Below are 56,599 nucleotides of genomic sequence, written 5' to 3'. Positions count from 1 at the left end.
CCCCTGGGACTCCTCGCCGTTCGGCCGGCGCGTGTAGCCGCCCAGGAGCTTGCCAGCAGCAATCGGTGGGAGGCGCTCCCGACGCGGCTCGCCGACAGCACATTCTGGCGGCTGGTCACGACCACGTCGGAGCCCGGGGGCTACTTTCGCTCGGACAACTTCGTCTCGAACGAGACGAGCTATCAATGGGTGATCCCCGAGCTTCTCCGCACAACGAAGCCGGGCGGTGTGTACCTCGGCGTCGGGCCCGATCAGAACTTCACGTACCTGGTCGCGCTGCATCCGAAGATCGCATTCATCTTCGACATCAGGCGTCAGAACATGCTGACGCACCTGATGTACAAGGCGCTGATCGAGCAGTCGGCCGACCGCGCCGATTTTCTGTCGCGATTGTTCTCGCGTCCGCGTCCGGCGCATCTCGACACGCTGACGGCACCCGAGTCGCTCTTCGTCGCGTACCAGCTCGTGCCGCCGGACAGCGCCGCGTACCGCCGCAACATGGCGTCGATCATCGACCAACTGTCGAAGAAGCATCATTTCGCGCTTACCTCCGATGACACGGCGTCGATCGGCTACGTGTATCGGTCATTCGTCGCATACGGGCCGGACATCACGTACAACTCGAGCCAATCGCGCAATTCGGGTTACGGCCGCATGCCGAGCTTCGCGCAGCTGCAGATCGAGACGGACAGCGCCGGGCTTCATCGCAGCTACATGGCGAACGAGGCGAACTTCCGCGCGCTCAAGCAGCTCGAGACGGACAACCTGGTCGTTCCGCTCGTCGGGGACTTCGCCGGTCCGACCGCCATCCGCGCCGTGGGCACGTACCTCAAGGACCACCACGCCGGCGTCACCGCTTTTTATCTGTCGAACGTCGAGCAGTACCTGTTTCAGCAGGGTGACGACTGGCGGCATTTCTTCGACAACGTCGGCGAGCTGCCGCTCGATTCGACGAGCACGTTCATCCGGTCCGTGTTCGACGGCGCGGTCTACTACCGAGGGGCGCCGCCGTTTGGGGGGTACATGCGCGCGCGACAGATGCTGGGGTCGATGCTCGCGCAAGTGACGGCATTCCGCGCCGGCAAGCTCGCGACGTACAGCGACGTAATCGAGACCTCGCGCTAAACGCTGGGGGGCACTCGAGCGTCACACGCCGAGCGTGTGCTACAACAGGGTTGCCATCGCCGAGCCCGGGCTCAGATTCGAGCCATGCCCGAGACCGCCGTCCTGCCCGCGTACGATCTGGCTGCCGCGCGTGCGGGGATTCCGATCCTCGCCACGACGATTCCGATGAACAATTGCTCGCAGGCGCCGCAGACGATCGCGACGCGAGCGGCGGCGGAGCGGTATCTGGAGTCGTGGAGTACGCGCGCCATGGATTGGGATGCGTGGATGGCGGAGGTGGATGCGGCGAAGGCTGAGTTCGCGCGGCTGATCAATGCATCGCCAGGCGAAATCGCCGTCTTCAGTTCGGTCTCCGAGGCGACGAGCGCGGTCGCGAGCGCGATCGATTTCGCGCGCGGTCGTACGAAGGTCGTGGTAACCGAGGCCGAGTTTCCGACGATCGGCCACGTGTGGCTCGCGCAGCGGGGGCGCGGCGCGCACGTCGAGTGGATCCCCGTATACGACGGGCGGATCGACGAGCGCGAGTACGAGCGCGTCGTGGACGACCGAACGGCGATCGTTTCGGCGACGCACGGCTACTTCCTCAACGGATTCAAGCAGGATCTCGCTCACTTGGCGGGCGCGGCGCACGACCGCGGCGCGCTGCTCTACGTCGACGGCTACCAAACGCTGGGAACGGTGCCGATCGACGTTCGAACGCTCGGCTTGGACTTCTTGGCTGCGGGGAATCTCAAGTTTCTCATGGGGATTCCTGGAATCGCGTTTCTCTACGTGCGGCGGGATCTCGCCGCGACGCTCGAGCCCGCGGTGACCGGGTGGTTCGGCCGCGCCAATCCGTTCGACTTCGCGGTGAAGCGGCTGGACTGGTCCGCGTCGGCGAGCCGGTTCGACACCGGAACGCCACCGATCGTGAACGCCTACGTCGCGCGTGCCGGAATGCGGATCATCAACGATATCGGAGTTCCGGCGATTCGCTCGTGGCTCGAGGTCCTCGGGCAGCGGCTGATCGACGGTGGGCGCGCCCGCGGGCTCGAGCTGCTTGGCACGGATGACATGACGCACAAGACCGCGACCACGGCATTCGTCGTCGGCGACTCGCACCTCGTCGAATCGAAGATGCGCGAGCGAGGCGTCATCGCGTCGGCGCGCGGACCCGTGATCCGGCTATCGCCGCACTTCTATAGCTCGGTCGAGGACGTGGACACGGCCCTCGACACGCTGGCATCGCTTTTGGCCGCGCAGTGAACGCACGGACGCTTCGCGGTATATTCTCGCCGCGATGACGAGCCTCGGCGACCTTCAGCAGCGACTCGGCGGACGATACGAGATCGAGCGGGAGCTCGGTCGCGGCGGCATGGGGGCCGTGTATCTGGCGCGCGACGTGAAGCTGGGACGTCCGGTCGCCCTCAAGGTATTGCCCGCCGAGTTCGCGACCGCGTCCGCCCTTCGCGATCGGTTTCTTCGCGAGACGCGAATGGCGGCGAGCTTCTCCCACCCGAACATCGTGCCCGTCTACGCGGTCGAGGAGAGCGACGACTTCCTCGCGTATGTGATGGGTTACATCGAAGGCGAGAGCGTGGCCGAGCGCGTGCGGCGCGCGGGGCCGCTGAGCGTGCGGGAAGTCGTCCGTCTGCTGCAAGACACCGGCTACGCGTTGGCGTACGCGCACGGGCGCGGCATCGTCCATCGCGACATCAAGCCGGACAACATCATGATCGAGCGCGCGACGAGTCGCGCGCTGGTCATGGACTTCGGCGTGTCGAGAACGATCGCCGCGCCGGACGACGGCGCCGGTGCGGGGCTCACCCGCGTCGGGGAAGTCGTGGGCACCGCGGAATACATGAGTCCCGAGCAGGCGACTGGCGATCGAGTCGACGGACGAAGCGATCTCTATTCACTCGGCCTCACGGCGTACTATGCGCTGACCGGCCGCGTCGCGATGGCGGCGGATTCCACGGGCAAAGCGCTCGTCAAACAGATCACGGAAACCCTCGCGCCGATGGCGACCGTGCGTTCGGATTTGCCGGCGCCGTTAGCCGACGCGATCGATCGCTGCCTGCTCAAGGATCCGGACGCGCGTTTCGCGCGCGCCGAGGAGCTGGTCGAGGCGCTCGACGCCGCGCAGCTCACCGCGCCCGAAGTGCCGGTCCCCATTCGGCTGTTCGTGCAGGAGGCGGGCACGCTGTCGTTGGTGTTGGTGATGGGGACCATCCTCGCCTATTTCATGGCGCAATCCGTCTCCGCCGGGGACGGCGGATCGGTCGACATGCTGCTGCCGGTCTTGTTGCTCGCGGGCGTCCTGGTCACGCGCGTCGCACAGACCTTCGGCGAAGCACGGCGGTTGGCGGTCAACGGGTTCAGCGCCGACGCGGTGCATCGAGGGCTGGTCGCCGTGCTCGCGGAGCGGCAGTCGCAGCGCGACGCCTTGCGGGCCGACCCCGCCGCGCGACACGCGCGCCGGCGAAGCGTCGCGATTCTGGCCGCCGCTCCCATTGTGGGGTTCGGAATGGCGTGGTGGGCGTTCACGATGAGAAAGCAGGTCGGTCCGCACTCGTATCAAACGCCGGTCGCCGGACTGCTCCTCATCTTCGGCGGCGTCGTCTTGTTCGGCGTCTCGCTCGCGTTGCTGCTGCGCAGCCCGTTCCGAATGCCGCTCGGCGAGCGACTGTTCCGACTGGTTTGGCTTGGACCGCTCGGCCGAACATTCACTCGAGCGGCGGGGCGCGGCGTCGCGCGTCCCCATTCCGCGAGCGGTATTGCCAGCGCCGCTCACGTTGCCGCGGCGAAGCGCGCCCCCACGTCGTCCGTGAAGCCAGCCGGCGGGGGGGTGCGCGCGCCCGACCGCATCGACGCGCTCGAAACGCGCGTCGCCGAATTGGAACGCTGGAGGCGAGGTAGTTGATGCCTGTCGACGGAATGGCGGCGAAGCCGCGCCAGAAGGCCGGGCGCGGATCGACGACGAGAGCGCGCGAGACGTTCGCGACGAGATTCGGGACGCTCGTCACGGTCATCGGCGTCGCGATCGGGCTCGGCAACGTGTGGCGGTATCCGTACCTCGTCGGAAAGTTCGGCGGGGCGGCGTTCGTTCTCTTTTATGTTTTCGTCGCCGTCGCCATCGGCATGCCGGCGTTAATGGCGGAGTTCGCGCTGGGCCGGTTCGCGCGACGTGGTCCGGTGGGCGCGTTCAAGGCGGCAGGCCTCCCCGGCGGAACAGCCGTGGGTTGGTTCTTCTTCGTCATCGTGATCGCGGCGACGGGCTACTACACGGCCGTCGTCGGCTGGGTGTTGTATCACGCGGTGGCGCAGGTCGGCGCCGGTTTCGGGATGCACATCCAAGCCTCGGCCATTCTTCCGCCCGAGCACGGGTTCGACCTCACGTCGTTCGTGCTGCAACTCTGCTTCACGGCGATCGTAGCTCTCGCTTGCGCGGTCGTCGTCGCGAAAGGGTTGAGAGCGGGGATCGAGCGTGCGAGTGCGTGGGTCATGCCGGTGCTGCTCGTCGCGCTCGTGCTGCTGATGGTCCGATCGCTCACGCTGCCCGGCGCCATGGCGGGCGTGCGATGGTACATCTTGAAATTCCGATGGGCGGATCTGACGCCGACGGTGATGGTCGCGGCGATCGGCCACGCGATCTTTTCGTTGTCCCTCGGCGGGACATTCATGGTGGTGTATGGCTCGTACATGAAGCACGACGAGAGCGTGGCGCGCCCGGCGCTGTGGACCGTGATCGGCGATACGGGGTCGTCTCTGCTCGCGGGCTTTGCCGTGATCCCGGCGGTGTTCGCGTTCAACCTCGAACCGACGTCCGGCCCGGGGCTCATCTTCGCGACGCTGCCGAAGGTGTTCGCCGAAATGCCGGCGGGAGCGCTGTTCGGCGCGGTGTTTTTCATCGGGCTCTCGTGCGCCGGCTATCTATCCGACGTCGGCGCGTTCGAGGTGCTGGTGGCCGGGCTGACCGACAACACGAAGATGTCGCGCGAGCGCGCGGTCGCACTCGTGACAATCGCGATTTTTCTTGCTGCCATTCCGCCGGCGATCAACACCGGCATCTTCGTGCCGTGGGACCTGACGTTCGGATCCGGCATGCAGACGCTCGGCGCATTGGTCGCGGTGCTCGCCGTCGGTTGGTTCATGAAGCGAGGCGACGCACTCAAGCAACTCGGCGAGCGCGGCGAGGTGCCGGTCCCCGCCCTGCTCTACTACTGGGTGCGTTTCGGAATACCCGCGGCGATCGGGGGCGTGGGCGTCTGGTGGCTGCTGTCGAGCGTTTTCAGTACCGTAAAGCCGGTCTAGCTCGTCGTTTTGTTTTTCGCGGTCCACCTGTCCACCGGTCCACCTGCTTCATGCCCGTCTCCGTCTCGAGCTCCAAGCTGATCTACCAGTGCCTCCGCGACGTCGGCGTGCGGATCGTGTCCGCGCTGCCCGAAACGTGGCTGGTGCATCTGATCCGGATGGCAGAGGACGATCCGGAGATGATGCTCGTGCGCCTCGCGAAGGAAGAGGAGGGCGTCGGCATTTCCGCGGGCGCGCATCTCGCCGGCGTGAAGTCGGCGATGTTGATGCAGAACCACGGATTTCTCGCGTCGGTCAACGGCATCGTGTCGTGCGCGCAGCTCTACCGCATCCCGCTCTTGATGTTCATCAGCCACCGCGGCGAATTCGGCGAGCGAGATCCGTGGCAAACCGAGGGCGGCGGCGTGACGACGCACGTGCTCGACGCGCTCCGAATACCGCACATGCTGCTCGATTCGCCCGATCACGTAGCTCGCCGCATCAATAAGGCGCAGACGCTCGCCTACTCGGCGAGCCGGCCGGTCGCGCTCCTGCTCGCGCGCGATCTGATGTGGGAGGAAGCATGAAGCGCCGAGACGCGATGGAAGCCATTTACGGCGAGCTGGATCGCTGCATCGTCGTGACGATCATGGGCGCGGTGGCCGCGGAGCTTCAGTCGATCGGCCACAAGCCGAACTTCTTCTACTTGCAACACGCGATGGGGTTGGCGTCGTCGATGGGATTGGGCATCGCGCTGAGCCGCCCCGAGCTGACCGTGGTCGTGTTCGACGGCGACGGGTCGGTGCTCATGAACCTCGGCGGGCTCACGACGCTCGCGCGATATCGTCCGAAAAATCTGATTCACGTCGTATTCGACAACGAAAGCCTGCTCTCGGTCGGCGGTTTTCCGACGGCGACGTCCACCGGCAGCGACCTCGCCGGGATCGCGTCCGCGGCGGGAATACCGCGGACGCACACCGTGACGACGATCGACGAATTCAAGACCCAGTTCGCCGAGGCGCTCGCCGCGCACGAAGTCACGACGATCGTCGCCAAGGTCGAAGCGGTGGGACCGGCGGGCTACGTGACGGACCTCTCGCTGCTCGAGAATCGGTACCAGTTTCAGCGCCACCTCCGCAGCCTTCAGACTTCTCAACGGTCGAGCTGATCATGGCCACAATGACAATGACGACGACGATTCTCACGCAATTGGTGGACGAGCTCAACGCGGGAAAGCTCAAGGTCGTCGACCTCACGCAACCGCTCGGGCCGGAAACGCCGGTCATCGGACTTCCACCGATCTTCGGCCAATCGCCGGGGCTGACGATGGAGGTCATCTCGCACTTCGACGACAAAGGGCCGGCGTGGTACTGGAACGTGCTCCACCTCGGTGAGCACACCGGCACGCACTTCGACGCGCCGGTGCATTGGATCTCGGGCAAGGACCTGCCCGACAACCGCTGCGACACGATTCCGGCGCGTCGGTTCGTCGGCCCCGCATGCGTGATGGACGTGTCGCGCGAGGTCGCGAAGAACGAGGACTTCATCCTGATGCCGGACCACGTCACGGCCTGGGAGAAGGAGCACGGCCGGATCCCGACAGGCTCGTGGTTCCTCCTGCGGACGGACTGGAGCAAGCGCTCCGATCCGAAGTCGTTCCTCAACGTGAAGGACGACGGCCCGCACAGTCCGGGATTTCACAAGACGACGTCCGAGCTGCTGGCAAAGGACCGCGGGGTGCTCGGCGTCGGCGTGGAGACGGTGGGAACGGACGCCGGCCAGGCGGGTACGTTCGATCCGCCGTTTCCGAATCACGCGACGATGCACGGAGCCGGGAAGTTCGGACTGGCGAGCCTTCGCAACCTCGATCAGCTTCCAGCCACGGGCGCCATCGTGATCGCGGCGCCGCTCAAGATCGTGAATGGCAGCGGGAGTCCGCTGCGCGTGCTCGCGATCGCGCCCGCTTGATCAGTCCTTCGTCTCATCGCAACCGATGCCGGAGAGAACGTTCATGACGCCGTTGACGCGGGCCGCCGCGGCCGCGAGTACGCTCGCAGCGATCGCCCTGCTCGTAGGCGCGACGCCGCTCGTCGCGCAGCGAATCTCGACCGTACCGACGGGGCAGCCGGTGGGCGGGATTTCGTGCGACGAGATGGAGGGGCAGCGGATCCACATCCATCAGCATCTGCTGATCCTCGACCGCGGCAAATCGGTCGACATCCCGAACAACGTCGGCCGGCCGTTGGGCGGTCAGTGCCTTTACTGGGTACACACGCACACGCCGGACGGCGTGATTCACATCGAGTCGCCCGCGAACCGCACGTTCACGCTCGGCGACTTCTTCGCGATCTGGGGGCAACCGCTGAGCGAGACGCGGGCAGCGACGGCGTTCGCGAAGACGGGATCAAAGCTCAAGGTGTGGGTCGACGGGAAGCCGTATTCCGGCGACCCGGCGAAGATTCCGCTTCTCCGTCACACCGACGTGGTCATCGAGGCCGGTCCGCCCTTCTCCACTCCGCCGAGGTTCACTGACTGGCAACAACGGTAGGGAGTGGAGGCGGCGGGTGGCTGCGGCCGCCGCGGCGCGCGCTGAAATCGAGCGCTACGCGAGCGCCTTGTCCGCCGCGAGCACGGAGCGCAGCAAGACGTTCGCGCCGTTGGCGATGTCCGCCGGCTTCGAGAACTCCTTCGGCGAGTGGCTGATGCCGCCGACGCTCGGAATGAAGATCATCCCGATCGGACCGATCACCGCCATCGCCTGAGCGTCGTGCCCGGCGCCGCTCGGCATCTGTCGAGTCGAGAGGTGGAGTGACGCCGCCGAATCGGCGATGATCTTGCGCATGCGCGGATCGGTCGGCGCGGCGACGTTGGCATGCAGCTCGGCGAACGCGAACGACGTTCCGTTCTGCTTTCCGATCGCGTCGGCGTTCTTGCGAATCGTCGCGTACATCGAGTCGATTTTGGCGTCGTCGAGGTCGCGCAGCTCGAGCGTGCAGACAACCTTGCCCGGAATGACGTTCGGCGCGCCGGGGAACGCCTGTATCCGACCGACCGTTCCGACCTGTCGCCCCGCGATGCCGACTACGACACGATTCACCATGTCCACGAAGCGCGCGGCGGCGAGCAGCGCGTCGTGCCGCTGATTCATCGCGGTCGTACCGGCGTGGTTCTGGAATCCGGCGACCGTGACCTCCCACTGCTTGATGCCGACGATTCCCTCCACTACGCCGATGTCGACCTTGGCCGCGTCGAGCGTGCCGCCCTGCTCGATGTGCAGCTCGAAGTATCCGGCGATCGATCCCTTCGGACGCTTGACGTCGGCGAGGCGCGCGGGATCGCCGCCGATGAAGCGAATCCCGTCTTCGACCGTCTTGCCGCTGCTCGAGACGGTCTTGAGCTCGGCCGCCGTGAGTTGGCCGCTCACCGCGCGGCTGCCGAACAGCCCACCCTCTTCATTCTGCCAGATCACGACCTCGAGCGGATGCCGCGTGACGATCGAATGCTCAGCCAGCGTCTGGGCGACTTCGATCGCGGACGTGGATCCGACTTGTCCGTCGTAGTCACCGCCGCCGGGAACCGAGTCGATATGTGAGCCGAAGAGGAGCGGATGGAGCGACGCGTCGCTTCCGGCGCGACGGCCGATGATGTTTCCGGCGAAGTCGATGCTCGGCTCGAGCTTCGCCGCGCGCATCCACTCCATGACCTTCGCCCGTGCCGCCTTGTCGGCGTCGCTGTACGCCACGCGCGACACACCGCCCTCGGGGTTCTTGCCGAACTCGCCGAGCGCGGCGAGGTGCGAGTTGATGCGGTCGGCGTTGACGTGGAGATCGGGCTGCGGGGAGGCCGGGAGGCCGGCGGTCTGCGGGGCCGCGGAGCCGCCGGCAATACGACGAAAAAACGCCGTGGCCGCGCCGGTTGCCGCTATGGCGTTGAAATCGCGTCGGTTCATGGGCGGGAAGTTGTTGAGCCCGGGCTCGCGTGGGAAGACGGCCTGAGGATTTTCGGGGGGGTCATCTCTCGCCGGCGCGGGTATCAACGTGGACGCGCGCGGACGAACTCGATTGTCCGAAATTCGTCATGGAACTGGCCTAGCGAGTACGAGACCGCACATCATGCTGCGAATTCTCACCTGAACTCACGATGCTGAAACAGAGTCGCCAAACGTTGTCGCCGGACCTCGTGCACTCGGCCGAACACGGCGCGCGGTGGGTGGCGCGGGAGCCGTACTATCTCGCGTCGGGAGACGAGGTCGAGGTGTTCGCCAAGTGTCACGCGCGCGGGCTGCCGGTCATGCTCAAGGGGCCGACGGGGTGCGGGAAGACGCGGTTCATCGAGCACATGGCGTGGAAGCTCGGACGGCCGCTCGTCACCATCGCGTGCCACGACGATCTCTCGGCGAGCGATCTCACGGGCCGCTTCCTGATCAAGGGCGACGAGACGGTTTGGGTCGACGGCCCGCTCACGACCGCGGCTCGGCTTGGCGCGATCTGTTATCTCGACGAAGTGGTCGAGGCGCGGCAGGACACGGTCGTCGTGATTCATCCGCTCACCGACGATCGGCGTCTGCTGCCGATCGAAAAAACGGGCGACGTCGTCGAGGCGGCGCCGGGCTTCCAGCTCGTGATCTCGTACAACCCGGGCTATCAGCACGCGATCAAGGATTTGAAGCCGAGCACGCGACAGCGATTCGTCACGCTCGAGTTCGATTTTCCTGCGGCGGGCGCCGAGGCGGAGATCGTGGCGCACGAGAGCGGCGTGAAGCGCGGCACCGCGCAAGCGCTCGTCGAGCTCGCGCACAAGGTCCGGCGGCTCAAAGATCAAGGCTTGGCGGAGGGACCGGGGACACGCTTGCTCGTCTCTGCCGCCAAGCTGATCGCCGATGGCGTGTCGGCGCAGGATGCATGTCAGGCGGCGTTCGTCGGGCCGCTGACGGACGACCCCGATCTCGTGAGCGCCATCGCCGATCTCGTCGCGGCGTTGTTGTAGTGCCGCACACGGTTTCACGCGCGAGACGGCTCGTGCGCAAGGCCGAGCATACCGCGCGGCGACTGCGCGAACGTGTGCGCGCGCGATTCTCATCGCGGCGCCCCGACGTCCGCCTCGAGACCGTGCAGCGGAGGCTCGAATTGGTCGTCGCCGCGCTGTACGGACGGCCGATGGCGTTGGCGATGACGGAGCGCGCGCCAAATGGTTGGGTCGACCGACTCGCGAGGTTTCTCGGCGCCCAAGCCGACGCGCGCCGAACGACACCTTCCGTCGACGGCGAGACGATCCGGTTGCCGGAATTTCTCGACGCGCCGGACGGCCAGGCGTCGGCCGTGGCCCGCTATCGCATTCTCGCGATCGAGCAAGCCGAGCGAATCGCGCGCGGAACGCCGCGCCACTTGCCGACCGCCGATCCCCTCGAGCGCGATCTCTATCTGCTGCGCGAGGGGACGTCCATCGACGCTGATCTCATGCGGCGCCACCCGGGGTTGGCCGAGTCGCTCGGCGCCGAACGCGCGTCGGCGCTGGAAACGCGGCCGATGCTCTCGTCGCTCTCGCCACAGGAGCGCGATGTCGAGATGCTTCTGCGCGATGCGCTGCGCGGGTCCGACCAACCCGCCGCGATGCACGCCACCCCCGGTGACTCGTTGGCTTGGGCGCGAGAAGCCGCGTCGCGCATTCGCCGGCTCGGCGGCCGCTACCGTGGATTGCCTCCCACGATGCACTGGGGCACGGTGGCGGGGGCGGAGGTCATTCGCGAATCCGACAATCCGTTCGACCGCGCCCCGGAGCGCCTGCCCATCGCCGGATCTGACGCCGCCCCGACGCGTCGCTCCGCCTCGATCGACCAAGCGGAGGAGCGCAAGTCTGATGACGAAGCCGAGTCGCAGGGAAAAGCCTTCGACCCGACCGCGCCGCCGGACGAGCGGCTCGAAGACGAGTCATCGGCGTTCGACCCGTACGCGAGGCCCGATCCCGATCGCCGAGCGCTTCGAGGGACGAACGCATTCGAGCACACGCAGGACCGATTGCCGACGATCGATCTCGACGAATTGCGCTTACTTCCGCCGGTCGTTGCGGCGCAAGACGAATGGGATTCGGCCGCCGGCCGTTACGACAAGCGCGTCGCGCTCGTGCGGCTGCAGGACCCAATCGACGGCGACGTGGCGTGGGCGGCCGACGTGATGCAGCGACACAGCGCGCTCGTGCGCACGATTCGCCATCACTTCGAGCGCCTTCGCGCGCGCCGCATGCTGTTGAACCGTCGGGTTTCCGGCGACGAGCTCGACGTCGCGGCTTGGGTGGACGCGGTGATCGACCGCCGTGTCGGCGACGCGCCCGACGATCGTTTCTATCGCGAAGCCAGGCCCGCACGACGAGGGTTGGCCCTCTCGCTCCTCGTGGACGTCAGCGGATCGACGGAGACGCGGGTGAGCGACGGGCTCAGAATCGTCGATCTCGAGAAGATCGCGCTGCTCTTGGCGAGCGACGCGCTCGACGCGCTTGGCGATTCGTTCGCGGTGCACACCTTCGCCGGAAAAACCGCCGACGACGTCCGCGTGCAACGCATCAAGGACTTCACCGAGCACAACGGCGATCGCATTCGGCGGCGCGTCGCCGGAATCGAGCCCGGCGGGTTCACGCGGCTCGGCGCGGCGGTTCGCTTCGCGTCGCGCCATCTCGCGCGGCGATCGGCTGGACATCGTCTGTTGCTGATTCTTTCCGACGGCCGGCCGAACGACGTCGATCGCTACCAAGGGCCGCACGGCGTCGAAGACGCGCGTCAGGCGATTCTCGAAGCGCGAGCGTCGGGCATCTTTCCGTTCTGCCTCACCGTCGACGCCAACGCCTCAGAGTATCTGCCGAGGATCTTCGGCCGCGCCGGTCACCGCATGGTGCAGCGGCCGGAGCAACTCCCGTCGGCGTTGCTCGCCGTGGTCAGTGCGTTGATCCGGCGCCGGTAGCCGGCGCCGACGCGAACGTCTTGAAGAGGAAGCCCAGCGAGGGAATCAGGATCAACGCTCCGCCGACGAGGCCGGCGATCAGCAGCTCGAGCGTCGCCGCCGGCGCGGCGGCGTTACGAATCGTGAGCGTGGGCGGAATGATGAACGGGTATTGTGCCAGCGCCCAGCCCCAGATGACGAAGGTCACCTGCGCGGCGGCGGCGACGCGAGCGACGTGATAGCGACGAAGCCAGAGCGCGGCGACGACGGCGATCGTCGCGACGCCCGTGCAGGCGTGGAGCACGAATGCCCACGACGACGCGGTGACGCCGTGCGCGACGCGGGGCGCCGACGATTCGGAGGTCGCGAGCACCACGGCGCCGACGATTGCGACGACGACAACCGCGACGAGCGCTCGCCGGCGGAAGTCCTCGCGCAACGCCGGTTCAGTCGCGGCGTGCGCTAGATAGACCGCCGCAAGCATCGCGAAGAGGGCGAGCGCGAAAACGCCGACCGTCATCGCGTACAGCGCCGCCCACGGCGCGATGTAGACGGAAGAGTACGACATCGTCGCGACGTTGCTTGCCGCTCTGCCGACCGCGTCGCTCGAGATGGCGCCGATCGCGATCCCGAAGCAGAGCGGCGTGACGACGCTCGCGATCGAGAACACGAGCCCCCATCGCTCGACGATCCGCCGCTCCGCGCGGCCATAGCTTCGGAAGACGAACGCCGACCCGCGCAGTACGATGCCGACCAGAAGAATCGTGAGCGGAACGTGCAACACCGTACCGAGCACGCCGAACGCGGCGGGGAATCCGGTGAACAACACGACCACCGCGACGATCAACCAAACATGGTTGGCTTCCCAGATCGGACCGATCGAGTCCGCGATCAGACGCCGCTGTTCGTCGCGGCGCGGTCCGATCGCCAGCAAATCCCACACGCCGCCGCCGTAGTCGGCGCCGCCCGTGAGCGCGTAACCGGTCAGCGCGACGATGATCGCCGCCGCCACGATTTCCGGCAGGCCGATCGTGAACACAGGAATCATCGCGTCTCGCCGACCAGCGATTTGATGAGCACGACGACGATCGCGGCGAGACCGATGTAGAGAATCGTGAACCCCGCCATCGGCACGGCGACGCCGGGCATCGGCGTCACCGCGTCGGCCGTGCGAAGTATTCCCTGCACCACCCACGGCTGGCGTCCGACTTCGGTCACCGTCCATCCGGCCTCGGTGGCGATGAAGCCGAACGGTGTCACGATCGCGAGCGCGAAAAGCAGCCGGCGCCGCGACAGAAGGTCGTCGCCTCGCAGAAGTACGGCGAGCGACCACGCGGCGACGAGCGCCATCAGCGTGCCAAGTGCGACCATGATTTGAAAACCGAGGTGGACGGGAAGCACGGGCGGCCAGAGGGCTCGATCGAATTCCGCCAGCCCTTGCACCGTCGCCCCGGGGTCGTGGAACGCGAGCAATGACAGTCCCCGCGGGATCTCGATCGCGAAACGCGTACGCCGTGCGTCGACGTCGGGCCAACCGCCGATGCGCAAAGGCGCACCGGGTTCCGTTTCGAACTGCCCCTCGAGCGCCGCGAGCTTGGCCGGCTGAGTCTGCGCGACCGTGCGCGCGCTCAGGTCGCCGGAGATCGGTTGCAGCACCGCGGCCGGTGCACCGATCGCGAGCGACGCCACCAGCGCGGCCCGGTGAAAGCGCCGCGTGCTTCCGCGAAGCAGCATGATCGCGTGCACTCCGGCCACTGCGAGGCCGGTCGCGGCGTACGCGGCGAGCACCATGTGCAGCGCCTGCTGGAACGTCGACGGATTGAGCATTCCCGCGATCGGGTCGACGGCGGCGATCCGGCCGTCGGCGAGCGTCATGCCGCGCGGCGTGTTCATCCATGCGTTGACCGTGACGACGAAAATGGCCGACGCCGCTCCGCTGAGCGCCACGACGACGCCGGCGAACAAATGCGCTCTCGGCGAAACTTTCTCCCACCCGTAGAGATAGATGCCGAGGAAGATCGCCTCGGTGAAGAACGCGAATCCCTCGAGCGAGAACGGGATGCCGATGATCGGGCCGGCGAATTCCATGAACCGCGGCCAGAGCAACCCGAGCTCGAACGACAGAACCGTCCCCGACACCGCGCCGATGGCGAAGAGAATCGCCGTGCCTTTGGCCCACCGCTTGGCGAGCTCGAGCCACACGTCGTCGCTAGTCTTCCGCCAACGCCACTCGGCGAGCACCATCATTGCCGGCATGGCGATGCCGATCTCGGCGAAGATGATGTGAAAGCCGAGAGAGATGGCCATCTGCGCGCGAGCGGCAAGCAGGTTCGACACGGCAATAAGTTTAAGCCAACCCGACGAGGCCGACGCGAATGTCCGAGATCACCGGAATCCATCACATCACTGCCATCGCGGGTGACGCCCAGGAGAACCTCGATTTTTATACGAGTGTATTCGGCATGCGGCTCGTAAAACGCAGCGTCAACCAGGACGATCCGGGCACGTATCACTTGTTCTACGCCGACGCCGACGGACATCCCGGCACGGATTTGACCTTCTTTCCATTCCGGTTTTCCGCGCCCGGGCATCTCGGCGTCGGGCTTGGCGTCGAGATCGCGCTCGCGATTCCCAAAGGCAGCCAAGAGTACTGGAACGAGCGCCTGGCGGACCTCGGCGCGAACGTGACCGGCACCGAGCAGCGCCGCGGGGATCGCGCGATCAAGCTGACGGACCCGCACGGCCAACACCTCGCGCTCGTCGAGGCACCCGAGCGTCGCGACTTCGCCGCGTGGGACAAGAGCTCCGTGCCGGCCGACAAACAGATCCTCGGTCTCCACGCCGTACGCGTCTGGGAGCGCGACATGGACGCCACGACTTCGTTCCTCTCGCAGATCCTCGGCTTTCAGAATTTCGGCGAGGAAGACGGCTGGCATCGCTTCGGCGTCGGCTCCGGCGGCTCCGGGGAGCACATCGAGATTCGCGAGATGCCCAATGAGCGACGCGGGGCGTGGGGTATCGGCACGATGCATCACGTGGCGTGGCGCGTCGCCGACGAGTCGGTCGAGCTCAAGCTCCGCGAGCGAATCGCGAAAGCAAACCGCCGCCCGACCGAGGTGATCGACCGATTCTGGTTCAAGTCGGTCTACTTCCTCGAGCCCGGCGGCGTGTTGTTCGAGCTGGCGACGGAAGGTCCAGGCTTCACCGCGGACGAACCGCTCGAGCACTTGGGCGAGACACTCGTGCTCCCGCCGTGGCTCGAGCCGCACCGCGCGCAGATCGAAGCGGCACTGCCCGTGTTGAGCGGCCCGGCGAAAGTGGGCTGAGACCCACGTCCGCCCCAGCCGCGTCGGCCAATCTCTACGGCTTCTTCAATTCCACTGGCTTCGCGGCGTCGGTGCGGGCTGCCATCATCGAGTCGCGCCGCGCCTTGAACTCGGTGCCGGGCTTCCATTGAGGAATGTCCGGCGCCGCGGCGACTCCGACACCAACCCGGAAGAGCGTCGCCATGTCTTGCACGGCGCCGCTCAAGTCCCAATCGGTCTTCACTTCGTCCGACACGGCGTGGTAGTCGTTGTTCGTGTACTCGTCGCGTTTCTGCATACCGTAGCCGGGCGGCTTGCCGATGTAGTCGATCCCCGCGTCCGTATCGAGCGCCGGCACACCGACCTTCGCGAACTCGAAGTGGTCTGAGCGATAGTAGAAGCCTTTCTCCGGCTCGGCGTCCGGACGAACGACCCGATCCTCATTTTTGAGGACGCCGTCCAATACGTCATCGAGGGTCGAGTTTCCAAGCCCGATCACGGTGAAGTCCTTGGTTTTCCCCCATTGATTGAAGCCGTCGATGTTGATGTTCGCGACCGTGTTCGTGAGCGGATACAGGGGATGCGTCGCGTAGTACTTCGATCCCACCAACCCTTTTTCTTCGGCCGTTACCGACAAGAACAGGATCGATCGCCGCGGAGGCGTAGGCAGCTTCTTGAACGCGCGAGCGATCTCGAGCAGCGCCGAGCTTCCGCTTGCGTTGTCCATCGCGCCGTTGAAGATCTGGTCGCCCTTGAGCGTGGTGTCCCGGCCGAGGTGGTCCCAGTGCGCCGAGTAGACGACGTACTCGTCTTTCTTGTCGGAGCCGGAAAGCTTGGCGACGACGTTGTGCGACTGAATCTTCCGCACGTCGATCTTCACGTCGAACGTGGCGGTGGCGTTGAGCGGCACCGGCTTGAATTGCTTCGTCGCCGCCGACGCCTTGAGTGAATCGAAATTCTGGCCCGCGTCGCGCAGCAGCTCCTTCGCCTTGTCGAGCGTGATCCACCCTTCGACCTGCACACGCTTTTCGGCGTCCGGCGAGATCACATCGAACTGCTCCTGCGAGTTGCTGCTGCTGACGACGGCGTAGGGATAGCCGGCCGGACCCGTCTCGTGGATGATGATCGCGGCGGCGGCGCCTTTCTCGGACGCGATCTCGTACTTGTACGTCCAGCGTCCGTAGTACGTCATCGCGCGCCCCTTGAACATCGCCGTGTCGAGCGACGTATCTCCGGCGACGCGCACCGGCGGATCGTTCACAAGCATGAGGATCGTCTTTCCCTTCACGTCGACGCCCTTGTAGTCGTCCCAACCGTATTCCGGCGCGACGACGCCGTAGCCGACGAACACGATGTCCGATTTGTCGATCTTCGTCTCCCGCTTGTCGTGGCGCGAGTTGGCGATGAAGTCCGCCGGATACTTGAGGGCGATCGTCTTGGCGCCGGCCGAGAACGACGCCGTCGGATGCGCCTTGTACCCGATCAAGTCGACGTTCTGGAGATAGGTGCCGTCCGGGTTCCCCGGCTCGAGCCCGATTGCCTTGAACTGTCCCTGCATGTAGGCGATCGCCTTCGCCTCACCCGGCGTCCCCGGCGCTCGTCCTTCCATGGAATCGGCCGAGAGATCGGCGATGTGCTGGAGAAGGGCGTTCGGCGTGATCACTTGCGCGGCCGAATCGACGCCGGCGTCGGACGCGGTTGCCGCCGTTTTTTCGGAGGTGCACGCACCCGCGACGCCGCACAACAGGGCGGCAGCGGCGAGTTGGCGTAGATGTGTCATCGGATGCTCGGCCACTGGAAAGGATGTGTAAGGGTTGCGGGCGATGCGGCTCATCGCGGGAGCGGCGGCCCGAGGCTATCATGCAGAATGTAGTCCACGGTACACCGCATCCGACCCACCGTGCCAGCCAAACCGACTACCCATTCATACCGGACGCACGTCGTCTGGACCGGCAATCGCGGATCCGGAACGAGCACCTATCGCGCCTACGATCGCGCGCACGAGATTCGCGCGGCGGGCAAACCCACGCTGCTTTGTTCGGCCGATCCGACCTTCCTCGGCGACCGAGGGCGATACAATCCCGAAGAGCTGCTCGTGGCGTCGCTCTCGTCGTGCCACATGCTGTGGTATCTGCACCTCGCGGCCGACAACGGAATCGTCGTCGTCGACTACCGCGACGACGCGACCGGCACGATGGTCGAGACACGCGATGGCGGCGGCAGGTTCACCGAAGTCACGCTGCATCCCGTCGTCACAGCGCGCGGGCCCGTCGACGAGCAGCTCGTCGAGCGTCTGCACGATCGCGCGCACGAGCTGTGCTACGTCGCGAGCAGCGTCGCGTTTCCGGTCGGCTGCAAGCCGAAACTCGTGCTCGCCGACGACGCCATCGTCTCCTCGCCGCAAGCGGACGGTGCGTGAGCCGTAGCTCGATGTGGCGCTCGCCGGCCACGAGCGCGATGGTTGGACTCGCGCTCGGGTTGATCACGGGCGGCGTGATATCGTGGAGCGGGTCTCGCCCGGGACAAGCGTTCGCCGCGGCGGTAACGCCGATCGGCACGATCTGGGTGAACGCGCTTCGCATGACCGTCGTGCCGCTCGTCGCGTCGCTGCTGATCGCCACCCTGGCCTCGGGCGACGGCGCCCGTTCGTTCGGCCGCCTCGGCCGTCGCGCGTTCGTGGTCTTCTTCGTTTTTCTGTTCGTCATCGCCGTCATCGGCATCGCCGCGGTGCCGCCCGTCTTCTCGCTGTTGACGGTAGATCCCGCGGCGGCCGCATCGTTGCGCGCCAGCGCCGCCGAGCCGTCGTTGACACAGACGCCGGGCTTTTCGCAGTGGATCATCGGTTTGGCGCCGGCGAACGTCGTAAAGGCGGCGGCGGACGGCGCGATGCTCCCCATCATCGTGTTCGCGACGCTGCTCGGCCTCGGCCTCGCGCGCGCAAACGAGATGTCGTCGCGGCTCGTCACCGTGCTGCGAGCCGTGTCCGACGCCATGATCCAGATCGTCCGATGGGTGCTGCTGTTCGCGCCCATCGGCGCCTTTGCCCTCGCCGTTCCGCTCGCGACACACCTCGGCAATCAAGCCGCCGGCGCGATTGCGTTCTACATCGCCGCGATGGTCGGGTTTCACGCCGCCGTGGGCGTGATCTTTTATCTCGTCATACCGCTCGTGACCGGAACGCCGATCGCGCGTTTCGCGCGGGCGATGATGCCGGCGCAGGTCGTCGTGGTGAGCACGCGATCGTCGCTTGCCGCGCTCCCGGCGATGCTCGAGGGCGCGCAGCGCGAGCTCGAGATCTCACCGGAGATCGCGGGGTTCGCGATCCCGCTCGGCGTCGCGCTGTTGCGAGCGAACATCGCGATGTCGTGGATCATTCAGGTCGTCTTTCTGGCCAAGCTGTACGGCGTGTCGGTGAGCGCGACCGCGATTCTGTGGGTCGCCCTTGGGTCGATCGCGCTCAGCTTCAGCGTTCCGGGGATCCCGAGCGGCGGGTTCCTCGTCGCCGCTCCTTACCTGCCCAGCCTCGGCCTACCAATTCAGGCGATCGGCATTCTCATCGCGCTCGACGCGATCCCCGACATCTTCAAGACGCTCCTCAACGTGACGGCGCACGTCTCCACCGCGCTCGTTCTCGCGCGGCTCGATCCGGCGCGTCAGCGCGCCGAGGTGGGCGTGGCGGTCAGCGGCTGACCAAGGCGGCCGTCAAGTCGTTGACGCGCTGCTCGAGGGTTCCTTTGGTGGAGCACCGGAACGGTTCCTGAGCAAACGCCATCGGTTTCGCGGACGCCTCGAAGTCGATCGTCATCGCCGTCGCGCCCTCGCCCGTTTTCGTGAGCGTCGTGTTCAGCGTCAGTGTGACGTCGTACGACTCGGCGTTGGGTCCGATCTGCGTCGTGCCGCAATCGATGTAGCGGGCCAGTCCGACCTTGCCGAGCTTGCCGCGGACCTTGTAGCCGCGATTGCCCACCGAATGCGTGCTGGGATCGAGAAATGAAACGGGCATCGAGAGCGAGTCGAAGACCGCCGGGAGCACCCTCCACACTTTGTCGAGCGGCGCGGCGAACTCTCGTCTCGAGACGCCCGAGGTGGCGACGACGTTGAGCGTCGTCCCGGAACCGGGAACGGCCACGTGCTGTTCAGCCGGCGCCGAACCGACGCTTGGGCTCGCGCCCGCACACGCCAGAGCCGTAGCCAAGCCGGCAACCAAAAGTCGTCGCATGGATTCTCCGATTGCGGAAGAGAGTGGTCGGGATAACGTGCGCAATGCATACAAATCTGTCCAGGCAGGCAGTTCCGGTCCACCCGTCCACCCGTCCACCCGTCCACCCGTCCACCCGTCCACCCGTCCGCCGTCTAAGGCACTGCCTTCGTCGCCCGATCCAGAACCTCGATCGTCGCCTCCGACGGCTTCGTCGTCGCGCGGAGCTTCGCCGATACGCGTTCCGCCTCGGCAAGCACGCGGAGGACGTTTCCGTTGGACAGTTTCGCCAGGTCCGCGTCGGTCCAACCGCGACGGGCCAGTTCGGCGAATAGCGCGGGGAATTTGGAGACGTCCTCGAGGCCGACGACGGTCTCGGTGATGCCGTCCAGGTCGCTGCCGATCCCGACGTGATCGACCCCGGCGATTTGGCGAACGTGGTCGATGGTGTTCGCGACGTCGGTGATGGTCGCCGTGGGGCGAACGTGAGCCGCGCGCCACGCGTCGACGTCCTTTTTCACCGCGACGCTGTCGTGAGGATGACGCTTCGTCGCGGCGGCGGTCTCCGCCTCGAGCGCATTGTCATCGGCGAGGACCGCGGCCGACACGAACGACGTCACGAACGGCACCATCACGACCCCGCCGTTCTTCGGCACGCGCGCGAGAATCGAGTCGGGAACGTTGCGCCGGTGGTCGACGAGCGCGCGAGCGCCCGAATGCGAGAAGATCACCGGCGCTTGCGTCACGTCGAGCGCCGCGCTCATCGTGCCCGGCGACACGTGGGACAGATCCACGAGCATGCCGAGTCGGTTCATCTCGCGGACCACTTCGCGCCCAAAGGGAGTGAGCCCGTGGTGTTTCGCGCTGTCGAGCGCGGCGTCGGCCCAGTCGAGGGTGACGTTGTGCGTGAGCGTCATGTAGCGCGCGCCCATTTCATAGTATTGGCGGAGCACCGGGAGCGAATTCTCGATCGCGTGGCCGCCCTCGAGGCCGAGGAGCGACGCGATCTTTCCCTTGGCCATCGCTGTCTTCGCCTGCGCGGCGCTCGGCGTCCACGCGAGCTCCGGATACTTCGCGATGACCCGCTTCGCGATGTCGAACTGCTCGAGCTGTACGCGGGCGTAGCCGGGCTTGCTCGCCACCGCTCCCTTCGATTTGTACGCCGGGTCCGTGGGCTCTCCGGGCGTGTAGATCGACCAGAATTGCGCGCCGACGTGCCCCGCGGAGAGTCGCGCGAGATCGGTCATGCCCGGAGTCCGCTTGCGCAGATCGTACGCCTCGACGTCCATCGGATGGAGCGAGTCTTCGCGAATGCGCCATGGCAAATCGTTGTGCCCGTCCATGACGGGTGAGGCACGAAGAACGCGCAGGGCGCGCGCCATGTTCGAGTCGCGCGGCGCTTGGGCGCCGACGAGGCCCGCGATGCCAACGGTCGCGCAAATAGCGCCAAGCAATGGAAATCGGGCGCGCATAGAAGGATTTGTGTCTAAGAGGAGGGACCGGTGACCGGTGACCTGTGACCGGGTTCCGCCAACCTACCCGTCCGCACACCGGCGGCGCAACGCTCGCGCAGTCCGGCGTGTCAGATACGCATGACCTTCGAGAGCCTCCGCCAAGACCTGAAGTACGCCGCGCGCGGTCTGCGGCTCAAACCGGCCTTCGCCATCGCGGTCGTCAGTACGATCGGCCTCGGGATCGGCGCCAACGCGGCGATGTTCGGCATCGTCGACCGCCTGCTCTTCCGCCCGCCAAATCTCCTCCGCGATCCGGCCACGGCTCATCGCGTATACGGATACTCCACCTTCCGCGGCAAGGAACGGGTGGGTTTCGGAGGACAGTACGCGCGCTACAAGGATTTCGAGCGGTGGACGACCTCGTTCTCGAGCGTCGCCGGCTACGCGTTCCGGCGCCTCGCTGTCGGCGTCGGGGAATCGGCGCGCGAAATGAGTGTCGGCGTCGTCAGCTCCAACTTTTTCGGCTTCTTCGACGCGCCCCCTGCGCTGGGCCGGTACTTCACGGCCGCCGAAGACTCGATTCCCGACGGCTCGCCGGTCGCCGTCGTCAGCGACGCGATGTGGCAGACCCAATATGGCGGGCGTCGCGATGTGCTCGGCTCGAAAGTTCAGATCGCATCGGTCGTCTACACGATCATCGGCGTGGCGCCGCCCGGCTTCGTCGGTCTGTGGGCGGATCAACCGCCGGCCTATTTCATCCCGATCACGACCTTCGGTGCGGCCCAGGGGAAGAACAACCCGAACCTCAGGACGAGCTGGTGGAAGACCTACAGCTGGGGTTGGCTTTCCGTGATGGCGCGACGGAAGCCCGGTGTGTCCTTGGCGCGCGCCAACGCCGATCTCACGCAAGCGGCGGTCAAGAGCTATCAGTCGCAACTCGTCGAGCAGACGCGGTCGACGCCACTGGCGCTCGCCCGTCCGCGCGCCATCGCGGGCTCGATCATCGCGGAGCGCGGGCCGAACGAGTCGCCGGTCGCCAAGGTTGCGACGTGGGTCGGCGGCGTGTCGTTGATCGTGCTTCTCATCGCCTGCGCCAACGTCGCAAACCTGTTGCTCGCCCGGGCGCTCCGCAGGCGGCGTGAGATCGCGTTGCGTCTCGCGCTCGGTGTCGGCCGAGCACGGCTTGTCTCTCAACTGCTGACGGAGACGCTTCTCCTCGCGCTGCTTGGCGGTGTGATGGGACTGTTCGTCGCGCATTGGGGCGGCGCGGTGTTGCGCGCCGTCGTGCTCGATCAGAGCGAAGCGCCCGCCGGGCTTCGCGATCCCCGGACGGTGCTCTTCGCGCTCGGCGTGGCCGTCGGTGTGGGGCTGCTCACCGGGCTCGCGCCGATCCTCCAGGCCGGCCGTACCGATCTGACGTCGGATCTCAAATCCGGCTCGCGCGAGGGAACGCTGCATCGCTCGCGCGCGAGAACCGCGCTGCTCGTGCTGCAAGGCGCGCTGTCGGTTGTACTGCTCGTCGGCGCGGGACTTTTCGTGCGCAGCCTCAAGAACGTCAACGGCGTCAAGCTCGGCTACGACGTCGACCCGGTGCTACTCGTCGACCTGAACATGCGCGGCGAAAAATTGGACAGCGTGGCGGCGATTGGGCTTCGGCAGCGGCTGCTCCAAGCCGCGACGACGATTCCCGGCGTGACGCACGTGAGCGCGCAGGTCTCCGTGCCGTTCTGGAGCACGTGGAGCATCGGACTTTACGTCCAAGGGATCGACACCGTCGGGAAGCTCGGCCAGTTCAACCTCAACGCCGTGTCACCGGATTTCTTCGCCACGTTCGGTACGCGCATTCTCCGCGGGCGAGGCATCGGACCGCAGGACGTCGACCATGCGCCGCGCACGATGGTGGTGAGCGAAGGCATGGGCCAGACGCTCTGGCCGGGCAAGGATCCGATCGGCCAATGCATCCGCGTCACGGCGGATACGATGCCCTGCACCTATGTGGTCGGCGTCGCCGAGAACATCAAGCAACGCAGTCTCGGCGTCGACTCGGCGCTGTACAACTACTATTTGCCCGCGGCACAGTTCCACCCGGACCAGACCGGCCTGTTCGTGCGTGTGAACGGCAGCGCCGCGCAGGCTGCCGACGGCATCCGCCGGCGATTGCAGCGCGAGATGCCGGGCGCGTCGTACGTCACGACGACGCCGATGGAAAAGGTCATCGGCGGCGAAACGCGGTCGTGGCACCTCGGCGCGACGATGTTCGTCGCGTTCGGCGTCCTCGCGCTCGCGCTCGCGGCGATCGGCTTGTACAGCGTCATCGCGTACAACGTCGCGCAGCGCACGCACGAGCTCGGAGTGCGCGTCGCGATCGGAGCGCAGGCCGCGGATCTGATTCGCCTCGTCGTGACCGACGGACTTCGCCTGGCGGTCGCCGGCGTCGTGATCGGCGCGGCCGCGGCGCTCTACGCGGCGCGGTGGGTCAAGCCTCTGCTCTTCGACGTTTCGCCGACGGATCCGATCGTGTTCGGCGCCGTAGTGCTCGTCCTGCTCGCGACCGCAATCGCCGCCAGTTGGCTGCCCGCGCTGCGAGCGTCAAAGGTCGACCCGAACGTCGCCCTGAGGTCGGAATAGCGGGAGCGACACGACTGGTCGGAGTAGCGGTGGCGACTCACGAGTACCGCCACGACTACTTGACGCAGATGATGCAGATCTGAAAAGCGAGTGCCGCAGATAACAACAAAAGCCTCTGTTGTTACTGCGGCAGTGCTGTTTTGAAATCTGCGGCATCGGCGTTGAAATGCTCATCACCTCGAACAACAACGCGCGGCTCGTGACCGCCCTTACGCCGACGTCACCCCGAATTGTGCCGCGCCCTCTTTGCTCAGCAACACCCACAGCGTGTAGATGCCGAGCGCGGTTCCGAATGGGAATCGGATCAGCGAGATCACGCCCAGGACGATCATGAGGATCCGCGCCCACGGCATACGACGCAGTAGTCCCCAGCCGGCGATCAACTGAAACGCCGCCATCGCGCCGAGGAAGACGGCCGCGAATCCGCCCGCCAAACCGACGATTGCCGAGTCCTTTAAACTGCCGGCGAACGCGGCGCCGAACATGGTTCCACCAAGCACGACGACGGCGGTGAATGCGCCGAACAATCCGAACACGATGTGCAGCCAAGCAAGGACCTTGATGTGCGTCGCCATACGCGGCTCCAGTGGGAGGAGTTAAGAGGCGCTACCGTCCTTCGCGCGTCCAAAGTACCTCGCGTCCCCGGCTCACATCCAGAACCCCCACCGCTGCGTTACGATCACGAACACCGAGAGCGCGAGGTTGGTCGTGGCGTGGCAGACCATCAGGTCTCCCAACGACCGCGTGCGGCGCATCCACCAGTTGTAGACCAAGCCTGTGACGAGTCCCACCTCCCAGAACGGCCCGTGCTCGGCGGCGAAGAGCACGGCCGTCGCCCAAAACGCGAGCGAGGAGTACTGGCCGAGCGGAACGCGATTGAACTGCGGGTCCTGAAGCCATCGCGGGAGCCAGCCGCGCCAGAACAGCTCCTCGAGCACAGGGACGAGCAGGGCAGCGCGCATCGTCCGGAGCGCGAGCATGAGCGGTGTCAGCTCTCGCGGATCGATCGAGATGGTGACGCGGCCCAGGATTCCGTTCTGAAAGACGACGCTCGACCGCCATCCGGGGATCAATAGATCGGGCGCCACCCAGAGCGCGCACACGCCGACGCCGATCGCCACGCTCGTTCTCCAGTGTGGCGCCGATCTCGGAAGGACTCGTCGCGAGAAAATCAGTATCGACGCGGCGAGAACGGCGTCGCGGGCGATCTCCTTCCACGGATTCGCGAGCGGAATGTGCGTGTCGAGCAGCAGCCACGCCGCGAAGACGACGAAAGGACCGGCCCACGCGATCGTTCCGGCCGTCCGGGGGCCCGAGCCGTTCCGCGGCGTCGTTTCGACCTGGCGCGAAACAGGTGGCGGGGGCGCGCCGGCTTCGGTGTCCGTCATCGCGCCAGAGTATAGCACCGCGCGACGGCCGGCTGCACTATCATGCCCTCGATGCAACTTCGCTCCGTTGCGGCTGCTCTCCCGATTCTGATCGTCGCGTTCGTGGGATGCCGGCAGAACATCGCCGCCTCGCGACACGCGCTCGATCCACTCACGACCGGCGAGATCGACCGCGTGCGCGCGGTGCTCGACGCGCATTCGCTCCTCGGCGGGGGGGGCTCGCGCCGCGTGAGCACGATCGATCTGCTCGAGCCTTCCAAGCGGGTTGTCCTTCAAAACGCGCCCGAGCCACGAAAGGCGTTCGTCGTGCTGTACGACCCGGCGCGCAACTCGACGAGTGAAGCCGTCGTCAACGTCGACGATCGGACGCTCGAGAGCACGCGCGACGTGCCCGGCGTCGAGCCGCATCTCGACGGCGTGGACGCCGACGTCGCCGAATCGGTGACGCGCGGCAATGGCGCGTGGCGCCAAGCGCTGGCCAGGCGCGGCCTCTCACCGAACGATGTCGCCGTGATGGCTTGGACCGCGGGGAACTTCGCGGAGGGAAACGAAGATCCGGCTCGCGGTCGGCTGGTGCGCGCGCTCACGGTCGTGCGCGCGGCATCGCCGAACGAGTTCTCGCGTCCGGTGGAAGGACTCGTCGTGCTGGTCGACGTCGCCGGTCGCCGCGTGCTCGACGTCCACGATTCCGGGAGCGTCGCGACGCCCACCGCCGCGAGCGAGCGTGACGCGTGGCAGCCCCTTCCCCGTCCGGCGACGCGCGGCCCGCGGCTCTCGGCGCGCGAAGAATCCTCGGCGCGCTCGGCGGACATCGACGTGAACGGCCATGCGATCACGTGGGGACGTTGGCGCCTTCACGCCGGAGTACGGCCGCGCGAAGGGCTCGTGCTCTACGGCGTCGGCTTCGACGACGGCACCGGCGTGCGCAGCGTCATCTACCGCGCCTCGCTGTCGGAGATGGTCGTGCCGTACGGCGATCCCGCCGCAGCGTGGTACTTCCGGAACACGTTCGACGTGGGCGAGCTCGGAATCGGCACCGCCGTTTCGATGCTTGCGCCGGGCCTCGATTGCCCCGCGGGCAGCAACTTCATCGACGCCGCGTTCGCGGACCCCTCCGGCGCGCCTCGGCACGTGCCACGCGCGATCGCCGTGTACGAGCGGGATGGAGGTATCGCGTGGAGACACGGCGGAGCGGGCGCTCGCGCTCGCGAACTCGTCGTGTTTTCCGAGAGCCGGCTCGGCAACTACGACTATGGTTTCGAGTGGATCTTTCGAGAAGACGGAACGATCGGCCACCGAGTTCTGCTCACGGGCGTGATGGCTCCCAAGGCCGCCGCGGTTTCCGACTCGCTCGCCGAACAGGTGGCGGCGGGAATCGCGGCGGTGAACCATCAACACTTCTTCAACTACCGACTCGATCTCGACGTCGACGGCGCGTCGCCCAATCGAGTCGAGGACCTGGCGACTCATCCGTTGTCCACGGCGGGTCGCGGCGGTGGCTTCGCCACGCACGCACGAACCTGGTCGACCGAGCGCGAGGCGATCGACGGGAGCGCGGTCGGTTCTCCCGCGGGCTGGCTCATCTCGAATTCGGGCAAGCGAAACGGGCTCGGCGGCCCGACAGGGTACGAGCTCGTTCCCGGCGAGATCGTTCTCTCGATGGCGGACTCGGCCAGCGCGATTCGCCGCCGCGCCGGCTTTCTAGGCGCGCCACTGTGGGTTACGCCCCAAGTGGACTCCGAGCGATGGTCGGCCGGCGACTATCCGAATCAATCGCGCGGCGGCGACGGGCTCGCCCGATGGACACGCGGCGGCCGATCGGTCCTCGATACCGACGTCGTGCTCTGGTACACCGTCGGCGTCACGCACGTCCCTCGTCCGGAGGACTGGCCGGTGATGCCGGTGCAGACCGCCGGCTTCAGCCTCGTGCCGGTGGGCTACTTCAATAGAAATCCGGCGCTGGGTCCGGCGCAGTAACGTTTCGTTACAGCGGGCGCGCGGCTTGACGCTCCATGCAGACCGTTCCATTCTCAGCGTACAGACAGCTCGGCGCGGCCGCCAACGGCGGGGCTCGCCGCAAGATTTCTGGCGTTAGCGTTTTCTCATTGGAGGAAGGCATGAAGAACATCGCACGGGCGCTGGCGCTGCTCGTCGTCGCCGCCGTACCGGCGCACGCCGGCACGATCACCACCACTCCGGAGCCGGCGACGATCACGCTGGTCGCGACCGGAGCGGCCGTGGTTGGCGTGGCGGCGTGGGTCCGTCGGCGCAAGAAGTAACGCGCTCAGAAATTCTTGGCGTGGCTCTGTCGTTGGCATATCTCCATCGGAGGACGGCATGAAGAACATCGCACGGGCGTTGGTACTGCTTGTCGTCACGGCCGCGCCGGCGTACGCCGGCGGCGTCCCGGTCACGACGCCGGAACCGGCGACGATTACACTGGTCGCAACCGGAGCCGCCGTGGTTGGCGTGGCGGCCTGGATCCGCCGCCGCAAGAAGTAGCACGGCGAATCCACACGACAAGTGCGGCCCGCCGTGACTCGGTCACGGCGGGCCGTTCGTCGTTTCGTGACGGGTCAGAACCCGGGCAGGCGAAGGGCTTCGGCGCGCGCCTCGAGCTCGAGCAGTTTCTTTTTTCGCCACAGCCCACCGCCGTATCCGGTCAGCGATCCGTCGGAGCCGATCACTCGATGACAGGGGATCAGGATCGCGATCGGATTGTCGCCGTTCGCTCGCGCCACCGCGCGCGTCGCCGACGCTTGACCGAGCGACATCGCCAAGCGTCCGTAGCTGGTCGTGGTTCCGGTCGGGATTTGGCGAAGCGCTGTCCACACGCGCATCTGAAAGGGAGTGCCGCGCGCGTCGATGGGAATGCTGAACTCCTTGCGCTCGCCGCCAAAATATTCGCCGAGCTCGCGCCCAAGGTCGCGCACGATGCGCGACTCACCGCGCTCGAGCATGAACCCCGTCATGCGCGTGAGGCGCTCCAACTGCGCGTCCAGCGTTCGCCGCCGCGCGAACTCGAGAAGTACGAGGTGCGTGTCCGTCGCGCCGGCGATCATCTCGCCGATCGGGGTGTCGACGTCGGCCAGCCACGCCACCTGCGTCGCCGCGACCTTGTTGCTCATACCGGCTCCAGCGGCCGATGAGGTTCCGGCGGCAGCTCGGCGACGACGGCGTCGCCCGCTCGCACGAGTCCACCCACGACGACGACGCTCATCACGCCCGCGCGGCGGACCGGCTCGCCCGCGTCGCTCCGCGCGACGACCTTCGCCAGCAGTCCTGACTTGAACCGGTCGATCTGGACGCACGGATTGCGCAGCCCCGTGAGCTCGATGACCGCTTCGTCCCCGATGCGCAGACGAGAACCGGTCGGCAATTCGAGAAGGCGGATGCCGCGCGTCGTCAAATTCTCGCCGAGTGCCCCGGCGGGCACGTCGAAGCCGGCGGCAGACAGTTCGTCCAGCAGTTCGGCGTGAATGAGGTGCACCTGTCGCAGGTTGGGATGAGTCGGGTCACGCGAGACGCGAGAGCGATGCTTGACCGTCGCGCCGCCATGCGCGTCTCCCTCGACGCCGAACCCCTCGACCAGGCGCACCTCGTCGCGGGTCGCCTTTGCGAACGAGTGCGTCTCGCTTCGACTCACGGCGACGATCCTGCCGCCAAGATTGTCGCCCGACCCTGTCATGAGTTGTTGTACTTGTCGTGGTGCCGAACCCACGCCTGTGAGTCGGACAAGTGGGCCTCGTCGCGCCCCTTTGGCGTGAGGTCGAGAAAATTGTACGTGACGTTCAGCAGGTCGATCCCGCGCGCGTAGGTCGAGTAGGTGTGGTAGATGTCTCCGTGGTCGTCCTGGTAGAAGACGCTCGCTCCTTCGCGCTCGCTCCCGCTCTCGACGGGCGTGTAGTTGTACACGCCCGTCGCGTGCGATTGCTCATCCGGCGTGAACGACACGCCGTAATCAAAGTTGAAATCGCTCGGCGACGACGAGACCCACTTGAACGACCAGCCCATTCGCTTCTTGAACGCGTCGAGCTTGTCGAGCGGAGCGCGGGAAATGGCGACGAAGGTGGTGTCGCGATGGTTGAGGTGCGAGCCGTCGCCGAGCGCGTTGAAACTGTCCGCCCAGAACGAACAATGCGCGCATCCCTCCTTCCACGACGGATCGAACATGAAGTGGTAGACGACGAGTTGTCGCCGTCCGTCGAATAGATCGGCCAAGGTTCGTCGCCCCTTGGGGTGAGGACCGTCGAACGCGTACGCTTTGGTGACCCTCTCCCACGGCAACGCGCGGCGCGCGCGCGCGATCTCGTCTCGGGCTTTCGAGAACTCCTTTTCGCGCCGCAGGAGATCGAGGCGAGCCTCGACCCAAGCGTCGTGCGCGACCACGGCGTGATCGCGAATCGGGCCGCTGTCGTAGTTCGGCATTGGTGCCTCCGGACGCCGCTTATTCCGCGGCGGGCAGGTCGATCGTGCTCTGTCCCGCTTTTTTCCGTTTCGCGTTGAGTGCCGCCAGACCGGTCGTCTTGAGCGTCGTCCAGCGCTTCATCACCGCGACCGCGTCACCGCGCGCCTTTGTAACCGCCGCGATCTGAGACGCCGTCGGAGCGACCTCGGCGGATTGCATCGCCATCGCGGCCGCCATTTGCGACGCCATCACCGTCTCGAGATTGTGCGCTTCCGGCGCGCCACCGCGTCCGCCGCGGCCGCCACCTCCGCCCCCGCGACCGCCGCCACGTCCACCCGTCGGCGCCGGCGGCGCGAGCGAATCGACTTCGCGCTTGAACGCGGCCGCGTCATCGCCGCCCGCGCTCTCGAGCTTCGCCGACAACGCGCGCGCCTGCTCGTACGCCGCGCGCGCCGCTTCCGCGCCGTTGTACATCTCGCGCGTCATCGACGTGAGCTGTGCCAGCGCGACGGCCGGCGTCTTGACTCGCGGATCCAGACGCACCGTGATCGGCTGCGTGTATTGCTTGCCGTCGACGGTGAGCCGCACGGTGTAATTCCCCGGCGGCGCCCAGGGCGAAGCGACCGAGGGGTACGTGTGGTGCGGCACCGCGCCGCCGGCGCCGCCTCCTCCGCCCCCACCGCCGGCCCCGATCGGATCCAGCTTCAGATCCCACGAGAAGCGGTGGAATCCGGCGCGCTGTGACAACACGATCGGCGCGCCGGGCCAGTACAATGGAAGCGCGCAGTCCGGCGCCGACGGGGTCTTGCGACAAATCTGATCGTAGGCTTCCGGATCGAGCGCCGGGTGCGGGTTCATCACCGGGTCGGCGCTCGAGTAGTGCCGGATGACCTTGGTTCCCTCGAGGATCTCGAGCGTCACCGGCGCGGACGCGTTGTCCGCGAGGTTGTAGTCGATGATGCCGCCAGGCATCGGGTTCTCACCCGCCGGCCATTCCGGCGGCCAGGGCGTCGGGTCGTTCATTCCATACCGAACGCGAATCGCGGTCGCCGGCTTGAACAGAAATGCCGCCCGCGCGTTTTGCGCCGCTCGCGCCTCGGCTTGCTGCCGCAGTGGCGTCACGTCGTCGAGAATCCAGAAGCCGCGGCCGTGCGTGCCCGCGACGAGATCGGCGCACAGGCACGTGCTGTCGTCCTTGAGCTCGAGATCGCGCACCGAGATCGCCGGCATGTTGAAGCGGAGGGATTGCCAATGATCGCCGTCGTCGAACGACACCCACACCTGCACGTCGGTCGCGGCGTAGAGCAGCCCCTTTTTTCGAGGGTCCTCGCGGATCGAGTTCGCCGCGGCGCCGCCGGCGATTCCAGTGTTGATCTCAGTCCACGTCTTGCCGCCGTCGTGCGTGCGCCAGAAATGCGGGTTGGCGTCGTCGATGCGCAGCGTGTTCGCCGCGGCGTACGCGGTCGATCCATCGAAGTGACCCGCCTCGATGTTGAAGATGCGGGTCCACGGCTTGATCGCGGCCGGCGTCACGTTTTTCCACGTTGCGCCGCCGTCCGTCGTCACCTGAATCACGCCGTCGTCGGATCCGGTCCAGATCGTCTTGATGTCGCGCGGCGAAGGCGAGAGCGCTGTGATGCTTCCCAACGGCGCCGGCTTGACGATGGCGGAGTATTTCCCAGCGCTCGCCGGCGGCTCCCAGGTTTGCCGAGTAAGATCGCCGCTAATCCGCGTCCAGCTGTGCGCGTGGTCCACCGATTTGAACACGGCGTTCGACGCATAGAATAGCGTCGCGTGATCGACAGGCGACCACTCGATCGGCATCGTGCGCACGTTGCGTCCGAACTCCGCCGCGAGGACCACGCCATTTTCATCCACGCGCGGCAGTCCGCGCTGCTCGGCGCTTGGGCCCACGGCCGACGTCTGTCCCGTTTTGCGGTTGTACAGCGAGACCCCGGTGCGCTGGCTGCCGTACACCATGTCCGGGTCCTTCGGGTCCGGCGCGGCCTCGCCGTACTCCTGGATGTTCACCGGATGCCAGTCGTGGAAGGTGATCTCGCCGTCGTTTCCTCGGCTGTCGACGCACGCCGAGCCGGAATCCTGCTGGCCGCTGCAGACGCGATAGGGGAACGAGTTGTCGGTCGAGACGTGGTACATCGCCGCCGTCGGCTGCGTGTACCAGTTGCTCCACGAGAGACCGCGGTTCGCCGAGATCACGGCGCCTTGGTCCGAAACGACGAGCAGAATGCTCGGGTTGTTAGGGTTGACCCAGATCTTCTGATAGTCGTCGCCGCCCGGCGCGCCGCGCACGGCGGACCAAGTGACGCCGCCGTCTTCCGTTCGCCATAGAACGGTGGACGCGCTGTAGACGACGTTCTCGTTCTTGGAGTCCACAGCGAGCGTCGGCAGATCGCCGCCGCCGATGCGCGCGAGGGGACGAGGATCTTGCTGCAGACCGCCACCGCCTCGCCCGCCGCCGCGGCCGCCGCCGGTGAGACCTGGATTGAGCACCGGCGCCCAATGTTCGCCAGCGTCAGTCGATCTGTAGAAAGCAACCGTGCCCGTGATGTTCGCCGGACCCGCTCGCCCGCCACCGCCCGTCCCGAAATCGCCGGCGATGGTTGCGTAGATCGTCCGCGAGTTGCTCGGCGCGATCGCGAGGTTCGCCTGGATGACCTGCGGCAGTCCGTCGGTGAGCGGCTTCCACGTGGTGCCACCGTCGATTGATTTGTAGAGGCCTGTGCCTGCGCCGCCAAAACCGCCGCCCTCGATGAAGCTTTGCTGCTGCTGCCAGAGCGTCGCGTAGACGATGTTCACGTTCGCCGGGTCGATCCGGACGTCGTTGCCGCTCGTGTATTCATCCTTATATAGGACTTTCTGGAACGTCTGTCCGCCGTCGGTCGAGCGGAAGATTCCGCGCTCGGCGTTGGGTCCGTACGGGTGCCCCAGTGCGGCGACGAAGAGGCGGTTCGGGTTCGTCGGGTCGACGTCGATCATCGCGATCATCTGGCTGTCGCGAAGACCGAGGTGCGTCCACGTCTTGCCGCCGTCGGTGGATTTGTAGATGCCGTCGCCGATGGCGAGGTCGGGGCGGATGATGCCCGCGCCGCTGCCGACGTAAATGACGTTGGGATCGGACGCCGCGACGCCGATGGCGCCGATCGATCCGGTCGGCTGGCTGTCGAAGAGCGGCAGCCACGTCGAGCCGTAGTCGGTGGATCGCCACACTCCGCCGTTGTCGAAGCCGGCGTAGAAGACGTTGGGCTGTGAGGGCACGCCCGCCAGGGCGCGCGCACGACCGGCGCGCGTCGGACCAATGGCTCGCCAGTGGAGCAGGTTCACGTCGCTGGTTTGCGAGCGGGCGGTGGTGACGAGGCTCGAGATGAGGGTGATCGCGAGCGCGGGACGAACGAGTCGAGTCATCACAGGGTCGACGGGGGGAATGGTTGAATTCGTCGGTTCCAAAGTGATGGTCATCACGCTCTCGACTCAAGGGGGACCTGCGGCCTGGTAAGGGTGGTGTAGAGGCGTGGCCTTGCCCGGTGTCCGCCGGGTATAGTTAGGCCGTTCACCTCACACCACTCGAGAGGACAGACCATGCGCCGCGCATTCGTTCCCACCGCCCTCACCGCCGCTCTCGCGCTCGTGCCGTGGATCGGCGTGGCGCAGGGCCAAGCAATGGACGCCTCCAAGGCAGTCGCCGGAGGGGGAATCTCCGTACCCGGTTGGATGGGCCAGGTGGACCCGAGCCAGTCGCGACGCGGGTTGACGGTGGAGAGCGCGAAGCTCACCAAGGAAGGCGATGCGCTGCACATCGTGACCGGTCCGCAGATCGTGTACTGGAACCCCGCCAACACGGCGTCGGGCGATTACACCATCAAGGCGACGTTCACCGAACCGCAATTCATGAATCTGAACAGCCACGATCATCCGTACGGCATTGCCATCGGTGGGAACGACATGGGGACGGCCCAGGCGACGTACCTCTACTGCGCTACGTACGGCAGCGGGAAATTCATCGTGCGCGGTTTCGGCCCCGCCCCGTTCCAGATGAACGGCGGCGAGGGTGAGCCGAACGCGGCGATCCACAAGGCCGCGGCCAAGGGCGAGAAAGTCACGCAGGATATCGCGATGTCGGTGAAGGGCGACAAAGTGACCTGCTCGGTGAACGGCACGGTCGTCGGCACGTACAGCAAGGCCGATCTCGTCGGACCCGGCAAGCTCAAGTCGCTCGACGGCGTGTACGGCATCCGTTTCGCGCACAATACCGAGGGGATGGTGACGGGTCTGACCAAGACCACGCCGTAACGAAATCAGCTCGAAGCTTCTGCTGGATAGCTTGCCGCTCGAGGCTAGGCTCGCTTCGAGCTGAAAAATGCATGGCGCCGGGCGGCGAGACTTTCGCCGCCCGGTGCTTTTTGTTTTTGTTCAGTTCCCCCGTTTCCCTCAGTCCAGCCATGGCTCTCCGTCGCCTCCTCCTTCGGTCCTCGTTGGCAAGCGTCGCGCTCGCCGCTTCCGCCGCCGCGCAGACCGCGCCTCCTCCCCACTTCCCCACCGACGACGCCACGCTTCAGCGCATCTGGCGACTCGGCATGGACAGCTCGCACGTCCAGAAGCTGTCGCAGACCCTCTTCGACTCCATCGGCCCGCGTCTCACCGGCGGCCCCGGCATCAAGGCCGCGAGCAATTGGGTCATCAACATGTACAAGTCGTGGGGCATCGAAGCGAAGCGAGAGCCTTACGGAACGTGGCGCGGCTGGCGGCGCGGCGTCTCGCATATCGACCTCGTGTCGCCGCGCGTGCGCTCGCTCGAGGGGATGATGTTGGCCTGGAGTCCCGGCACGAACGGGCGCCCCGTGACGGCGCCGGTGGTCGTGCTCCCGAAGTTCGCCGACAGCACCGAATTCGTGAAATGGCTCCCGAAGGCACGCGGCAAGATCGTCATGCTCTCGCCCGCGTGGCCAACGTGTCGGCCCAGCGAAGACTGGTACCGCTGGTCCACGCCCGAATCGATGGCGCGCATGGACACGCTCATCGCCGAGATGCAGCGCGACTGGGCGGCGAGCTCCGACAGCACGAAGCTCTATCGCGGCACCGGCTACTCGCTGGCGCTCGGCACCGGCACGCTCGGCATGCGTCTCGAGAAGGCGGGCGTCGCGGGGATGATCACGTCGCGCACGAAGTTCTCCGGATTCCCGAACCCGTTCCCGGTGGCGGACAACGGCCGCGGAGGACGAGGCGGTCGCGGAAATCTGACTCCGGGTCCGGCGACCGCACGCGGCGGCGGCGGCCCCGGCGCATCGGTCACCGCGGGCGGCATCGTGCAGGCGGGCAACGCCGGCGAAGGCCGCGGCGGCGGTCGCGGCGGCGCTCCTGGAACCGGTTCCGGCGGCTGGGGGACCATCGAGGTCTTCGAGTCGTACAACAAGATCGCGCCCGCGGTCACGCTCACCTGCGAGGACTACGGGCTGCTCTATCGCCTCGCCGAGAACAATCAGAAGCCGAAGGTCCGCCTCGACCTCGACGCGCAGCTGCTCGGCGAGCAGCCGGTGTTCAACACGGTCGGCACGATCAAGGGCACGGAGAAGCCGAACGAATACGTTATGCTCTCGGCGCACTTCGACTCGTGGGACGGCTCGTCCGGTGCGACGGATAATGGCACGGGTACGATGATGGCCATGGAAGCAATGAGGATTCTGAAAACGGCCTATCCGCACCCGAAGCGAACGATCATCGTCGGCCATTGGGCCAGCGAAGAACAGGGACTCAACGGCTCGACCGCGTTCACCGAAGACCACCCCGAGGTGATGAAGGGTCTCCAGGCGCTCTTCAACCAGGACAACGGCACGGGCCGCATTCAGGGCGTGTCGTCGTCGGGACTGAGCGACATCGGCCACCATCTCAAGGCCTGGTACGAGAAGCTGCCGAGCTTCTTCACCGACAGCACGAGCCCCAACGTGGTGTCGTGGAGCTTCAACGACGTCCCGACCGGAAATCCCGGCGGCACGGACGGCGCCGTGTTCGCCTGCAAGGGCACGCCGTCGTTCGGACTCGGCGCGGTGGGTTGGAATTACGGTACGTATACGTGGCACACCAACCGCGACACGTACGACAAGATTGCGTTCGACGATCTCAAGCACAACGCGACGTTGGCCGCGATGCTCGTGTACTTGGCGTCGGAGGATCCCGACTTCATCGCGCGCGATCGCTCGCCAGGGACGTGGCCGGCGAATTGGCCGCTGAACTGCGGCAAGGCGCCGAGAAAGACAAAGCCGAGGCTATAGCGCATCAGCGTTGCCTCGACCTGCGAAGCGAGCCTAGCCTTGAGCAAGAGCTTGGAGCGTGAGCCGCGAGCTTGGTCGGGGACGGTCCGGCTTGCACGCGGTACCACGGCTACATTGTCGATCCCGGGGGGCGAAACACCATTGCCGTAGCGGGCCCGACCGGGGTTTGTCGAAGAAAATCCACATTCGTGTGACGCACCTGACGGCGGGCGCGTCCATCGGCAAGTATTCCTCTGCACGCAATTCCGCATCTCTAGAGGAGCCCCGAGCAATGGCGATTTGGAAGGACGCAACTTCACCGAAAAAGGACGCCCCGATGACTCCTGCCCCCGCCGCCCCAGAACCAGCTTTCCGAAGAGAGCCCGACTCCTCCATGGACAACTCGTTTAATTCAAGCTCGATGCGCCGTCCCGCGCGCGAGGCGCGTGAATCCATGATTGCAGCCGACATCACCATTGAGGGCAAGATCGAGGGCGCCGGCAACGTGCGCCTCGCCGGTCGCTTCAAGGGTGACGTCAGCATCCAGGGTGACCTCACGATCGAAGCCGGCGCCAAGCTCACCGGAAGCGTGCGAGCCAACGCCGTCGTCATCGCCGGTGAGGTCGAGGGCAACATCGAGAGCGCCCAGCGCGTCGAGCTTCAGGAGACGGGTGTCCTGAACGGAGACCTCAAGGCTGGCACGCTCACCGTCGCCGCCGGCTCGCGCATGCGCGGACGCTCGGAATTCGGCTGGGGTGACGAGGTTGTGTCGAAACCCGCTCTCAAGCTGGGGACAGGCACGCTCTAGTGAGCACGTTCCGAACGCCGGCGGGGGCAACTCGCCTTTGCCCGCATTGCCGGGCAGTAATTCTTCAGAGCGCGAGCAGTTGCCCGGCGTGTAGGAAGCATCTGAAGTTCGAGCCCGGCGCGGCGGCAAACCCCGCGCCGAGCTTTTCCGCGCTGTCCCTCGAGGGCGCGGTGAAGCATCCCAACGTCGGTCAGGCGTGGGAGTACTCGGTCCTCGTTTCCATCAAGAACGAAAAGGGCGAGGAGGTCGCGCGACAGGTGGTCAACGTCGGCGCGCTCGAGCCGGGCGAGCAGCGCTCGTTCAGCTTCTCAGTGGACGTCTTCGTCCCCGAGGCGAAGGTAACGACCCCCGCGACCGGCGAAGCTGCCGTGCCGAGCGCACCGTCGGTCGCGGCGGCAGCCTCTCCCGGTGCGCCGTCCGTGCCGAGCGGGACTCGCCCCGGAATGCCGCCCGCAACGAGCGGAGTGAGACCGGCCGTGCCTCCCGTTCCGCCCTCGTCAGTCCCGAGCGGAACGCGACCCCCCGGATCGCCATCGGTCCCCAGCGGTACCCGGCCCGGCGCACCTTCAGTTCCGAGCGGCACTCGGCCGCGCCGCTGAGCTATTGAGCGGGAGTGGTCACGCTGTGCGTCGGCGACGCCAGCATGGCCTGCATTCGCGCAATCTCACCTCGCTGGTCCGCGTCCACGTCCGACGCGAAGCGAAACATCTCCGATGCCTGCCCCGCACCCGGCGTCGCGAAGAGATCCTTGACCATTTTGATCGCGCCTTCGTGGTGCTGGATCATGTCGGTGAGAAACAATCGGTCGAACGTGGTGTCGCGCGCCTGGTCGAGTGCCGCGAGCTGCGCATCGGTCAGCATCCCGGGCATCATCATCGGATGCGGATCGTTCGGGTCGGGGACGGCCTGATTTCGCTCCTTGAGCCACGTCGTCATCGACGCGATCTCGTCCTTCTGCGAGACGTTGATCTTCTCGCAGAGGAGCTTTACCGAAGGCCCCGCGCCGTGCGTCGGCGCCATCGCCGCCATCTTCAGCGCCTGCCCGTGATGGTGGATCATGCCCTGCATGAAGCGGACATCCGCCGCCGTATAATTGGCGCCCGGCGGGATCTTGATCTCCGCCATCGACATCGCCGGCTGATCCGCGGCGCGACACGCGCCGACCACCAGAGCAGTCGAAGCGCAAACGAGAAACCGAAGTTGCCGAGTCATATGTCTGAATTTTAACCGGTCCACCGGTCCACCCGTCCAACCCGTCCCCCGTTAACAAACCCCGCGAGTCTTGTAAGCCTTTGGCCTAAACAATGGCTCCGCCGGCCGCGCGACGTAGAATGCGACCCGTCGCGCCACCAGGGAGGCCGCATGCGTTCACTCAGCCGAGTCATCACCGTCGCGACTCTCGTCGCCTGCGCGCGAGTCGCACCAGGTCAGACCGGGGCCTCGGCTCCCAGCGGACCTCCGCCGAACCCGTGCGCCGGCAACGCGGATCGGCATCGCTTCGACTTCTGGGTCGGCGAATGGCAGGTCACAACTCCCGACGGCCACGCCGTGGGATCGAGCAGCGTGCAGTCGATGGCCGGCGGATGCGGGTTGCTCGAAAACTGGACCGCGTTGAACGGCACGACCGGCAAGAGTCTCAACGCGTTCAACCCGGCTGCGAAACAGTGGCAGCAGTACTGGGTGGGACAGGGCGGCGCCGTGACCGAGTATCGCGAGAGCGAGTGGCACGACGGATCGTTGTCGCTGATCGCGCGACCCGCGGCGTCAGCGCCCGCGCAACGGCTGCAGCGGCTCACGTTCACACCGGTGAACGACAGCACCGTGCGCCAGCACGGCGAGCTGTCGAACGACGGCGGCGCGACGTGGACGACGACATACGACTTCTACTACCATCGCCGGCGATCGTGAGCGCTCACAGCGCCCGGTGACTACTCGGCGCGCAAGGCTTCGACCGGATCGGCCTTGGCGGCGCGCCATGCGGGAACGAGCGACGCGACCGCGGCGATTGAAAGCAGGGCGATCGCGGCGATCGTCATCGCGCCGGGATCGTTTGCCTTGACGCCGTAGAGGAGCGACGCGACCAATCGACCCGCGGCGAGCGCGAGCGCGACACCGACGGCGACGCCGATTGCGACCGTGCGAAGGCCTTCGCCGAGCACCTGAGACAGCACGTTGCTCGTCGTCGCGCCCAGCGCCGCGCGCACGCCGAACTCGTGCGTGCGTTGGCTCACGCCGTACGACACGCTGCTGTACACACCAACCCCCGCGACGACGAGGGCGAGCAATCCGAACAGCGTGAACAGCGTCGCGCCGAGTCGCCACGGGCGATACTCGGGTTCCATCGACGCGGCCATCGTCGTCGAGCGCGAGTAGACGTTTGGAAATTCGTTGCGCAGCATCGACCGCATTTCGTTGAGCACGGCGGTCGTGCGGCTTGGATCGACGCGCAGGACGATGTCGCCGACGCCCCAGCCGCGGAACGGCATGTGGTCCAATTGGACGTACATGTGCGGCGATGGATCCTCTCTGACTTCCGTGAGCATCGCCGTCTGAGCGACCCCGATCACCGTCGCGCACACCGGCGATTTCTCGAAGCGGATGCACCGGCCGATGGGATCCTCGTGCGGCCAGAGCGCCTCGGCCATGGCCTGATTCACGACCACACCGTAGGGATCACTCGGCCCGGGCGACGGCGAAAAGTCGTGGCCGCGGAGCAACCGCGTCCCAGTCGCGGCGAAGAATCCAGCGGAGACGGCCGTGTAGATCCCGGGCGGTTTCTTGTGCGCGAGTGTATCGGCGTCGGGCGCGTAGTCCATGAACTGGATGGCGTAGATCGGCCGACTCGACGTGTAGGCGACTCGTTCGACGCCGGGAATTCTCTCGAAGCGCTCCCGCATCGCCAGCAAACGATCGGACTGCACTCGTTTCGCCGTGCTGTCGAGAGCGGCGTTGGCGAGCCGAACGAAGGCGAGACGATTCACGGTATAGCCGATGTCGAAGGATTCGACGTTCGACAGGCTTCTTACGAAAAGCGCCGCGCCGACGACGAGCACAACGGACAGCGCTGCCTGCACCACGATGAGCGACGACCGAAGTCGCGACGGGCGCGACGTCCCTTCGCGCGCTCCCGCCTTGAGGGCATTCGTCAAATCCGGCGAGAGCGTTTGCAGCGCGGGCACGAGGCCGGCGATGAATCCTGACGTGATTGCCGCGAGACCAGCGAATGTCAGCACGCGCGGGTTCAACGGCGAATCGGCCCAATGAATCTCGGGAGTCAGCAGGTGACGAAGAAGTGTTCCGCCCCAGAGCGCGGCGATCGCCGCGGCGGCCGCCGCGGCGAGTGCCAACAGGATGCTCTCAGTGACAAGCAGCCTCACGAGCCGCGATCGCGACACGCCGAGCGTGAGCCGGATTGCGATCTCTCGGCGGCGACGCACGGCCCGCGCGAGAAGCAGGTTCACGATGTTCGCGCACGCCACGATCAGCACGATGATCGCGACGCCACCGAGCCGCGTCGCGACTTGTACGCTGCTATCGAGCTTTCCGGGCCCACGCGCCGCGACGATCGCGCCGAAGACCGCCACCGTAGTCGAGTCTTTTCTATAGCCGACGTCCCCTGCGCGCAGCCGGTTTGTCGCCCGTTGAGCAAGCTCACCTTCGCGCGCGTCCGGCGACATACGCATCACGACTTGAAAGCCGTTTACGAACGGACTGCGGTACCATGGCGCCTTTCCCTGCGGGAGACCGGAACCGATCGGTCGCCAAACTTCCGCGGCATCCAGATCGATGCCGGTAAATCGTGGTGGCGTAACTCCGATGATCGTGTAGGGCCGAAGTAGAGGCTTGCCATATCGGTCTTCGAGCAATTCGATCGATCGTCCAACGACCTTGGGATCCGCGTCCAACCGCCGGCGCCAGAATGCATCGCTCACCACCACGACCGCGGCCGGTGCATCGACGCGATCTTCCTCGGCGGTGTAGAAGCGTCCCATCGCCGGCCGAATGCCGAGCACGCGGAAGTAGTTGGCGTTCGCGCTGCTCACCTCCGCCTTCGGCGGATCCTCGCCGATGCCCATCGAGATTGGCCACGGAGGCGTGTACGAGAAGAGATCAGCCTTGTCGCCGAGTGAGGCCAGCATCGCGTCGTAGGACGCGTAGTCGAATCCGGACCAAAACTGTCTGCCGCTCGAGAATCGCCGCTCGCTCCAGAGCCGGCGTATTTCCGCCGGCCTCACCACTCCCGCCGGCGGCCGCACGAAGATCGCGTCGAGCAACGAGAACATCGCCGCGTTCACGCCGAGTCCGAGTGCAAGCGTCACGATGATCGTGAGCGACACCGCGGGGGCGCGACGCAGCGATCGAAGCGAGTAGACGACGTCCTGTCGCAGCGCGTCGAACCACTCGAGCCGGTCGCGGCGGCGAGCGAGGCGATCGTCGATCTCGCGCAACCCACGGCGCACTTCGTCGACGTCGCCGAATTCGGCGATCGCCCGCGCACGCGCCTCGCGGGGCGACATCCCGCTCGAGGTCAGCTCCTCGATGCGCGCTTCGAAGTGGAAGTGCAGCTCGTCGTCGATGTCCGCGCGGACGTCGCGGCGCCAGAAGCGCAGGTAGCGATACCAGCGCGACGCGGTCATGACTCGGCGACCGCCGGAACGGCGACCATCACCCGCGCGACCGCCGCCGCGTAGTCGTTCCACGATTCCGTCTCCGCACGCAGCGCGCGTCGGCCGCCCGCGGTCAGCCGGTAGAACTTGGCGCGCTTCTTTTTGTCGGAGCTGCCCCATTCCGACGACACCCAGCCGCGCTCTTCCATGCGATGCAGCGACGTGTAGAGCGCCCCGTCGAGCACCTTGAAGCTGCCGGCCGATCCGTCACGAATGAATCGCGCGACGCCGTATCCGTGCATCGGTCCCCAGGACAGCGCGCGCAGCACGAGCACGTCGAGCGTGCCCTGCAGTAGGTCGAGTTCGCGGGTCGTCATGCTCGGCACGATACAACGATCCGGTCACTACATCAAGTGTTGAGGCAATGGCCGCTGAGCCGCGGGCCCGGGGGGCCGGGGAACCGCTAATCTGCCACGATCACGACCGTTCCCGCGGCCTTGTCGCCCAAACGCTGATGCTCTTCGCCGAAGATGAACAGCGCGTCGATCGGGCCGAGGATCGAGAAGACGTTGCGGATGAACGAATCGCCCCAGCCGCACGGCGCGCCGGTGTCTGCATCGACGACGCGCATGCCGAGCCATTGCTTGGCAAAGCTCTGTCCGCCGTGCAGCCCGTCGCCGAAGGCCAAGTAGAGCGCCATCCAGACCCAGGCAGCCTTTCCCCAGATGGCTCCGAGCACCGGGTTGAAGCCCATGATCGCCGGCGTGAGCGCGAGCGGAATGCCGCCGAATGCGCTGTCGATCATCTGGCCCACGAAACGCTGCCATCGCGTCGCGAGCTGCAGGCGGACCGGCATTGCGGTGCTCATGCTGCAAGATACAAATCGTTGTTAACGACTAGCGGGAAACCGGGAGCCGGGCACCGGGATACCGGGAGTGCGTGACACGACGGAGCCTCATCATCGGTTCACCTGGTCTCGCCGTTCCGGTATCCCGGTACCCGGTTTCCCGGTAACCCGAGAGCGTCAGTCTCCGCTCTTGAACAATTCGCTTCGCATCGCGGCCATCATGCCGCGAAATGGCCGAAAGAAGGTGCGGAGGTCGTTTGCGAGGAGGTCCGGCTCCTCGAGCGCCGCGAAATGGCCGCCGTGCGGCATCGGTGTCCAACGCTGAACGTTGTAGAACCGTGCCGCCCATTCGCGCGGCGGGCTGGAAAGATCTTTCGGGAACATCGCGAACGCCGCCGGCACTTCGTCCGAGCCCTTCCATTCATTCAACTTCTGGCGTAGCCAGGTCATCGCTCCGGCTTGAGTCACATCGTAGTACGGAAGGAACGACGAGTTGATCGTCTGCGTGACCCAGTACAGCATGACGTTGGCGAGCAGTTCGTCCTTGGTGAACGCGCGTTCGACGTCGCCGTCGCAGTCGCTCCAACGACGAAACTTCTCGACGATCCACGCGGCCAGTCCGGCCGGCGAGTCGTTCAGGCCCGTCGCCACGACCTGGGGCTGCGCGCCCTGAACGAACGCGTACGCTCCTTGGCTCGGCTGAAACTTCGCGACGAAGTCGAGATAGTCCCGCTCGGCGCGACTCGGATCAGTGGGCGCCCCGGCGAGGGCGTGATAGAACGGAACGTCGGTGAGGTGAATCGCCAACACCGCGTCGCTGTGATCGCGCGCGAGAAAATCGGTGATCGTGCTTCCCCAATCGCCGCCGTGGGCGACGTAGTGGTCGTAGCCGAGCACGCGCGTCATGAGGTCGTGCCACATGTCGCCGACTTGAAATAGCGATGTGCCGTCATGCGGCTTGTCGGAGAATCCGTATCCTGGGAGGCTCGGCGCGACGACGTGAAACGCGTCGGCGGGATCGCCGCCGTACGCGGCGGGGTCGGCCAGCATCGGAATGAGCTTGGCGAACCGGAGCACCGAATCGGGAAATCCGTGCGTGAGAATGATCGGCAGCGGATCGGGCCCTTTTCCCTGTTCGTGAATGAAATGAATGATCTGCCCGCCCTTCACGTCGGTACGGAAGTTCGGGAAACCATTCAGCGAGTCCTCTTGCGCTCGCCAGTCGAAGGCGCTGTGCCAGTAAGCGACGAGCTCGCGCATGTACGGAATGCTGAGCCCGTGGCTCCAGCCGGGATCGTTGAGGTCGTCGATCCACCGGGTCGCCTGAAGGCGGCGTTGCAGATCGTCGAGAACCGCTTGAGGAACGTCGATCGTGAACGGAACGGCTGTCATTGACACCTCGGAGTGAGGGTCGTACGTCCCGCAGAGCCCGTGCCTCCGAGGCGTCCCCCACGACATTGGGGCGCGTTGGCGCGGAACTCGGAGCCGCCGTAGCTTCTGCGCCGCGATCCTCCCTCCTTCCGCTCCCCCATCCGATGCAGGATCCGATCAGTCGCCGCACCTTCAACCAGATCGTCGGCGCCGCGGCTCTGGGCGGCATCCTTCCCACGCTTCAACAATCAGATCCGATGCCGGAGAACGGGGCGGGACCAGCGACGCGGCCTTCACCTTCACCGCTCTCGAATTCGAGCGATGAGCTCTGCACGCTTTCAGCCATCGAGCTCGCGCGCCGCATTCGCCAGAAGCAGGTGTCGGCGCGCGACGTCATGACCGCGCACCTCGCCCGGATCGAGCGCGTCAACCCGAAGATCAACGCGATCGTGACGCTCGTCGCCGACCGCGCGATGGCCGACGCGGCGAGAGCGGACGAGCAACAGGCGCACGGCCGCCCGCTCGGCGTGTTGCACGGGCTGCCGGTCGCGCACAAGGATCTCGTCCCGACCGCCGGCATCCGCACGACGTTCGGGTCGCCGTTCTACAAGGACAACGTCCCGACGAAGGACGCGCTCATCGTGACGCGCATTCGCGCGGCGGGCGCCATCACGCTCGGGAAGACGAACACGCCCGAGTTCGGCGCCGGATCGAACACGTTCAATCCGGTGTTCGGCGCGACGCACAACCCGTACAATCTCGCGAAGACGGTGGGTGGGAGCAGCGGCGGCGCGGCCGCGTCGCTCACGACCGGGATGGTACCGATCGCCGACGGCAGCGACACGGGCGGATCGCTGCGCAATCCCGCCGCGTGGAACAACGTCGTTGGATTCCGGCCGTCGCCGGGCCGCGTACCACACGAGGACGGCACCTGGTCGCCGCTTTCGACGAGCGGACCGATGGCGCGCACCGTCGCCGACCTCGCGCTCTTCTTCAGCGCGATCGCCGGTCCGCTCGCCAGCGATCCGCTCACGATCGACGAGGATCCCGCGCGCTTTCGGGCACCGCTCACCCGCTCGTTCAAGGGAGTGCGCGTCGCCTGGTTCAAGGATCTCGGCGGAATACCGTTCGAGCCGGAGATCACGCGTGTCGTGAACGCGAATCGCAAGTCGTTCGAGCAGCTCGGTTGCGTGGTCGAGGACGCCGAGCCCGATTTCAGCGGCGTCGACGAAGCGTTCCCGGTCATTCGACATCTCTCATACCACTCGAGCTATGCGGCCCTCGCGCGCCAGCATCCCGACCTGGTGAAGGCGACCGTGAAGTGGGAGATCGCCGAGGCCGAGCGTCAGACCGCGGCCGACGTGGCGCGCGCGAGCGTGCGCCAGGCCAAGCTGTACCACGACACGACGGAGTTTTTCCGGAGGTACGAGTACTTCGTGCTTCCCGTGACGCAGGTCGAGCCCTTCGACAGCACCACCGAGTATCCGACGTCGATCAACGGCGTGGCGATGCCGACCTACATCGATTGGATGCGCTCGTGCTGGTACGTGACCTTCATGTCGAACCCGGCGATCTCGGTGCCGGCGGGGTTCAGCGCGAGCGGACTGCCCGTCGGGCTACAGATCGTGGGACGTCATCGCGGCGATTGGAGCGTGCTGCAACTCGCGCACGCGTTCGAGCAAGCGACGCGTCACGGCGAGCGTCGTCCCGTCGTCTAGACCGCGTTCAGCGTTTCGTGGTGGGAGCCCGCCATGCGCACCGGGGTCGCGGTTGCGCGCGCTACGCTCGGTCCCGTCTCGCTGTTCCGGTATCCCCGTGCCCGGTGACCCCGTGACCCGCAGTTATCCGCGGAGCTCCTCCTCGGCGCGGCGTTCGTCTTCGGCGGTCGGGCCGCGCGCGGCTCGGTTGATCTGGCGGATCGCGCCGAGGTGGTAGGCGAGATGCGCGACGCTGCCGGCGACCCAGCCCAACTCGCGCCCGCTCAGTTCGCGCGGTTTGGCGAGTGCGGTGACCCACGCTTCGGCCTCGGCGCGTAGATCGTCGCGGAGCGTCCGCCACTCGGCGTCGGTGACGACGCCTTTCTTCCAACTCGCGGTCCAGTCGGCGTCGTGCCATGGCGCGACTTCGCCGTTCGACCATCGGTTGAGCAGCGAGAGTCCGTAGCGCAGGTGATCGGCATGCGCCGCGATCGATGATCCGCCGTCGTGCGGAGCGGACGCCGCGGCCGCGGATACACGCTCGAGCGAATCAACGAGTCCGTGGTCGCCGCGGTTCAGCATGTAGGTGCCGTCGCGCGGATCCGGCGACCCGTGCACGAGCTCGCGCATGAGGGCGGATAGTGTATCCGAAAACGCTTCTGTATTCATGTTTGAACACTAATGAATGTCGTGTCGAGTAATGTCCGGTTCGCGGCGGAATTCACGGAGTCTAAGGCGCACGTGAGCGAAAGAAAATGAGTCGCTCACACCACGACTCACTGGAGAAAGTCGCAATGTCCAATCCCACCCGACTCAACCGCTCGATCGTTTCGGCAGTTCTCGCGGTCGCGGCATCCGTTCTCGCCGTCATCGCGCGTCCGGCGCCGATTCTCGCGCAGTACGCCGTCGCCGCGGCCGCGGCGCCCGGCATTCAGCCGAGCAACCGCTGGCTCGACGGTCTCAAGGCGAAGCACAAGCAGTTCTTCGACAACCCGTCGCCCAACGGTGGCATCGCGCTCGTCCACGTCTTCGAGTACTACGAGACGTACAACAAGGCGTTCAACGTGAAGGACGCCGACGTCAACGCGGTGCTCACGTTCTACGGTGGCACGACGTTCTTTGCGCTCACCGACGCCGCGTGGGCGAGGTACCAGCTCGGCGAGTTCCTTCAGGAGAACGATCCGGCCACCGGCAAGCCGGTGCTGAAGAATCCCTGGCGCACGTCGCCGACGATTCTCGGCATGTCGCTTCCGGCGGCGAGCATCGAGGCGCTTCAGAAGCGCGGCGCGACGCTCATCGTCTGCAACAACGCGCTCGAGATCTTCTCGGGTCTGCTCGCCGCGAAGCGCGGCCTCGATTCGAAGGTGGTGTACGAGGATCTCAAGGCGAACATCATTCCGGGTATCAGTCTCGTGCCCGGCATGGTCATCGCGGTCGAGCAGGCGCAGCGCGCCGGCCTCACGTACCATCGCCAGTAACCAATGGTAACCGCGCCGACACGGGCAACGTTTCGGCGCAGCTACTGCCGCTCGTCGTCGAGTTCCGGCCGGAGTCGCTCGAGCGCGAGCAAGTACGCCAAGCCTGAGCTGACGAGGACCAACGTCACGGCGGTTGAATAGATGGCCCCGGCCTGGGCGCTCTGCGCCACACCATTGTCGGCGACGCGCCGTAGAGGGCGACGAGCGAGGGATCAGCCCACTCACCGTCACGATGAAGCCGACTTGGATGCGCGCTCCTTGCGACCGATCGCACGAGCGACCTAGCATGGACGCATTCATGCGGCGTTCCCCCGATCCACAGCCCCGGTCGGAGGCGGCGCATCTCGAGCGAGGCTCTACCGTGTGCAATCAAGACCACTGGCACGATCACGACAGATTCGGATTTCTCGTGGATGCTCCGGCGGTTCGCGGATTGGTCGAGGAGGTTCAGCGGCGTTCGACTGTCGACGACGTCGCCGAACGCATCGAGCGGCTCAAGCCGGCATTCGGAAAATTGCTGTCGACCGACGGTTGGCTGCCGGACGAGTACACGCGAGCGGACACCGCGAGCCGAATGGGCGACGGCATCGGCCAATATGCGCTCTACCGCGCCGAGGACGGCTCGCTCTGTCTATTCGCGCTCGTCGTTCCGGCGGGCGCGGCCACCCCGGTGCACGACCACCTCGCGTGGGGACTCGTCGGCATCTACAGGGGTGAGCAGCACGAGACCGTCTACCGCCGTCTCGACGACGGCCGCGACGAAAAGCGTGCGCGGCTCGAGGTCGCCAAGGAGCAAACGCTGAGTCCCGGCGAGTTCTACCCGCTCATTCCACCGTTGGACGACATCCACTACGTACGCACGACGTCAGCCGAGCCGTCGATCTCTATTCATCTACTGGCGAACGACACCGCGTGCGTGTGGCGGCACAGGTTCGATCCGGCAGCGGGAACGGTGACGCCGTTCAGGTCCGGCTACGCGAACGCGCCTTGCGCCGAGGAGACGGCGGACCCGTAGGCTGCTCGACGAGATCGGTCGGGGCCATGCACCGCCAGGCCTCCTCGAGCAACATGCGCAGCTCGCTGACCTTCACCTCGGACAACCGCACCAGGATGGCCGGAAATCCGTTGTAGTGCGGCTCGGTGAAAAACTTCTTCGGCTCGGCGGCGAGCAGCGCGTCTTTCTGTCCCAGGTTCGCCACCCGCACGGCAAGCACCGCCGGGTTGGCCACGCGCGGCTTCTTGGGGACGACGCGCTCCATCCAGACCCAGGCGAAGCCTTTCGGCTTTTTCTTGTTGCGAACCGAGAAGGCAAAACGGCCGTCGGTCTCCTCGGTTTCAGGAAACGAGAGCGCGATGCGGCGGACGTCGGATCGTGTCGCCATGGCTACGAAAGACATTAACGCAGCGGCCACCGCCGCGCCGCCGACGAAGCGACGCGGACTTCGACTAGCGCGCCCGTGGACCGAAGAACAATGTCAGCGGTTGCGTGATCGCCACCTGACGGTAAAGAACGGAATAGCCGCCGTTCGTCGGCGTCGCGATGTGCTCGGCGCCCGACACATCGGATCTGAGACGCAACCTGCCCCAGGCATCGGATTCGACCGAGCCGCGATCGCGAATATCGAGAAGGCCACGCGGATCGAGGTGACGCTGGCCGGATTCGTCGATGGTGACCGCGTACCACGCGTAGTGCAGCAGCGTCTCGAATCGCGGCGACCCCTGCTCCAGCGTCAGCGTGAGCGTGCCCCGCTCCAAATAGATCTCACGATATTCGACGAGGCCCTGGAGATCGACGGAGTCCCCGCTGTCGAAAGCGGGCAACGCATTGTCTTCGACGCGCACTAGGTCGAAGTCAGGCTGCGGTTCCGTGTGTGGTGTGGTGGCGAAATCGCGCCCGCACGCGACGACCGCGGCGCTGGCCAAAACGAGCCAAATGAGGGGAGAGCCCAGGATTCCGAATTCCAGTGTGAGTTCTTCTGAGTCGAACGCAGAAGAACGGGGACACCGGTCACCACCAACCTCGCGGCGTGCCTTACGAGGACGTACCTTCCCCCGTCTCCTCCCACCCGTGTCCCCCGGCCCTCGACGATGAGGTCCCCCTGACTTCGGATCTGCGGCGCAACTCCAAAAAAAACGCTCGGCGTACGAAGCGAAGGGCGACACGGCGAAAGCGTCGCGCAATATCGCGCGCTCGTGGAGCAGTGGAAGACCGCGGACCCTGAACTGCAGCCGCGCGTCGCGGAAGTGCGGAAACGGCTAGAGGCGCTTACGCCCGTCGAGCGGCCCCGCAAACACTAGCGTTTCGCGCAGCGGTCTAGCGCTCTTCCGGAAGCCGATAGGCATCCATCGACGGCCGCAACGGTCGCAGCAACCAGTAGGGCCGGCGCATCCCATCCGGCCCCGGCGCCGGTCGCGTCTTCGCCAGCCACTCCTTGTACACGGCGTGACTCCGCGCTGTATCGACGACGATGTCGCCCTCCTGATCCCCTGGCTCCGCCTTCGTCACGCGCACTTTTTGGTGCCACGCGTGTGCGCCGCTGATCGGATCGGGATGCACGGGGAACGTGAGGTTCTGATGGACGCCGGCGCTCTGCCACCACACGCGACCCGAATCGCGATCGTCGCTGGCGAAGGGTTCGACGCCCTTCATGCGACGCATGCGCCAACGACCGTTGCCGCCTTCCTCGAGGCGAACGAGCGCGGAGCTCCAGCGATCCATACCTTGGTCGTCGGCGACGCGCCAGCGGCCCATGTGGTGCGAGCACGCGACGACGCCGGGGCGAATTCCTTCGGTGACCCACGCGGGAACCACGAAGTACCCGATCTCCGTGGTGACTCGCACGAGATCCCCGAGCGCGACACCGAGCTTCGCGGCGTCGCTCGTATGAATCCAGAGCGGGTTGGCGTGAGCGATCTCGTTCAGCCATTTCGCGTTTCCAGTTCTCGTATGCACGAGCACCGGGAGCCGGAAGGTCGGAACAAGCACGACCTCGCCCGCGTGTACGTCGAGCGCCGACGTCGCAACGTGGCTCTCGATCGACGTCGGAATCGCCAGCTCGGGCCAGCCCCACGCGGCGAGCGTTGGCGAGTAGAACTCGAGCTTGCCCGAGGGCGTCGGAAATCCACGAAGCGCTTCGCCGTCGACCATCACGCCCGCGGCGCGTCTGCCTTGGGAATCCGCCGGCGGGGCCGGCAACGGGACGATGTTCGTCGACGGCAGGGGCGCGCGCGCCGTGAATACGCGCTGCGTCCGCTCGTCGACGGACGACTCGGCCATCTCCTCTGGCGTCACCTTCGCCTCGTGCCGACCGTACGCGCCCACAGGAATCTCGAATGACGCATACTTACGCATGAACTCGAGCGGCGAGAGCTGCTCTCGCGCCGCCGCTTCGGGCAACCCGGGCACGGAGTTCTCGAAGATCCATCGATAGTACTCGTCGATGCGGAGCTTTTCGCCCGGCCGATACGGCGACTCGAAATGTTTGCGAATTCCCATCGAGCCGTCCGGGTCGATGCGCCACGACAACTCGATCCAGAATTCGTTCTCCTCCCAGACCTCGCCCGGGTTGACGTCGCGCGTATCGGCCACGTCGTGGCCGAGCCGCTCTTCGATCGCGCGCTTCACGGGCTGACGAAATCCGATCCAGCTTCCCGCGTGCGTCTCGAAGCTCGCCAGGTCGTGCCGCTCGCTGCCGAGTCCGACGGGCAGCACGTAGTCGGCGAACCAGGCGGTCTCGCTCCACACTGGCGTGAGCGCCGCGTGTCGGCCGATCATCGACTCGTCGCGCAGCGCCTCGATCCACGAGAACCCGTCGGGGTTCGTCCAGACCGGGTTGTACACGCGCGTGAAGTACACGTCGAGCGAGCCGCGTCCCTCCTTCAAGAAATGCGGAAGCAGGAAGCTCATCTCGAAGAACGCGAGCGGGTACTCCTTGGGCCACGTCAGCTCGTTCCACGTCGTCGGGTGCGGCGGCCGAGCGTGAGGCGCGGGCACGAACTTGGTCCACGAATTCGGAACGACGCCGCCTTCGGTGGCCACGCTCCCCGTGAGCACGTTGAGGAAAAAGAGACAGCGCGCCGTCATCCAACCGCCGAGGTTTCCCGCCGCGGCGGCGCGCCAATTGTGCGCGCTGAAGGCCGACCCCGCTTTGCCGATGGCGCGCGCGACCTCGACGATCGTTTTTGCGGGCACGCCGGTCTCCCGTTCCGTGCGCTCGGGCGTATAGTCGGCGTAAATTCGCTCGAGATCATAGGCGAATACGTCAAAGGTCACGGCGGCGCCGGGGTGGATCGCGCGAAGGTATTCTTCCCAGTTCACCCACCGACGCACGAACTCGCGGTCGTAGAGCTGCTCGCGGATCAGCACGTTGGCGATCGTCAGCAGCACGTCGACTTCGCTGCCCGGGTACGTCGGCAGCCAATGATCGGCGTGCGTCGCGGTGTTGGAGAGGCGCGGATCCATGACGACGATCGTCGCGCCTCGCTGCTTGGCCTCGATGATTCGTTGCGCGTGCGGATTGAAGTAGTGCCCGCTCTCGAGATGCGCCGAAATGAGCAGGATGCACTTCGCGTTCGCGTAGTCGGGGCTCGGCCGGTCCATCCCCATCCAGAACGCGTAGCCGGCGCGCGCGCCCGACGAGCAGATGTTCGTGTGGCTGTTGTGTCCATCGACGCCCCACGCGGCGAGCACCCGCTCGGTGTAGCCATCTTCACCCGGGCGCCCGACGTGGTACATGATCTTGTTCGGCGTGCGCGCCTGAATCGCGCGGCGGATGCGGCCGGCGAGGTCGTCGAGCGCGTCGTTCCACGTCACGCGCTCCCACTCCCCCTCGCCGCGCGCGCCCACACGCCGCAGCGGAAAGAGGATTCGCTCGGGGTCCGCGATCTGGTTGAGCGTCGCGGGCCCTTTCGCGCAATTCCGCCCGCGACTGCCGGGATGGTACGGATTGCCCTCGAACTTGCGGACTTCCTTCGTCTCATTGTCGACGTACGCGACGAGTCCGCACGCCGCCTCGCAATTGAAGCAGGTCGTTGGAACGAGACTGTAATGTCGTCCGCGTTCGACCCAATCGTTCCACCGCTCGACCGGCGGGAACGCAGAGAAGCCCTTCTGCATCCGACCGTCGTCGGAGGGATGAAGACTTTCCCGAGATGACGTCGCGCTCATGAGATGGGCGGGCCCTGTCCGGCGAGAATGAACGCGTGGCCGTGGAGCCACAGCCCCGCGAGCGCGAGCAGCGGCGCGGCGAGGAGTCCGGCCAGTCCGGCGAACGCGAGCGGCACCGCGAGCACGACACCGAGTGCCAACGAGAGCCAGAAGAGACGCGCCTGCGTGCCGCGCGTGAGCGCGTGTGCCGCGGCCGTCGCGTTCGACGTGTGGTGTCTTTTGAACCCGTCGGCCAGCGCGAGCGCGCCGGCGGCGATCGCCGCGACGACGAACGCGTCGACGAGCGAGCGAGATCCGCTGATCCCGCTCACGGCGTCGGCGAAGATCAGGACGGCGAGACCTCCGGCGAACGCGTGAACCAGGAGATGCGGCAACAGGAGACGGCTCTGCCAGAGATCGCGCCCCTCGCATTGCGCGAGGAGCGGCGCGGTGTAACCGGCGGTCAACGCGCCGCCGACGACGAGCAGCCCCGCGATGACGCCGCGAAGCGCCGCCGACTCGAACCACGCGAGCGCGAGCCACACGGTCAGCAGCACACCGTAGATCGTGATGATCACCGCGCCACGGGCGAGCCAACTTCGCCATTGTGGCCGAGTGAGAATTGTCCAAAAACGCTCGGGACGCTTGAGGTCACCGACAAGAAGAGCGCCGGTGATGCCGAGAAAAACGAGCGCGACGATCGGCGCGACGATGCGTAGCAACCGGTCGCCGAGTCCGAGATCGACGAACTGGCCGATCCCGGCGAGCATGCCGAGCCCCGCGGCGATTCCTTTCGTCCAGATGTACGACGAGACCGGCCAGCCCCACGTGCGTTGCCGCGGCACGTCGTACGCCACTCTCGCCGGCGGCGCGGCCTTCTCTTTGTAGAGGGGAAGCGGAGTGCGTTCGCGTCGGTCCCGCGCCCCACGATCCGACCACATATAGGTAGCGTCGTGCCGCGCCGCCAACGGCTCGAGCGTGGCGTCGTGCGCGCCGATGTAGAACGCGTGCGGATGCGTGCCCTGCTCCGGCCGCCGTACGCTGACGTCGTGCTCCTTCAGCGCGCGACTGACCTTGCTCGTCGGGTCCTCGAGGTCGCCGAAGAGGAGCGCTTCCTCCGGACAGACGACGACGCACGCCGGCAACAGCCCTTCGTCGACACGGTGCGAGCAGAAGTTGCATTTCGCCGCCGTGTTCGAGTCGGGATCCATGTAGATCGCGTCGTACGGGCAGGCCTGCATGCACGCTTTGCACCCGATGCACGCATCGTGGTCGAAGTCCACGAGACCATCCGGCCGCTGATACATCGCCGTGACCGGACAGACTTCGACGCACGGCGGGTCCTCGCAATGGTTGCAACGAAGAACCGCGAAGTGCCGCTTGACCTCGGGGAACGTTCCGACTTCAACGTTCTTCACCCACGTCCGGAACACGCCGACCGGCACATCGTTTTCGGACTTGCACGCCGTAGTGCAGGCGTGACAGCCGATGCAGCGGGTTTGGTCGATGACCCAGGCCCAACGGGTCATCGTGCGACTGATCTCGAGATGGCCGGCTCCGTCGTGGGGGCGCGGAGGGATACTAACCCGGGAGACGGCGCAACCGCTACGTTCTTGGTCCTTCCCGGAGGTATTAGTATCGCGGAACTCGACGCCTGCGTTGCACCGACGGCCTCCCTCACAACTCGACACGCGTCCAATACGACCCATGGCGCGCCTCCCCACCCTTGCCCGCTCCCTCCTCATCGCCCTCCTCGCCTCGCGCCTCGAGGCCCAAAGCGACTGGGCCAAGCTGGTCCAACTGAATCGCGGCTACGTCGACGCGTTCATGAAGGGCGACGCGGCGTGGTATGACACGCACCTCGCGCCGGAGTTCGAGTGCCTCTGCCCCGACGGCTCGGTCGTGCGACGGGCGGATTTTCTCGCCGCGGCGCAACGGCCGATGACGAATCGCTCGTTCAACCTCGACAGCGTGCGCGTCAAGCTCCTCGGCGACGTCGCCGTGATCACCGCGATCACGCCATTCGTACGCGCCGACGGTACCACCGGCACGAACCGCTACACGGACATCTGGGTCAAACGCTCCGGCAGTTGGCTCGCGTTGCAAGCGCAGATCACCCCGGTGCGAGGCAGGTAGCGTCTCGCGCCTGGAAGGCCATCGTATGCTTCAACCGCATATGACCATAGTCGGCCTCGTCGGTGGACTCGGCCCCGAATCAACCATCGACTACTATCGGCGCATCCTCGACGGCTGGGCCAAGCACGATTCATCGTCGGCGCCTTCGATCGTCATCGACAGCCTCGACTCGACACGAGCGCTGCGGCTCGTCGCGGACGATCGCGCGGCGTTCACCGATTACCTGCTCGGGTCGATCGGGCGACTGACGGGGGCCGGAGTCGACTTCGTCGCGATGACGGCGAATACGCCGCATCTCGTGTTCGATGAGTTGGCGGCCGCGTCGTCCGTCCCGTTGCTCAGCATCGTCGAAGTGTGCGCCGGGGAAGCCCGTCGGCGCGGTCTTCGGCGGCCGCTGCTGCTTGGCACGCGATTCACCATGCAGGCGGATTTCTACCCGGCCGTCTGCGCGCGTTACGGGGTCGACGTCGTCGTGCCCGACGAAACGGAGCGCGCGTGGATCCACGCCCGGTACGTCGAGGAGCTGCTCAAAGGCGACTTTCGGGACGCAACACGCGACGAGCTCATTGCGCTGGTTCGCCGGGTGCGCGATCGCACCCACGCCGACGGAATCATCCTCGGCGGCACCGAGCTGCCCTTGCTGTTGCGAGCGCCGACCATCGCCGACCTTCCCGTACTCGACACCACCGAGTTGCACGTGGCGGCAATCGTGAGTCGATTGCTCGAGCGGGAGTAGTCAGCCACGGCGTTCACAGATGGCGATTCGTTGCACGTCGCCGTCACATCGCAAGAAAGGCCTCGACGTTCCGAACCGCGCGCCGAAGGCCGAGCTCGATCACCTCCGGCGTCATCCCGGCGTTGTGCGGAGTGAGTACGACGTTCGGCAGCGAGAGCAACGGATCGGCGGCCGCGATCGGCTCCTCGTGAAAGACGTCGAGCGCCGCTCCCGCCATGCGCGAGTCACGCAACGCCGCGATGAGCGCCTCGCGATCGACCAGCGCGGCGCGCGCGGTGTTGACGAGGAACGCGGTCGGCTTCATCAGTGCGAGACGCGCACCGTCGATGTAGCCCTCGGTCTTCTCGCTGAGGCGGAGGTGCAGCGACACCACGTCTGATTCGCGCAGCAGCTGGTCGATCGGCACGTGCTTCGCGCCGACGGCCGCCGAGCGTCCCGCGTCGTCGCCGAGCGTCGACGCCAGCAGCCGCATACCGAACGGCTTCGCGAGCTCGGCGACGCGTGTCCCGATCGCGCCCAGCCCGACGACGCCCAGCGTCTTGCCCTCGAGTTGCGTGAGCATGCCGCGCGGCCACTGGCCGGCGCGCACGGCATGGTCCAGAGCGGGAATTCGCCGCGTGATCGCCAGCATGAGCGCCATCGTGTGCTCGGCCACCGCGTTCGCGTTCACGCCCGGAGTGCTCACCACCGACACGCCGCGAGCGTTCGCGGCGACGTGATCGATGTGGTCAGTGCCCGTTCCCCACACCGATATGAGTCTCAACTTCGGCGCCGCGGCAATCACCTCCGCCGTGAAGCGCGCGTGAGCGCGGATGTTCACCACGACGTCGGCGTCGCGAATGCGCCGGATCAGCTCAGCTTCGCGATCGGCGCCGCGCTCAGTGTAAATGGCGACGTCGCCCAACTCGCGAAGCGCGAGCTCGGCGGCGGTGCCGGCGAGAGCCGGCGGAAAGTCGTCGGGGACGACGATGCGGATTGTCACAACGGAGAAAGATGGCCGGCACTGCCGACCGAGAGCTACCGGATCTCGAAGTAGAGGTCGAGCCGCCACTGTGTGCCGGGCGAGATCGCGCGTGCGACGTCGAGACGGATCAGGCCATCGAGCGTCGAGGCGCCAATGCCGGCCGACGACAACGGGTGCGCACTCGCGAATTGATCGCGATCGCCGGCCCATCCGAGATCGCCAAAGACGACTTGCCGAAAGAGCGGGTGCCCGGACGCGATCTGAGCGCGGCCGAACCAGAACGCGTCCCCGGCCGCGGAGCCCACACGATACGCGTGCACGGTGTACGGGCCGCCGAGGTACCAGAAACGCTGCACGGGCATTTCGCCGAGCGAGGATCCCGCCGCGCCGGTGAGGGTCAGCTGCTTGTCGCCGCCGAACCCATGGGCGATGGTCAGCTCCGTCATTCCGCGCGCGTAGGTGTCGCGCCAGCGCGCAGCCTCGATGCGCGTGTTGCCGCTGACGACGAGTCCGCGCGGATCCAAGCCCCACGAGTACGCCACGCCGCCCGCGACGCCCGCCACGAAGCCTTCGTTCGCGACGATGTTGGTGTCGAATGGCGCGGCCTTGGAAACGTTGGCGAGCGAGCGCTGCGTCGCCACCTCCGCGGTCGTCTGCCGCTCGCCGAACACGCGCCACGAGACGGTGACGCGCTCGCTCGAGCTCTTTCGCACGCCGGTCAACTCGGCGCCGACCGTTCGAAAGTAGATGCCGTCGTCGCGACCGAATGCAGCGGCGGCGATCGAGGCGCCGAGTCCGAGCGGGTTTCCCCAGTCGTTCGCGGCGTCGAGACGCCGATA

Annotated in this window: 52 protein-coding genes (2 of these 52 only partly in view); 27 read left to right on the top strand and 25 right to left on the bottom strand. The window is 66.3% G+C overall.

Annotation, left to right across the window (positions count from 1 at the left end; genetic code table 11):
* From VGQ44_14045 to VGQ44_14010, 8 genes are all read left to right on the top strand, one after another.
* Positions 1–1,125, top strand: partial view of a hypothetical protein gene (locus VGQ44_14045; GenBank protein ID HEV8447948.1) — the 3' portion only. The gene continues 72 nt to the left of window position 1, outside the view; only the last 1,125 of its 1,197 coding nucleotides appear in the window; its start codon lies off the left edge, out of view; the stop codon is at positions 1,123–1,125.
* An 84-nt stretch (positions 1,126–1,209) separates the two neighbouring features.
* Entirely contained in the window at positions 1,210–2,370 is a 1,161-nt protein-coding gene (locus VGQ44_14040; GenBank protein HEV8447947.1) for an aminotransferase class V-fold PLP-dependent enzyme, read from the top strand.
* A gap of 34 nt (positions 2,371–2,404) precedes the next feature.
* Positions 2,405–4,027: a serine/threonine-protein kinase gene (locus VGQ44_14035; GenBank protein HEV8447946.1), complete on the top strand. Its 1,623-nt coding sequence runs from the start codon at positions 2,405–2,407 to the stop codon at positions 4,025–4,027.
* A complete protein-coding gene (locus VGQ44_14030) occupies positions 4,027–5,418 on the top strand; it encodes a sodium-dependent transporter (GenBank protein ID HEV8447945.1) in 1,392 nt (463 codons plus the stop codon). The genes VGQ44_14035 and VGQ44_14030 overlap by 1 nt, the downstream gene beginning before the upstream one ends.
* 50 nt (positions 5,419–5,468) lie before the next feature.
* The gene (locus VGQ44_14025; GenBank protein HEV8447944.1) at positions 5,469–5,984 is read left to right on the top strand and encodes a thiamine pyrophosphate-binding protein; all 516 of its coding nucleotides are present in this window, start codon (positions 5,469–5,471) and stop codon (positions 5,982–5,984) included.
* Entirely contained in the window at positions 5,981–6,565 is a 585-nt protein-coding gene (locus VGQ44_14020) for a thiamine pyrophosphate-dependent enzyme (GenBank protein HEV8447943.1), read from the top strand. The genes VGQ44_14025 and VGQ44_14020 overlap by 4 nt, the downstream gene beginning before the upstream one ends.
* A 2-nt stretch (positions 6,566–6,567) precedes the next feature.
* On the top strand, positions 6,568–7,365 hold the full coding sequence (locus VGQ44_14015) for a cyclase family protein (protein ID HEV8447942.1): 798 nt from the start codon (positions 6,568–6,570) through the stop codon (positions 7,363–7,365).
* Between the two features lie 43 nt (positions 7,366–7,408).
* On the top strand, positions 7,409–7,945 hold the full coding sequence (locus tag VGQ44_14010) for a hypothetical protein (protein HEV8447941.1): 537 nt from the start codon (positions 7,409–7,411) through the stop codon (positions 7,943–7,945).
* A 54-nt stretch (positions 7,946–7,999) separates the two neighbouring features.
* Here VGQ44_14010 and VGQ44_14005 read toward each other — a convergent pair whose 3' ends face one another.
* Positions 8,000–9,346, bottom strand: coding sequence for a M20 family metallo-hydrolase (locus VGQ44_14005; protein HEV8447940.1), 1,347 nt, complete (start codon positions 9,344–9,346; stop codon positions 8,000–8,002).
* 191 nt (positions 9,347–9,537) lie between these two features.
* On the opposite strand from VGQ44_14005, the gene VGQ44_14000 reads away from it, so the two are divergent.
* Together VGQ44_14000 and VGQ44_13995 are read left to right on the top strand one after the other, a co-directional pair.
* Positions 9,538–10,383: a CbbQ/NirQ/NorQ/GpvN family protein gene (locus tag VGQ44_14000; GenBank protein ID HEV8447939.1), complete on the top strand. Its 846-nt coding sequence runs from the start codon at positions 9,538–9,540 to the stop codon at positions 10,381–10,383.
* Between the two features lie 32 nt (positions 10,384–10,415).
* Positions 10,416–12,347: a VWA domain-containing protein gene (locus VGQ44_13995; GenBank protein ID HEV8447938.1), complete on the top strand. Its 1,932-nt coding sequence runs from the start codon at positions 10,416–10,418 to the stop codon at positions 12,345–12,347.
* Here the strand turns inward: VGQ44_13995 and VGQ44_13990 are convergent.
* Entirely contained in the window at positions 12,322–13,374 is a 1,053-nt protein-coding gene (locus VGQ44_13990) for a cytochrome d ubiquinol oxidase subunit II (protein ID HEV8447937.1), read from the bottom strand. The genes VGQ44_13995 and VGQ44_13990 overlap by 26 nt on opposite strands.
* Positions 13,371–14,663: a cytochrome ubiquinol oxidase subunit I gene (locus VGQ44_13985; GenBank protein ID HEV8447936.1), complete on the bottom strand. Its 1,293-nt coding sequence runs from the start codon at positions 14,661–14,663 to the stop codon at positions 13,371–13,373. Before VGQ44_13985 ends, VGQ44_13990 begins: the two co-directional genes overlap by 4 nt.
* Positions 14,664–14,701: 38 nt before the next feature.
* Between VGQ44_13985 and VGQ44_13980 the strand changes: the two genes are divergently transcribed.
* Positions 14,702–15,652 (top strand): ring-cleaving dioxygenase, encoded by a 951-nt coding sequence (locus VGQ44_13980; GenBank protein ID HEV8447935.1) that lies wholly within the window; start codon positions 14,702–14,704, stop codon positions 15,650–15,652.
* A gap of 34 nt (positions 15,653–15,686) precedes the next feature.
* Here the strand turns inward: VGQ44_13980 and VGQ44_13975 are convergent, their stop codons facing one another.
* Positions 15,687–17,411, bottom strand: coding sequence for a M28 family metallopeptidase (locus tag VGQ44_13975; protein HEV8447934.1), 1,725 nt, complete (start codon positions 17,409–17,411; stop codon positions 15,687–15,689).
* Positions 17,412–17,531: 120 nt separating this feature from the next.
* On the opposite strand from VGQ44_13975, the gene VGQ44_13970 reads away from it, so the two are divergent.
* Both VGQ44_13970 and VGQ44_13965 read left to right on the top strand, forming a co-directional pair.
* The gene (locus VGQ44_13970) at positions 17,532–18,050 is read left to right on the top strand and encodes an OsmC family protein (GenBank protein HEV8447933.1); all 519 of its coding nucleotides are present in this window, start codon (positions 17,532–17,534) and stop codon (positions 18,048–18,050) included.
* 11 nt (positions 18,051–18,061) lie between these two features.
* Positions 18,062–19,321 carry a dicarboxylate/amino acid:cation symporter gene (locus VGQ44_13965; protein ID HEV8447932.1) on the top strand — a complete coding sequence of 420 codons (1,260 nt, stop codon included), beginning with the start codon at positions 18,062–18,064 and terminating at the stop codon, positions 19,319–19,321.
* Here the strand turns inward: VGQ44_13965 and VGQ44_13960 are convergent.
* Positions 19,311–19,850 carry a hypothetical protein gene (locus tag VGQ44_13960; protein ID HEV8447931.1) on the bottom strand — a complete coding sequence of 180 codons (540 nt, stop codon included), beginning with the start codon at positions 19,848–19,850 and terminating at the stop codon, positions 19,311–19,313. The genes VGQ44_13965 and VGQ44_13960 overlap by 11 nt on opposite strands.
* Before the next feature lie 134 nt (positions 19,851–19,984).
* Entirely contained in the window at positions 19,985–21,301 is a 1,317-nt protein-coding gene (locus VGQ44_13955; protein HEV8447930.1) for a dipeptidase, read from the bottom strand.
* 120 nt (positions 21,302–21,421) lie between these two features.
* Between VGQ44_13955 and VGQ44_13950 the strand changes: the two genes are divergently transcribed.
* Positions 21,422–23,911: an ADOP family duplicated permease gene (locus VGQ44_13950; protein ID HEV8447929.1), complete on the top strand. Its 2,490-nt coding sequence runs from the start codon at positions 21,422–21,424 to the stop codon at positions 23,909–23,911.
* 209 nt (positions 23,912–24,120) lie between these two features.
* On the opposite strand, the gene VGQ44_13945 is transcribed toward VGQ44_13950, so the two are convergent.
* Together VGQ44_13945 and VGQ44_13940 are read right to left on the bottom strand one after the other, a co-directional pair.
* Positions 24,121–24,486: a DUF2127 domain-containing protein gene (locus VGQ44_13945; protein HEV8447928.1), complete on the bottom strand. Its 366-nt coding sequence runs from the start codon at positions 24,484–24,486 to the stop codon at positions 24,121–24,123.
* Between the two features lie 72 nt (positions 24,487–24,558).
* On the bottom strand, positions 24,559–25,299 hold the full coding sequence (locus VGQ44_13940) for a CAAX prenyl protease-related protein (GenBank protein HEV8447927.1): 741 nt from the start codon (positions 25,297–25,299) through the stop codon (positions 24,559–24,561).
* Positions 25,300–25,341: 42 nt separating this feature from the next.
* Between VGQ44_13940 and VGQ44_13935 the strand changes: the two genes are divergently transcribed.
* The 3 genes from VGQ44_13935 to VGQ44_13925 all read left to right on the top strand — a co-directional run bounded on the left by VGQ44_13935 (position 25,342) and on the right by VGQ44_13925 (position 27,801).
* A complete protein-coding gene (locus VGQ44_13935) occupies positions 25,342–27,276 on the top strand; it encodes a hypothetical protein (protein ID HEV8447926.1) in 1,935 nt (644 codons plus the stop codon).
* A gap of 140 nt (positions 27,277–27,416) precedes the next feature.
* Positions 27,417–27,578: a PEP-CTERM sorting domain-containing protein gene (locus VGQ44_13930; GenBank protein HEV8447925.1), complete on the top strand. Its 162-nt coding sequence runs from the start codon at positions 27,417–27,419 to the stop codon at positions 27,576–27,578.
* Positions 27,579–27,636: 58 nt separating this feature from the next.
* On the top strand, positions 27,637–27,801 hold the full coding sequence (locus VGQ44_13925; protein HEV8447924.1) for a PEP-CTERM sorting domain-containing protein: 165 nt from the start codon (positions 27,637–27,639) through the stop codon (positions 27,799–27,801).
* 74 nt (positions 27,802–27,875) lie between these two features.
* Here the strand turns inward: VGQ44_13925 and VGQ44_13920 are convergent, their stop codons facing one another.
* The 4 genes from VGQ44_13920 to VGQ44_13905 are packed head-to-tail and all read right to left on the bottom strand — an operon-like array spanning position 27,876 to position 33,184.
* On the bottom strand, positions 27,876–28,427 hold the full coding sequence (locus tag VGQ44_13920; GenBank protein ID HEV8447923.1) for a methylated-DNA--[protein]-cysteine S-methyltransferase: 552 nt from the start codon (positions 28,425–28,427) through the stop codon (positions 27,876–27,878).
* Positions 28,424–28,987: an MOSC domain-containing protein gene (locus tag VGQ44_13915; GenBank protein ID HEV8447922.1), complete on the bottom strand. Its 564-nt coding sequence runs from the start codon at positions 28,985–28,987 to the stop codon at positions 28,424–28,426. Before VGQ44_13915 ends, VGQ44_13920 begins: the two co-directional genes overlap by 4 nt.
* Entirely contained in the window at positions 28,984–29,727 is a 744-nt protein-coding gene (locus VGQ44_13910) for a thioredoxin family protein (protein ID HEV8447921.1), read from the bottom strand. The genes VGQ44_13915 and VGQ44_13910 overlap by 4 nt, the downstream gene beginning before the upstream one ends.
* Before the next feature lie 19 nt (positions 29,728–29,746).
* The gene (locus VGQ44_13905; protein HEV8447920.1) at positions 29,747–33,184 is read right to left on the bottom strand and encodes a hypothetical protein; all 3,438 of its coding nucleotides are present in this window, start codon (positions 33,182–33,184) and stop codon (positions 29,747–29,749) included.
* Positions 33,185–33,304: 120 nt separating this feature from the next.
* On the opposite strand from VGQ44_13905, the gene VGQ44_13900 reads away from it, so the two are divergent.
* From VGQ44_13900 to VGQ44_13885, 4 genes are all read left to right on the top strand, one after another.
* The gene (locus tag VGQ44_13900; GenBank protein HEV8447919.1) at positions 33,305–34,015 is read left to right on the top strand and encodes a hypothetical protein; all 711 of its coding nucleotides are present in this window, start codon (positions 33,305–33,307) and stop codon (positions 34,013–34,015) included.
* A gap of 149 nt (positions 34,016–34,164) precedes the next feature.
* Complete coding sequence (locus VGQ44_13895; protein HEV8447918.1) at positions 34,165–35,991, top strand: M20/M25/M40 family metallo-hydrolase; 1,827 nt, start codon at positions 34,165–34,167, stop codon at positions 35,989–35,991.
* A 400-nt stretch (positions 35,992–36,391) separates the two neighbouring features.
* Positions 36,392–36,778, top strand: coding sequence for a polymer-forming cytoskeletal protein (locus tag VGQ44_13890; protein ID HEV8447917.1), 387 nt, complete (start codon positions 36,392–36,394; stop codon positions 36,776–36,778).
* A 170-nt stretch (positions 36,779–36,948) separates the two neighbouring features.
* Positions 36,949–37,377 (top strand): hypothetical protein, encoded by a 429-nt coding sequence (locus tag VGQ44_13885; protein HEV8447916.1) that lies wholly within the window; start codon positions 36,949–36,951, stop codon positions 37,375–37,377.
* A gap of 1 nt (position 37,378) precedes the next feature.
* Here the strand turns inward: VGQ44_13885 and VGQ44_13880 are convergent, their stop codons facing one another.
* Positions 37,379–37,990, bottom strand: coding sequence for a DUF305 domain-containing protein (locus VGQ44_13880; protein HEV8447915.1), 612 nt, complete (start codon positions 37,988–37,990; stop codon positions 37,379–37,381).
* Between the two features lie 150 nt (positions 37,991–38,140).
* Between VGQ44_13880 and VGQ44_13875 the strand changes: the two genes are divergently transcribed.
* Positions 38,141–38,686, top strand: a complete 546-nt coding sequence (locus tag VGQ44_13875) for a hypothetical protein (GenBank protein ID HEV8447914.1) — start codon at positions 38,141–38,143, stop codon at positions 38,684–38,686.
* 20 nt (positions 38,687–38,706) lie between these two features.
* Here VGQ44_13875 and VGQ44_13870 read toward each other — a convergent pair whose 3' ends face one another.
* From VGQ44_13870 to VGQ44_13855, 4 genes are all read right to left on the bottom strand, one after another.
* On the bottom strand, positions 38,707–41,415 hold the full coding sequence (locus tag VGQ44_13870; GenBank protein HEV8447913.1) for an ADOP family duplicated permease: 2,709 nt from the start codon (positions 41,413–41,415) through the stop codon (positions 38,707–38,709).
* On the bottom strand, positions 41,412–41,762 hold the full coding sequence (locus tag VGQ44_13865; GenBank protein HEV8447912.1) for a PadR family transcriptional regulator: 351 nt from the start codon (positions 41,760–41,762) through the stop codon (positions 41,412–41,414). The genes VGQ44_13870 and VGQ44_13865 overlap by 4 nt, the downstream gene beginning before the upstream one ends.
* An 86-nt stretch (positions 41,763–41,848) precedes the next feature.
* Positions 41,849–42,253 (bottom strand): RDD family protein, encoded by a 405-nt coding sequence (locus VGQ44_13860; GenBank protein HEV8447911.1) that lies wholly within the window; start codon positions 42,251–42,253, stop codon positions 41,849–41,851.
* A gap of 156 nt (positions 42,254–42,409) precedes the next feature.
* Complete coding sequence (locus VGQ44_13855; protein HEV8447910.1) at positions 42,410–43,624, bottom strand: epoxide hydrolase; 1,215 nt, start codon at positions 43,622–43,624, stop codon at positions 42,410–42,412.
* 143 nt (positions 43,625–43,767) lie between these two features.
* Between VGQ44_13855 and VGQ44_13850 the strand changes: the two genes are divergently transcribed.
* Positions 43,768–45,321 (top strand): amidase, encoded by a 1,554-nt coding sequence (locus VGQ44_13850; protein HEV8447909.1) that lies wholly within the window; start codon positions 43,768–43,770, stop codon positions 45,319–45,321.
* A gap of 123 nt (positions 45,322–45,444) precedes the next feature.
* Here the strand turns inward: VGQ44_13850 and VGQ44_13845 are convergent, their stop codons facing one another.
* Complete coding sequence (locus VGQ44_13845; protein ID HEV8447908.1) at positions 45,445–45,969, bottom strand: hypothetical protein; 525 nt, start codon at positions 45,967–45,969, stop codon at positions 45,445–45,447.
* 125 nt (positions 45,970–46,094) lie between these two features.
* On the opposite strand from VGQ44_13845, the gene VGQ44_13840 reads away from it, so the two are divergent.
* Positions 46,095–46,778 (top strand): hypothetical protein, encoded by a 684-nt coding sequence (locus VGQ44_13840; protein ID HEV8447907.1) that lies wholly within the window; start codon positions 46,095–46,097, stop codon positions 46,776–46,778.
* A 41-nt stretch (positions 46,779–46,819) separates the two neighbouring features.
* Here VGQ44_13840 and VGQ44_13835 read toward each other — a convergent pair whose 3' ends face one another.
* Positions 46,820–46,948, bottom strand: coding sequence for a hypothetical protein (locus VGQ44_13835; GenBank protein HEV8447906.1), 129 nt, complete (start codon positions 46,946–46,948; stop codon positions 46,820–46,822).
* A 191-nt stretch (positions 46,949–47,139) separates the two neighbouring features.
* On the opposite strand from VGQ44_13835, the gene VGQ44_13830 reads away from it, so the two are divergent.
* Positions 47,140–47,793 (top strand): cysteine dioxygenase family protein, encoded by a 654-nt coding sequence (locus VGQ44_13830; GenBank protein ID HEV8447905.1) that lies wholly within the window; start codon positions 47,140–47,142, stop codon positions 47,791–47,793.
* Here the strand turns inward: VGQ44_13830 and VGQ44_13825 are convergent.
* The 4 genes from VGQ44_13825 to VGQ44_13810 form a co-directional block, all read right to left on the bottom strand.
* A complete protein-coding gene (locus VGQ44_13825) occupies positions 47,741–48,160 on the bottom strand; it encodes an MmcQ/YjbR family DNA-binding protein (GenBank protein HEV8447904.1) in 420 nt (139 codons plus the stop codon). The two genes, VGQ44_13830 and VGQ44_13825, sit on opposite strands and share 53 nt — an antisense overlap.
* A 64-nt stretch (positions 48,161–48,224) precedes the next feature.
* Positions 48,225–48,620, bottom strand: a complete 396-nt coding sequence (locus tag VGQ44_13820; GenBank protein ID HEV8447903.1) for a hypothetical protein — start codon at positions 48,618–48,620, stop codon at positions 48,225–48,227.
* A gap of 472 nt (positions 48,621–49,092) precedes the next feature.
* Complete coding sequence (locus VGQ44_13815; protein HEV8447902.1) at positions 49,093–51,945, bottom strand: molybdopterin-dependent oxidoreductase; 2,853 nt, start codon at positions 51,943–51,945, stop codon at positions 49,093–49,095.
* Positions 51,942–53,453 (bottom strand): 4Fe-4S dicluster domain-containing protein, encoded by a 1,512-nt coding sequence (locus tag VGQ44_13810; protein ID HEV8447901.1) that lies wholly within the window; start codon positions 53,451–53,453, stop codon positions 51,942–51,944. The genes VGQ44_13815 and VGQ44_13810 overlap by 4 nt, the downstream gene beginning before the upstream one ends.
* Positions 53,454–53,631: 178 nt before the next feature.
* Here VGQ44_13810 and VGQ44_13805 point away from each other — a divergent pair, with 178 nt between their 5' ends.
* Positions 53,632–54,060, top strand: a complete 429-nt coding sequence (locus VGQ44_13805) for a nuclear transport factor 2 family protein (protein ID HEV8447900.1) — start codon at positions 53,632–53,634, stop codon at positions 54,058–54,060.
* Between the two features lie 25 nt (positions 54,061–54,085).
* Positions 54,086–54,796 (top strand): amino acid racemase, encoded by a 711-nt coding sequence (locus VGQ44_13800; GenBank protein ID HEV8447899.1) that lies wholly within the window; start codon positions 54,086–54,088, stop codon positions 54,794–54,796.
* 43 nt (positions 54,797–54,839) lie between these two features.
* Here the strand turns inward: VGQ44_13800 and VGQ44_13795 are convergent, their stop codons facing one another.
* Together VGQ44_13795 and VGQ44_13790 are read right to left on the bottom strand one after the other, a co-directional pair.
* Positions 54,840–55,778: an NAD(P)-dependent oxidoreductase gene (locus VGQ44_13795; protein ID HEV8447898.1), complete on the bottom strand. Its 939-nt coding sequence runs from the start codon at positions 55,776–55,778 to the stop codon at positions 54,840–54,842.
* 35 nt (positions 55,779–55,813) lie between these two features.
* On the bottom strand, positions 55,814–56,599 hold the 3' portion of the coding sequence (locus tag VGQ44_13790) for a hypothetical protein (protein HEV8447897.1). It continues 1,509 nt past the right edge of the window; only the last 786 of its 2,295 coding nucleotides appear in the window; its start codon lies off the right edge, out of view; it ends in the stop codon at positions 55,814–55,816.

The sequence above is a fragment of the Gemmatimonadaceae bacterium genome, from assembly GCA_036003045.1.
Lineage (GTDB): Bacteria > Gemmatimonadota > Gemmatimonadetes > Gemmatimonadales > Gemmatimonadaceae > JAQBQB01.
The sequence above is the reverse complement of the archived record's forward strand: the minus strand, read 5'-3'. Positions and strand labels throughout refer to the sequence as shown.

What these genes read in the sequence shown, in the direction of transcription:
- VGQ44_14040 (HEV8447947.1), top strand. Translation starts at nt 1,210, where the DNA reads ATGCCCGAGACCGCCGTCCTGCCCGCGTACGATCTGGCTGCCGCGCGT.
- VGQ44_14035 (HEV8447946.1), top strand. Translation starts at nt 2,405, where the DNA reads ATGACGAGCCTCGGCGACCTTCAGCAGCGACTCGGCGGACGATACGAG.
- VGQ44_14030 (HEV8447945.1), top strand. Translation starts at nt 4,027, where the DNA reads ATGCCTGTCGACGGAATGGCGGCGAAGCCGCGCCAGAAGGCCGGGCGC.
- VGQ44_14025 (HEV8447944.1), top strand. Translation starts at nt 5,469, where the DNA reads ATGCCCGTCTCCGTCTCGAGCTCCAAGCTGATCTACCAGTGCCTCCGC.
- VGQ44_14020 (HEV8447943.1), top strand. Translation starts at nt 5,981, where the DNA reads ATGAAGCGCCGAGACGCGATGGAAGCCATTTACGGCGAGCTGGATCGC.
- VGQ44_14015 (HEV8447942.1), top strand. Translation starts at nt 6,568, where the DNA reads ATGGCCACAATGACAATGACGACGACGATTCTCACGCAATTGGTGGAC.
- VGQ44_14010 (HEV8447941.1), top strand. Translation starts at nt 7,409, where the DNA reads ATGACGCCGTTGACGCGGGCCGCCGCGGCCGCGAGTACGCTCGCAGCG.
- VGQ44_14005 (HEV8447940.1), bottom strand. Translation starts at nt 9,346, where the DNA reads ATGAACCGACGCGATTTCAACGCCATAGCGGCAACCGGCGCGGCCACG.
- VGQ44_14000 (HEV8447939.1), top strand. Translation starts at nt 9,538, where the DNA reads ATGCTGAAACAGAGTCGCCAAACGTTGTCGCCGGACCTCGTGCACTCG.
- VGQ44_13990 (HEV8447937.1), bottom strand. Translation starts at nt 13,374, where the DNA reads ATGATTCCTGTGTTCACGATCGGCCTGCCGGAAATCGTGGCGGCGGCG.
- VGQ44_13980 (HEV8447935.1), top strand. Translation starts at nt 14,702, where the DNA reads ATGTCCGAGATCACCGGAATCCATCACATCACTGCCATCGCGGGTGAC.
- VGQ44_13975 (HEV8447934.1), bottom strand. Translation starts at nt 17,411, where the DNA reads ATGACACATCTACGCCAACTCGCCGCTGCCGCCCTGTTGTGCGGCGTC.
- VGQ44_13965 (HEV8447932.1), top strand. Translation starts at nt 18,062, where the DNA reads ATGTGGCGCTCGCCGGCCACGAGCGCGATGGTTGGACTCGCGCTCGGG.
- VGQ44_13960 (HEV8447931.1), bottom strand. Translation starts at nt 19,850, where the DNA reads ATGCGACGACTTTTGGTTGCCGGCTTGGCTACGGCTCTGGCGTGTGCG.
- VGQ44_13955 (HEV8447930.1), bottom strand. Translation starts at nt 21,301, where the DNA reads ATGCGCGCCCGATTTCCATTGCTTGGCGCTATTTGCGCGACCGTTGGC.
- VGQ44_13950 (HEV8447929.1), top strand. Translation starts at nt 21,422, where the DNA reads ATGACCTTCGAGAGCCTCCGCCAAGACCTGAAGTACGCCGCGCGCGGT.
- VGQ44_13945 (HEV8447928.1), bottom strand. Translation starts at nt 24,486, where the DNA reads ATGGCGACGCACATCAAGGTCCTTGCTTGGCTGCACATCGTGTTCGGA.
- VGQ44_13940 (HEV8447927.1), bottom strand. Translation starts at nt 25,299, where the DNA reads ATGACGGACACCGAAGCCGGCGCGCCCCCGCCACCTGTTTCGCGCCAG.
- VGQ44_13935 (HEV8447926.1), top strand. Translation starts at nt 25,342, where the DNA reads ATGCCCTCGATGCAACTTCGCTCCGTTGCGGCTGCTCTCCCGATTCTG.
- VGQ44_13930 (HEV8447925.1), top strand. Translation starts at nt 27,417, where the DNA reads ATGAAGAACATCGCACGGGCGCTGGCGCTGCTCGTCGTCGCCGCCGTA.
- VGQ44_13925 (HEV8447924.1), top strand. Translation starts at nt 27,637, where the DNA reads ATGAAGAACATCGCACGGGCGTTGGTACTGCTTGTCGTCACGGCCGCG.
- VGQ44_13920 (HEV8447923.1), bottom strand. Translation starts at nt 28,427, where the DNA reads ATGAGCAACAAGGTCGCGGCGACGCAGGTGGCGTGGCTGGCCGACGTC.
- VGQ44_13915 (HEV8447922.1), bottom strand. Translation starts at nt 28,987, where the DNA reads ATGACAGGGTCGGGCGACAATCTTGGCGGCAGGATCGTCGCCGTGAGT.
- VGQ44_13910 (HEV8447921.1), bottom strand. Translation starts at nt 29,727, where the DNA reads ATGCCGAACTACGACAGCGGCCCGATTCGCGATCACGCCGTGGTCGCG.
- VGQ44_13905 (HEV8447920.1), bottom strand. Translation starts at nt 33,184, where the DNA reads ATGACCATCACTTTGGAACCGACGAATTCAACCATTCCCCCCGTCGAC.
- VGQ44_13900 (HEV8447919.1), top strand. Translation starts at nt 33,305, where the DNA reads ATGCGCCGCGCATTCGTTCCCACCGCCCTCACCGCCGCTCTCGCGCTC.
- VGQ44_13895 (HEV8447918.1), top strand. Translation starts at nt 34,165, where the DNA reads ATGGCTCTCCGTCGCCTCCTCCTTCGGTCCTCGTTGGCAAGCGTCGCG.
- VGQ44_13890 (HEV8447917.1), top strand. Translation starts at nt 36,392, where the DNA reads ATGCGCCGTCCCGCGCGCGAGGCGCGTGAATCCATGATTGCAGCCGAC.
- VGQ44_13880 (HEV8447915.1), bottom strand. Translation starts at nt 37,990, where the DNA reads ATGACTCGGCAACTTCGGTTTCTCGTTTGCGCTTCGACTGCTCTGGTG.
- VGQ44_13875 (HEV8447914.1), top strand. Translation starts at nt 38,141, where the DNA reads ATGCGTTCACTCAGCCGAGTCATCACCGTCGCGACTCTCGTCGCCTGC.
- VGQ44_13870 (HEV8447913.1), bottom strand. Translation starts at nt 41,415, where the DNA reads ATGACCGCGTCGCGCTGGTATCGCTACCTGCGCTTCTGGCGCCGCGAC.
- VGQ44_13865 (HEV8447912.1), bottom strand. Translation starts at nt 41,762, where the DNA reads ATGACGACCCGCGAACTCGACCTACTGCAGGGCACGCTCGACGTGCTC.
- VGQ44_13860 (HEV8447911.1), bottom strand. Translation starts at nt 42,253, where the DNA reads ATGAGCACCGCAATGCCGGTCCGCCTGCAGCTCGCGACGCGATGGCAG.
- VGQ44_13855 (HEV8447910.1), bottom strand. Translation starts at nt 43,624, where the DNA reads ATGACAGCCGTTCCGTTCACGATCGACGTTCCTCAAGCGGTTCTCGAC.
- VGQ44_13850 (HEV8447909.1), top strand. Translation starts at nt 43,768, where the DNA reads ATGCAGGATCCGATCAGTCGCCGCACCTTCAACCAGATCGTCGGCGCC.
- VGQ44_13845 (HEV8447908.1), bottom strand. Translation starts at nt 45,969, where the DNA reads ATGAATACAGAAGCGTTTTCGGATACACTATCCGCCCTCATGCGCGAG.
- VGQ44_13840 (HEV8447907.1), top strand. Translation starts at nt 46,095, where the DNA reads ATGTCCAATCCCACCCGACTCAACCGCTCGATCGTTTCGGCAGTTCTC.
- VGQ44_13825 (HEV8447904.1), bottom strand. Translation starts at nt 48,160, where the DNA reads ATGGCGACACGATCCGACGTCCGCCGCATCGCGCTCTCGTTTCCTGAA.
- VGQ44_13815 (HEV8447902.1), bottom strand. Translation starts at nt 51,945, where the DNA reads ATGAGCGCGACGTCATCTCGGGAAAGTCTTCATCCCTCCGACGACGGT.
- VGQ44_13810 (HEV8447901.1), bottom strand. Translation starts at nt 53,453, where the DNA reads ATGACCCGTTGGGCCTGGGTCATCGACCAAACCCGCTGCATCGGCTGT.
- VGQ44_13805 (HEV8447900.1), top strand. Translation starts at nt 53,632, where the DNA reads ATGGCGCGCCTCCCCACCCTTGCCCGCTCCCTCCTCATCGCCCTCCTC.
- VGQ44_13800 (HEV8447899.1), top strand. Translation starts at nt 54,086, where the DNA reads ATGCTTCAACCGCATATGACCATAGTCGGCCTCGTCGGTGGACTCGGC.